Consider the following 57,671-nt stretch of genomic DNA (forward strand, 5'->3'; position numbering starts at 1 on the left):
CCGCGAGGTGTCAAGAGTGCGTCTCATCGAAATTATTCATCTTATGAGTGAAAAACAGACACAGCATTTTCGCGATGAAGTCAAAGATTGGCAGCAGTTAGCCGAGGATATTCAATAAGCGACGCACATATTTTGCTCAAGATAGTTTGGTATTAACACAATGCGCGTTAAGGTATAACATCTTGGAAACAAAAGAGTTTGCTTATGGAATGGATTCTACTCTTTGGTGCAGGAGTGTTAGGAGGCATATTAAACAGTATTGCCGGGGGAGGCAGCTTTATTACGTTTCCCGCGTTGATGTTTGTTGGCTTGCCCGCTATCGCTGCCAATGCAACCAATACGTTCGCTGTGTGTGCTGGCTACCTAAGTGGTGCTTATGGTTTTCGCCAAGATATCTCCCAATCAGCGACTAAGTTACCCACCATTATTGTCCTCAGCCTGGTTGGCGGCGCCCTTGGCGCTTATTTGCTGCTCAAGGTGTCTGAGCAGCAATTTTTGGTTGCGATCCCATGGTTACTGCTGTTTGCTACCTTATTGTTTTTGTTTGGTCATCGTCTTAGTTATTGGTTAACAAAAGCGGCTCGCGCCACTTCTTTGCATCCGGTTTGGACAACGATTGCGATTAGTTTATTGTTGCTGTTAGTGTCATCTTACGGCGGCTTTTTTAACGCGGGCCTCGGGGTCATTGTACTGAGCTATCTTGTGCTGGCGGGTTATAGTGACATTAACCAGATGAATGGCTTGAAGCTGTTGGTTTCGTCCTGTGTCTCGGTGATTGCCATTGCCGTATTCATGCTCGATGGTGTCATTGATTGGCAAAAAGGGGCTGCCGTTATGCTGGGTACTTTGGTCGGTGGCTATGTTGCAGCGAGAGTCTCTCGACAAGTTGAACAGAAATACGTCAAGGGCTTTGTTGCTCTCTCGAGTATCTTCATGACCTTATACTTCTTTATCGACGTTTATTGGCCAAAATCCTAACTCATGCGTCGCTTCACGTTTGTCATTAGATTGAGGATCTTTTAGCTTTATTTACCTTATTTCGCGGCATAATTACCGTACAGAATGGCAGGTTTGTTGGATTTGTACCGCTAAGGAGGCGTGATGAGTAGAAAGCTAGGCAGAGTCATGTCGAGCAGCCGCATGATAACTTTTGTCGCATTTTTGGCCGCAACATTGGCGTGGATACTGAAAATGCCAGCGCTGTTTACCGTGTCGTTTGTGGCATTGTTAGCCAGTGTCGCTCTGTTTATTAAGGATAGGTTTTTTGCATCGAAATAGAGCGCCTTTCGGCGCTCTTGGTCAATTAACTACGCTCGCCCACTTCTAGAAAAAGCCGAGTGGGTTAACATCGTAACTAATGAGTAGGTTCTTGGTGTTCTGATAATGGTCGAGCATCATCTTGTGGGTTTCACGGCCGATCCCTGATTTCTTGTAGCCCCCAAATGCGGCATGAGCAGGGTAGGCGTGGTAGCAGTTAATCCAGATCCGCCCAGCTTCAATATTGCGTCCCATTCGATAGGCGAGGTTGGCGTCACGTGTCCAAACACCAGCCCCGAGGCCATACTCAGTATCATTGGCAATCTCGAGCGCTTCTGCTTCGTCTTTGAACTTGGTTATCGCAATTACAGGACCAAAGATCTCCTCTTGGAAGATACGCATTTTATTATGACCTTCCAACATGGTCGGTTGAATGTAATAACCTTGATTGAACGATTCTGGCTGTTCAGAAATTCCACCGCCAAACACTACCTTAGCCCCTTCTTGGCGACCAATCTCAAGGTAGCTGAGAATCTTATCGAACTGCTCTTGCGAGGCTTGCGCGCCCACTTGAGTCTCGGTGTCTAGTGGATTGCCTTGGTTAATGGTTTTTGCACGCTCTGTCAGCTTGGCAACAAATTGGTCGTAAATCGATTCGTGGACCAGCACGCGCGAAGGACAGGTACAGACTTCACCCTGGTTAAAGAAGCCTAGCAAGGTGCCTTCGATGCATTTATCCAAATACTCATCCTCATGGTCAAAAATATCGGCAAAGTAGATATTGGGTGACTTGCCCCCAAGCTCAACCGTCGACGGAATGAGGTTATCGGCAGCACATTTTAAGATATGGTTACCAACCTGGGTCGAGCCCGTGAACGCTAATTTTGCAATGCGATTGCTGGTTGCTAATGCTTGACCCGCTTCATGGCCAAAGCCATTGACAACGTTGATGACGCCGGCAGGAATGAGGTCGCCAATTTTTTCCATCAAGAGCAAGATCGACGTCGGGGTTTGCTCCGCGGGTTTCAAGACGACACAGCACCCAGCTGCTAAAGCAGGTGCCAGTTTCCAAGCCGCCATTAACATCGGAAAATTCCACGGGATGATTTGACCAACCACGCCGATAGGTTCTGGGAAGTGGTAGCTTGCCGTCGTTGCATCAAGCTCTGCTGCGCTGCCTTCTTGAGCTCGAATACAACCGGCAAAATAGCGGAAGTGGTCCACCACCAAGGGTAAATCGGCCGCCAGGGTTTCACGAACCGGCTTGCCGTTTTCCCAAGTTTCAGCAACAGCGAGCTCCTCTAGGTTCTCTTCTATGCGATCGGCGATTTTAAGTAAGATGTTGGCACGTTCGGTAACGCTGGTGCTGGCCCAACTTGCGCGAACCTGATGCGCGGCGTCGAGCGCGAGGTTAATGTCAGCCTCGCCAGAGCGAGCGACTTTACAGTAGGGTTGACCGTTGACCGGAGAAGTGTTGTCGAAGTACTCCCCGCTGGTGGGTTTCACCCATTCTCCGCCAATGAAGTTATCGTAATGCGTTTTAAATGAAACAACAGACTCTGTGCTACCAGGTTGTGCGTAGATCATACTATTTCCTTATTTGTATCTCGTTGTTGTATTAACTGTTTAAGCAAGCTGAAACACCGAAGTGTTAAGTGAGATAAACGCAAATCACAGACCAAGTGTTAAAAACTTGTTGCATTTCATTGCTAGCGCTAGAGTAGATAAGGCTTGGTTTGCGAGGTGTTGAGGCTTTGTTAAGGATGCGGTGTGTTAACAAAATGTTCAATTGCTCCAAAATGGCACACTCTTTTTGCTCATAAATGGAACAACTATGCAATTACAAAACAGACAAGCAAATGATTGGCTGACGTCATCTTGGCACCGCAGTAGTGAAGCGGGGTTGAAAGAGATCAAACGCCCTAATGACGCAGTTCTGTCTAACTCGGTCATGAAAGAGCGGCGCTACAATAATCGGCAGGTCATTGAGGCCGTTGAACAGGCCGCTTTGCCACTCTTTAATCAAGTGTTAAGCCGCACTGATAGCCGTTTGATCGTAACCGATGGTGAAGGAGTAATTCTCGCGAGTTGGGGGCAAGAACGTTTTAGAGAAAAACTACTCGAAATCGCCTTGGAGTCAGGCAACTGTTGGCAAGAAAGCCTTAAAGGAACCAATGCTATTGGTACCGCTTTGTACGAGCAACGCGCAGTTTCGGTGATAGGGGAGCAGCATTTTATTAAACAGCATCGTTTTATCAGTTGTTCGGCGAGCCCCTTGTTCGATCACCGTGGTGAGCTAGTCGCCATATTAGATGTCACCAGTGAGCAAGCTCAACATGATGTAACAACACAACTGCTGGTTCAGAATATGGTGCAACTGGTCGAGAATCGTTTGCTGACCCACACTCCTGAAGCGGCAGTCCAAATTGATTTAGCGCTGAGTGAGTCGGTACTTAACACTGGATGGCAAGGGATCGTGATTGCCGATCACGATGGGCGAGTAGTGGCCCATAACCATGTCGCGAGTGAGCTGACGCGCCAAACGAATATGCTAGGCGTTGACGTAGACACCTTGCTAAAACGGTCAAAACACCAGACAGCATTGGTATATAAGCAGCATCAGCTTAAGCGTGCGTCGGTGGCGAAATCTTGCTTCAGTGCAGCGAGTGAGCTGCATTGCGGCGAAGATAAAGTAGAAAGCGCGTGGCAGCAAGCGAATAAGGTGCTGGGTAAGGACATTAGCCTACTTATATTGGGTGAGACTGGGGTCGGAAAGGGCGAGTTTGTCAAAGCGTTACATCAGCAGAGCGATCGCAGTTCGGAGCCGCTAGTCACGGTGAACTGTGGGGCTCTTGCTAAAGAGCTGATAGAGTCAGAACTGTTTGGTTATGCGCCAGGGGCGTTTACTGGCGCCAACAGTAAAGGTTATGTGGGGCGCATTCGCCAAGCCGATGGCGGGATTCTGTTTCTTGATGAAATCGGCGAGATGCCACTAGATGCCCAGTGTCGTCTGTTAACCGTGCTGCAAGATAAAATGGTGATGCCTGTAGGCTCATCACGCAGCTATCAAGTTGACCTGCAAATTATTGCCGCGACTCATCAAGATCTTGCTAAGCTGGTGGTCGAAGGCCGTTTTAGAGAAGATCTCTACTACCGCTTGAATGGTTTAATCATTGAACTGCCAGCGCTAAGAGAGCGTAATGATAAGCGCGCTTTGATCGAGCAGTTGTACGCGAAATATAAGCCCGCTGGTCAAACCCTGTCGCCAGCCCTGCTTGACACTCTGTGTCATTATCACTGGCCGGGAAATTTGCGCGAGCTCGATAATTTATTCAAAGTGACGTGCCTTATCGCTAGCGAGCAGTCCGAACTCACGCTAAGTGACATTCCTAGTCACCTAGCGAAACAGATTTTGAATCATCAGGCGCTCGACCAAGAGCCACCCGCGAAAGATTTACAATCGACAGTTAACTCGACACTCCTTGACACCTATCGTGCTCATGATGGCAATATCAGTAAGGTGTCACGCGTGCTTGGGGTTAGCCGCAATACTATCTATCGTAAACTAAAGGCGTTGGGCGTGTGTTAATTGGCGGCTTTTGCCAAAATCAGGGAGTGAGTCAAGAGTGACACAAACCGAGATTTCACTTCTCAAAAAGTTATAATCTAGCTCACACTGAGCGGCTGTCTTACATTTGCGAACGAGAGTAACCTCATGAGTATTAAAACAATACTCCAGTGGGTTACTATGTCGTACTTGTCTATATCGAAGAAACTGTTGTTATCGCTCGCCTTGATTCCAATTAGCATTGTGAGCAGCGCTATCATCTCGTACAACCAAAGTCAGCAGCAGGCGCACGCAACTAAGATGCTCAATCAAGTTGTTCAGCCAGTGAATGATAGTTTAGAAGACGCGTATCGCGATTTCTATCAAGCCATTGTTGCTGTAAATGGTGTGGTCAAAGCGGACCAACAGGATGAGCTGGACTATCACATCGGCGAGTTCAAAGACAACGCTTACAAGGCGGTCCCCAGGCTTGAGAAAGTCGGGGATTTGTTTGACCATCACTTGTTAGCGCCGAGTGAGCGCCATCAGCTCAATCTATTAGTCTCTCAGGCCAAAGCATTGGTCGCGCTCTACGAGCCGATCATTCAATCTCCAGAGACCTCGCAGCGCTATTTTGCTGCACATGAACAAGAGTTTCATCAAGCGTTTACGACCCTGCGCAAACAGTTAAAGCAGATCCACGGATTGATATTGGAACAGCAAGAGCAGTTGAGACTCCAAGTGGATAGTGCGATGGCAACGACCGCAAAAGTGGAGCTTATCTCTTGCCTGGTAATTTTGCTCACAGTGGTGCTCTCGCTGTGGACTACCCGCAAAGTCGTGGTGAACCCAATCCGCGATATCGATCGCGCTATGGCCGATATCGCCAGCGGTGATGGCGATCTCTCATGTCGATTGAACGTGTCGACTCGCGATGAAATCGCATCACTGGCCAGTTCATTCAACCAGTTTGTCTCTAAAATACAAGTCACCGTTGAGGGGACGGTTGGAGCGTCAAATAGTGTCAAGTCGGCAACGGAAGCGCTAACACGCGCCTCCCAACAAGCCACTGAGTTTAGCCAAGCACAGCAAAGTGAGTCAGAGCTGATTGCAACCGCCGTAGCCCAAATGCAAGTGACTAGCGAGAACGTCAGTGAGCATGCCGGTGAAGCCGCTCAGTCGAGCCAACAAGCCAATGATGAAACCAACACGGTGGCAATCAGTATCGCGACGGCACTGAGTGCAATGAACGATTTATCTCAAGAAATTGCGAATGCCAGTGAAGTGGTTAACTTGCTTGATAGTGATGTGGCCAATATTGCGTCGGTGCTAGATGTCATTCGCGATATCGCTGATCAAACGAACTTGTTGGCGTTAAATGCGGCTATCGAGGCAGCAAGAGCTGGCGAGCAAGGACGCGGTTTCGCTGTGGTGGCGGACGAAGTCCGTTCGTTGGCAGGTCGAACTCAACAGAGCACAGGTGAGATTCAAGCGATGATCGAACGATTACAATCGGGGGCAAGTCAAGCGGTGAAGTCGATGGCTCAAAGTGAAATGAGTAGTAGACAAACGATAGACAAGGCCAACTCCGTCTCCAGTTCAATTAAAGTGATTCGTGATTCTATTAACAAGATCAACTTAATGAATAGTGAAATCGCTGCTGCTGCGACTCAACAAACAGCGGTGAGTGAAGAGATTAATTGCAATATTCAGCAAATAGCAGATAACAGTCGCGAGTTAGTGGCTAGGTTGCGTCAGGGGGACCAAGTGTGCGATCAACTCCGGGTGGCTAGCCAAGAGTTAGACCGCCACGTCTGTGCATTTAAAATTGCCTAATAGTAAAAAGGAGCCCTTTATAGGGGCTCCTTTTTACTTTGAAACCTAGCCTACAGGCCGCCTTGTTGCTGCGCCTGTTTTACTAAAGCCTGACGTTGAGCTTCTTTCGCTAACAATTGCTGTGTTTCCTTTGTTAGCTCGCTTTGTTCTTTGCTTGGAACAAATACAAAGTACTTATTAATAGTCATGTTAAGAACCTCAATTATGAGCGATAACCGTCCGGGGTTAACTAAATCACCGTTGTCGACATCGTGTAGATGTTGACTCCTTGTAGCAGGTTTCAAAAAATAGAGGATGTTAACTCGGTTAACATCCTCCATGCAGCGATAATTATAGTATGAGTGTGAGGTATGAATAAATACCTAACTCATCCTTATTTTATACGTCGTACGTAGTCGATGCTGTATCGCCGCCTGTCCCTGTCCAGTTTGTGTGGAAGAACTCACCACGTGGACGGTCAGTTCGCTCATAAGTATGAGCACCGAAGTAGTCACGTTGAGCTTGCAATAAGTTCGCTGGTAGGCGAGCTGTTGTGTAGCCATCTAAGAACGATAGAGCAGAGATAGTACAAGGCATTGGGATACCTGCCTCTAGCGATTTCGCTGCCACTTTACGCCACGCCGGTAGGCTGTTTTGCAGGATGCCTTTGAAGTAGTCATCTGAACCTAGGAACGCGATATCAGGGTTCGCTTCGTACGCATCACGAATGTTACCTAGGAATGCCGAGCGGATGATACAACCACCACGCCACATAAGTGCCACGTTACCGTAGTTTAGATCCCAGCCGTTTTCGTTAGACGCTTCGCGCATCAGCATAAAGCCTTGAGCGTAAGAGATGATCTTAGAGGCAAGCAGCGCTTGACGAAGTGCGTCAACCCACTCTTGCTTGTCGCCTTCCACTGGTGTGATTGTCTTGCCGAATAGAGACTGCGCTTCAACACGTTGATCTTTAAGCGCAGATAGACAACGAGAGAATACTGACTCAGAGATAAGCGTTAGTGGAATACCTAGGTCTAGTGCGTTAATACCTGTCCATTTACCTGTGCCTTTTTGGCCAGCCGTATCTAAGATTTTCTCTACGAGAGGTGCACCATCTTCATCTTTGTAGCCAAGGATATCGGCAGTGATTTCTACTAGGTAGCTGTCTAGTTCAGTTTTGTTCCAGTCAGCGAACACCGCTTGCATTTCGTCTGCAGACATACCAAGACCATCTTTCATAAACTGGTAAGCTTCAGTGATTAGCTGCATGTCGCCGTACTCGATACCGTTGTGTACCATCTTGACGAAGTGACCTGCACCATCATTACCGACCCAATCACAACAAGGTTCTCCAGCGTCTGTTTTAGCAGAGATGCCTTGGAAGATAGGCTTAACCGCTTCCCAAGCTTCTGCAGATCCGCCAGGCATGATTGAAGGACCAAAACGCGCGCCTTCCTCACCACCAGATACGCCAGTACCGATAAAGTGAATACCTTTTTCACGCAGTGCAGCAACACGACGATTAGTGTCAGGGTAGTTAGTGTTGCCGCCATCAATAATGATGTCACCTTTGTCTAGTAGCGGAACCAGCGCTTCGATGAATTTGTCCACCACTTCTCCTGCGCGAACCATTAGCATCACTTTACGTGGAGCTTCTAGTTTCTCAACTAGTTCTTCGAGCGAGTAAGCACCGATGATGTTTGTACCCTTTGCTGGGCCCTCGAGGAACTCATCTACCTTCGCAGCAGTACGGTTGTGCGCCACTACTTTAAAGCCGTGGTCGTTCATGTTTAGGATAAGGTTTTGACCCATCACTGCGAGGCCAATTACACCGATATCACCTTTCATTGTTTCTCTCCAATTTAATTATTTGCGCACTCGCGTTACGCGATTTTTGCTGCTGCGTCTGAATCTAGGTACCACTCTGTCTCACCAGTTGTAGACTGGATTTTAGCTGCCGGGTAAGGCAACTCGCTTGCCGGAGTGGTATGAATTTCGTTTACGATCTCTACTTTGCCTGCGCCTAACACTAGGTAACTAATGCGTTTTGCCGCTTGCAGTACTTTGGCTGTTTTTGACACTCGGATCTGGCCTGACTCAGGATGGCGGGCGACCAAAGCCAAGTTTTCGTCTTGATAGTCAGTTTGACCTGGGAACAGCGAAGCTGTGTGTCCGTCGGCGCCAACACCGAGCAAAATCCAATCAAAAACAGGGGTGTCATTTTCACATGGAATCACTTCGCTCATCTCTTGTGCGAAACGCTCGGCTTCGCCTTGCGGGTCGTTCTCACCAAGAATGCGGTGGATGTTCTGTGCTGGAATGTTAACCTGGCTAAACAGTAAGGCATTCGCTTCACCGTAGTTGCTTTCTGCGTCGTCGGGTGCCACGCAGCGCTCATCACCCCACCAAAAATGTAAGTTTGCCCATTGGATGTTTTGTGCATAAGGCGCTTGAGCCAATAGCTTAAACAGCATTTTAGGTGTGCTACCGCCGGACAGCGAAATGTGCACAGGACGATTTTGCTCGCTAAGTGCTTGCATATCATCGGCTAAGCTCTCAACAACTTGTTGAGCTGTTTGAAAAATCTTATGGTTGATCATAATTCACAGTAATCCGTGTCAGTTAGGTTTTTACATGGGAAACGCCAAGCGCGATTGTCTCGCTGCAGCAAGTCGTCAGATTCCTTTGGACCCCATGTGCCACAAGCGTAGCCAAACAGTGCTTGCGGATCTTGTTTGAAATCGAGAATAGGTTGGACATATTGCCAACAAGCTTCGACGGCGTCACTACGAGCAAACAAGGTGGCATCACCATTGAGTGCGTCAAGCAGTAAGCGTTCATAAGCGGTCAACATCTGGGTTTCATGTAAAGAAGCGTAATGAAAGTTCATTTTAACCTCTTTCGCGTTGAAGCCAGCGCCAGGCTCTTTCAGGCCAAAACTCATTTGAATGCCTTCGTCGGGCTGGATGCGGATAATGAGCTTGTTCTCTGGTGCATTTTGCCCAAACACTGGGTGTGGTGTCTGTTTAAAGTGGATGACCACTTCGGTAACGCGTGTGGGCAGGCGTTTACCCGTGCGCACATAAAACGGCACGCCATTCCAGCGCCAGTTATTGATGTAGGCTTTCAGACCTACATAGGTTTCTGTGCGTGAATCTTCTGCCACACCAGGTTCGTTACGGTAGCTCGGTAAGAATTCACCGCGAACGTCTGACTCTGTGTATTGACCAAGAACTAGGTTGTTACGCAGGTCACCTTTATCAAGTGGCTTTAAGCACTGCAGAACTTTGACCACTTCATCACGCATCGAATCAGCGTTGATTTGCGCGGGCGGCTCCATACCGACCATCGCCAATACTTGCAGCAGGTGGTTTTGGAACATGTCGCGCACTGCGCCTGAGTTATCGTAGTAACCGCCACGCTCCTCAACACCGAGGAACTCGGCACCTGTTATTTCAACGTACTCAATGAAGTTGCGATTCCACAAGGGCTCAAACATCGCGTTAGAGAAGCGGAACACCAACAGGTTTTGCACGGTTTCTTTACCTAGGTAGTGGTCGATGCGGTAAATCTGGTGCTCTTGAAAGTGTTCGTGAATTTCTTGGTCAAGATTTTGTGCAGAGGCTAAATCGTACCCAAACGGCTTCTCAATAATGAGTCGCTTCCAACCATCGTCTTCACTATTTAAACCATGCTCAGCGAGACTGGCTGGGATGACACTGTAAAGGCTTGGCGGGGTGGCGAGATAAAACAGCGTATTGCGCTGGCTAAACTGATACTGTTCAGCAAGTTGGTTAAGTCGAGCGCTTAACTTACTGTAATCGACGCTGTCAGAGGTGTTGATGGCTTGATAGTGAAGATGATTGATAAAGGCATCAAGAGTCGCTGGCTCGGTTTTTTCCATCTCTTGCAGCGAGCGTTTTAGCTTTTCTCGGTAAGACTCATCGCTGTACTCAGTGCGGCTAACACCAAGAATGGCGAAATTCTCTGGTAGCTGTTTGTTTGAGTAAAGGTGATATAAAGCTGGGATTAACTTACGGTAGGTTAAGTCACCCGAAGCACCAAAAATAACGATGCTGCTGTTTTCTGGTATTACCATCATCTTTCCCTTAAAAACGAGGTAGTAAGCATGTGCCTCATTGGCTGGCACGAGTAGATGACCAACCCTATCAACGACACCTAAAAGTATAAAATCGGTCTTACCTATTGCACTAATAGGCAAAACAGAATAAACATGCCAATCTCTATGCATCACAAACATTGTGTGAAAAATTGAGAGCTGAATCCTCAGTTGGCAGCGTATTGTCTATGACTCTTTGACATACATCAACCTTTGAGTGGGCAATCGATTAAATAATGACACATCTGTTAGCTAAGGCATTGATATTTAGCTATTCATCGGATTATTCAACCCAAATGAGAATTTACGTTTTTTACTCTAAAATGGCGCACTTTTGAACGACGTCAAAATTGGTTTCTGAGAAACGTTTTAACGCGTTGGATGTGCTGGGTTCGGTCAATGGCAACGCATTGCTCTGGCGCTAAAAAGCGTTTGGCATAAGTTTGGTCGATTTCTTGTTCAAGGAACAGTAAGTAGAGTTTAGGGTCGATATGGCCACTTATTGCCATATCGGTCATGATCTCGATGGATTCAGCGAGGGTTTTGGCTTTTTTGTAGGGGCGATCACTGGATGTGAGCGCTTCAAACACATCGGCGATCGCCATAACTCGGGCGGGAATGGAAAGTTGCTCCTCGTTTAAACCTTTTGGATAGCCTTTGCCATCCATACGTTCATGATGACCACCAGCGTACTCGGGCACTTCTTTTAAGTGTTTTGGATAAGGGAGGCGTTTGAGCATCATAATAGTTTGAATGATATGGTCGTTGATGATAAATCGCTCTTCGTCGTTGAGCGTGCCTCGTGTAATCGATAGGTTGTACAGCTCGCCGCGATTATACTTGAGCTCACCCGGCGCTAAGACAAACTCTTCTTGCCAGGTTTCTTGGGGTTTAGCGCCTTGTTGCCAAGCAACAAAATGGACGGGTTTGTCACTTAATAATGGCTCCTGAACAGGCAGTGTGGCTTTATCACCAGCGCGCTGCTTCTCTATCCAAGACACACCGATTTGATCGTCTAATGTGCGTGTCCAAGTGTACTGACTGATGGTTTTTAAACGCTCTATTGCGTCTTCACTCATTGACTCACCGCCGATATTGCACTGCCCAATAAAGGTGAAATCGTCATCAAGCTGTTGATGTTTCTTTTTTAACGCCTTGTTAAGCTGTTCTTCATCCTCTCCACGAGCTACGCCTTGCCAATACTCTATTTCGGCTTGAGACTTTAATAGCTCAAAGCGCATTCTTACTTCGTGAATCCGGTCATAAATGGTTTCGAGTTTGGTCGCTTTATCGATCACGTATTCAGGAGTGGTCACTTTACCGCAGTCATGCAACCAAGAGGCAAGGTGCAGTGCTTCCCATTGGTCTTTGGACATCGAAAATATAGGGAAGTACAGCTTGTCCTTGTCTGCGGCAGTCACTAATAGTTTGGTCAGCTCAGGCACACGTTGGCAGTGGCTACCTGTATAGGGCGACTTGGTATCAATCGCAGAAGCGATGAGTTCAACAAACGCATTGAGCATCTCTTTTTGTTGCTCGATTCGGTCAATGTTCTCTTTCGCTATCTCACCAAAGCTTAATAGTTCCTTGAGAAACGCATGCTTGTCGGATTGCTCTGAGGTAATGGCGCGCTCGTAGCCGAGTAATAACACGCCAACCAAGGTATTGTCTCGGTTATGCAGAGGGAAGAGATACACATCGGAGTTATAGAGTTGCTCGCGGAACTTAGCCAGTCCAACGTCGTCGCGATTGAGGTGGACAATTTCGCCTTTTTTGAGTTCGGTTTTTATCCAAGCGATAGAGTGAACTAAGGTATTGATGTCGATTTTAAACGGAATAATCGCGTGGTTGGCCACGCTAGATAACCCTTGCTGTTGTTCATCGTCAACAAACAAAACGATGGTTTCTGCTCGAGTCACGAGAAAGCTTTGGTGAGCAATGGTTTTGGCGAGCACCGAGAAATCTTGATTGCTCGCGGTTTCACGTAACAAACGCAGCAGGTCGTAGAGCGTATGCTCCATTAGTTCAATCGACTTGGTGAGGTTCGCCACCTCGGTAATCACGCTGCGTGAGTAGCGTGTTTTTTTGAAATCGAAACGAGCGATGTTGTCAGTTTGTTCCATCAGTGCGCGCAAAGGGCGCGCCAGACGTTGGGACACGAGCCAAACTAAGATAAAACTGAGTGATAATAGGCTGATTGCGACGATCACTTGTTTGTCACGCAGAGAAATCAGTGGGGCAAGCAAATCTTCTTGTGGTGTCGCTTCAGCTAACAACAGGCGAGTAGAGCCATTGAGTTGAACGGGCGTAAGCGTGAGTGACCAAGATTGCTGCTGGTATTCTGGCGTCTCATAAAGCGTTTGACTTGAAAGGCGGTTGAGTACCGGAGCAAACACGGTTTTAGACAGATGTTCGCGGGTCAATTGGTCGTCGTTAAGTCCGGTGTTGTGATGACCAAGTACTTGGAACTTATCATCAAATAACATGAGTTGCGTGCCTAACGAATAGCCCATCAAACTCAGCTGTTCGGAGAGTGCGGAGAGGGTAAAATCAGCGCCAACGACACTCATGCCATTAGCGGAACGCCTAGAAAGAGTAACGCCTGTCGTTTTAAGGAAATAAAAAAAGTAGGGGTTAGTTAAGCGAATTTCGCCGTCATTACTGGCGTTTTGAAACCAGGGCCTCACGCGTGGATCAAATTGGTTGTCTTGCGTGTCGCGGTAACCGACATGGTGCAACTGACGGTTAAGGAAGTAAAAACGATTCATCCCTTGTACATTGGTGACATTGACCATCAGTGTGGCAGTATCTGGCGCTTCAAATCTTGATCTGTCTGCGCTGTTTCTGAGTGGCCTCGCGAGGGTAAAGTTTCCATCTTCATCGGCATAGTAAAGAGCGGCAACGCCTATGTGTCGTTCAAATATCAACTGCAGCGAAGACCAAAAATTGGTATGTTCAGTGGGCGTATCATAGTGCTCAATAGCCTGGCTCATCGCCATAAAGTCGAGTGTGGTTAAAACGGGTCCAGCCTTAACTTGGAAAGTCGACTCTAGCTTCAAACTATTCTCTCTGCTCAGTTCTTTCGCACTTCCAGCCAACAGCTCTTGGGCATGCTGATAACTGATCGCAATGAGAACTATGCCGATCAAGGAAGTTAGGGCTAGAAAAAGACTCGTGATATGAATACTGAGCGAGTAACGTTGCTTTCTCATAAAGGCACCACAATGTGAACACTTCTTAAGTATCGAACAAACTCACCAAGCTGCAAAAAAACTCATCCATATTTCTGTTATCTCTTTGTTTTAATGTTGCGATAGCACGAAAAGGCTAAAAAATGGTCTATATACAATATTAACCATGTAAAAAGGGAAGTTTATGTTGAGTTTGACTTATCAAATCGAAGTGGACGCCACACCTGAAGTGGTCTGGGAAACCTTAGTGAATCCAGAAGCCTATGGCCTGTGGGCCAGCGCATTTTCACCCAAGTCGCAGTTTTCCGGTCAGTGGGAAGAAGGAAAGCAAATTCTGTTTTTTGACCCTGACACAGGAGGCACACGGGCAGTGGTCGATGTGATTGAGCCGAACAAGCGTCTAGAGTATCACCATGTCGCCGTGTTTAGCCCTGATAGGGTCCAGCAACTTGATAGCGACTCAGCGACCAAATGGATCGGTAGTAAGGAGTGTTATCACATCAAACAGACGCACAACTCGGTGCTATTGACCGTGACGATAGAAACACATCCAGACTTTGTGGCCATGTTTAATCGCGGTTGGGAGCAGGCGCTGCCTATGATCAAGACAATATCCGAGCAAGAGAAGACATAGGCTGGTAACATAGGCGAAACCTAGATAGAAGAATGTGTCAGAAAATGAATTTAGTTGTTGATACTCATACGCATACTTATGCTAGTGGTCATGCGTATAGCACTTTGATTGAAAATGCCAGAGCAGCGAAACAAAATGGTCTATCGATGTTTTGTACCACCGACCACGCTGAGTCGATGCCCGGTGCGCCGCATTATTGGTTTTTTTCAAATCAACGTGTGCTGCCACGCTTTATCGACGGGGTTGCGGTGATTCGTGGCGTTGAGGCGAATATCCTTAATGAGAGTGGAGAGATCGATGTTCACCCGACGTCTTATAAGAGCTTGGATTGGGTGATTGGCAGTTTTCACGAGCCTGTATTTCGGCCAAGTGACAAAAAGACCCATACTCAAGCCTTGGTGAACACCATTAAAAGTGGCAAGGTTGATGCGCTCGGTCATCTTGGCAATCCCAATTTTGATTTTGACTTTGAGCAAGTACTGCAGTGTGCCAAACAGCACAATGTCGCGATTGAAATCAACAATACCACTTTGAGAGGGAATAGCCGCGTTGGCAGTGTTGAACGTTGTTATCAGATAGCGCAGCTTGGCAAGCAAATTGGTGTTTACTTTACCACTGGTAGCGATGCTCACTTTTGTCATGACGTTGGCAATCTAAGTTTAGTTTCGAAACTGTTCGAAGAAGTGGGGATTGAAGGTCATCAAGTGATCACTCGTTCAACCCAACAATTTTTGGCTTTTTTAGCTTTGCGCGGCCGTGAGGAAATCGTCGAATATCAAGATTTATAACTTGATACAAAAATCGGTTTATTCTCTCTATCGGCTTCCAGTAGACTGACAGCCTTAAATCACTGACAAAAGAATAACAACAATGAGAAAGCTACTCCCGATCGTCGCTCTCGTCTTGTCTGCGCATGTTTACGCAGAAGACGTTGACCTAAAAGCGACCATGAAGCAGATGAAAGTCGAATTCAAACAGGCCGCTCAAGCAGAGCAAATCGAGCCGATGCAAGCTGCGATAGCGAATTTAACCTCGCTGGTTGCGCAGTCTAAGCAAGGTGATTACCCACCAGAGAAAACAGAGCTCTATTTGGAGGGATTCAATAAGCTCTCAATGGCATTAGCGGAAGTCGATGCTAAGCTCAGCGCTGGAGATTTGGCGGCGGCGAAACAAGCGCTTAGAGAAGTTGATGCGTTACGTGAAGAGTACCATGACAAACGTAATCCAAGTATCTGGAGCAAGATTTTTGGTTGACCGAAAAACCATGATCAAAGCAGGATTTTTAACCCTAACTTACTGAGCTTGTTAACAAGAAATTATATATTGGCGCTCTAACTGTTGAGAGTGGTCATGATCAGAGCGTCTAACTTCAAGCGTAACATGTTGTTTGCAAGTGCCCTTAGCTGGGTGCTTGTGACTTTGATGCCTGTAATAAATGCTCACGGCGCTAGTGCTGGCGTTTGGGCGACGCTTTGTACCATTAACGGTTTCGAACTGGTTCAGATTGAAGAGGGCAAGGCACAAACTCAACACAGTAAGCCGTGTCCTTTCAGCCACTTTTCCAGCTTTCATCAGGATTCTCTTCCAACACCCCAACACGCACGCAGAACCACCTTAGCGAAGTTTGATGCGTACACTTTTTTGGCTCTAAGTGAACGTTTTCAGCTCGCTATCCCCCGTGCTCCACCGATACAAAAGACCTTCACTTAATCAAACGACTGATCCGCTCTGTTCTCTCCCATCATTTTCTCTCCAATATAATCAATAAAAGCTCTCAATCGCGCAGGCATGTACTTGGTCTGTGCATATTGCATGGCAATTGCGCCGTGATAGTTACTCTTTATCGTCCAATCAGAAAGTACCGGAACCACGTGTTTAGCGGCGATAGCGTCGGCAATAACGAAGTCGTGAAAAATCCCGATACCCAGCGCATTTTTGACCCCGGTTAACCGCATCTGCGAATGGTTGACCGCGTAGCGACCACTGACGGGCACTGAGTGGTATTCGTCTTCTTTAAAAAAGTCCCAAATATGGTCGCGGTCTGTCTCCGCAAGATACAAACAGTCATGCAGCTCAAGCTGTGTTGGATGGGTGGGCATACCGCGTTGCTCAATATACTCGGGGCTTGCGCACAGCACCAGATTGGTTTTGCTTACCTCTCTTAGTACTAAGTTTTCATCGGGTTTATCGGTCAGTTTAAACGCGACATCAATCCCGTCCCGGATCAGGTCGATGTTGCCATCTGCTGCGCGCAGTTTGAGTTGAATCTCTGGGTATTTTTTGAGGAAAGGAACCACATAAGGCTGAAGCACAGAGTTCAAGAAGGCTTCTGGCGCTGCCACGGTGAGCGCGCCAGACATTTCGTAATGATCAGAGCTAGAAAGCTCGACAGCATGTTTGGCCGCATTGAGCATCACCATCGCTTGATCATAAACCTGTTGCCCTGCTCGGGTGATGATCAGTTTGCGTGTGGTTCGCTCAAATAGCTTAACCGATAGGGATGTTTCGAGACGGGTCACTAACTTACTCAATGCCGAAGGCGTGACGTCGAGCAGCTTTGCCGCTGCAGTAAAGCTTCCTTCATCAACGATAAGGATAAAGCTGGCTAAATCGGGTAACAGAGCGATCAGTTTAGTGTTTTTCATAGTGTGAAAGCTGAATGGCTGTGGCTTGAGTCTAGCGATATTTCCCATGTCCGTCATCACTAAACTGAGTTATTTGTGCTTCAAATTCAATAATGTTTTTCCGCCCGACGGGATAATGAAAACTACGCGCATGAATTACACTTAAATCAACCGATTTTTGTCTTTAGCTCTAAGCTCTAGATAAGCGAAAGGCTTACTACCATAATAATTAGCAAGGAATTTGAAATGTCTTCTGCATTCTACCAACAGATTCAGCAACAACTTGAAGAAGTAAAGGCGGAAGGCCTTTACAAATCAGAGCGTGTCATTACTTCTCAACAGCAAGCGCAAGTTAAAATTTCGACAGGCGAAGAGGTACTTAACTTCTGTGCCAACAACTACCTTGGGCTTGCTAACCACCCAGCGCTTATTGAAGCGGGTAAAGAGGGCATGGATGTACACGGTTTCGGTATGGCATCGGTTCGTTTTATCTGTGGTACTCAAGACATCCATAAAGAACTAGAACAAAAACTGTCTAAGTTCTTGGGTAAAGAAGACACTATCCTTTACACATCTTGTTTCGATGCGAACGCGGGTCTGTTTGAAACTATTCTTGGTAAAGAAGATGCGATCATTTCTGATGCACTAAACCACGCTTCAATCATTGACGGTGTTCGTCTGTGTAAAGCGATGCGTTTCCGTTACTCTAACAACAATATGCAAGAGCTAGAGCAGCAACTTATTGCGGCGAAAGAAGCGGGTGCGCGCAACATCCTGATTGTTACTGACGGCGTATTCTCAATGGACGGCGTAGTCGCGAACCTTCCAGCCATTTGTGACCTTGCTGACAAGTACGGCGCACTTACTATGGTTGACGATTCACACGCGGTCGGCTTTATGGGCAAAACAGGTGCCGGTACTCATGAGTACCACGATGTTGTAGACCGTATCGACCTAATCACAGGTACGCTGGGTAAAGCAATGGGCGGCGCTTCTGGCGGTTACACTTCAGGTAAAGCAGAAGTGATAGACTGGCTACGTCAGCGTTCGCGTCCATACCTATTCTCTAACTCAGTTGCTCCGGCAATTGTGAATGCTTCAATCCGCGTTCTTGACCTGCTTGAAGAGAGCGCTGACCTGCGTGACCGTTTATGGGAAAACGCGGCACATTTCCGTACACGTATGGAAGCGGCGGGATTCACTATGGGCGGCGCTGACCACGCGATCATCCCAATCATGCTAGGAGATGCAAAAGTGGCGGCTGAGTTTGCTGAGCGCGCGCTCGAGAAAGGCATCTACGTGATTGGTTTCTCTTTCCCTGTCGTACCAAAAGATCAGGCTCGTATTCGTACCCAAATGTCAGCGGCACATTCTCGTGAGCAACTCGATCGCGCTATCGATGCCTTTATTGAAGTTGGTCGTGACATGGAGATCATCAAATAATGAAAATCAAAGCACTCTCAAAACTTAAGCCTGAAGAAGGCATTTGGATGACTGAAGTCGACAAGCCTGATCTTGGTCACAACGACATCCTAATCAAAATTAAGAAAACCGCGATTTGTGGTACCGATGTACACATCTACAACTGGGATGAATGGTCACAAAACACAATCCCGGTTCCTATGGTGGTTGGCCACGAGTATGTGGGTGAAGTGGTTGGTATTGGCCAAGAAGTGCGTGGCTTTGAAATCGGTGACCGTGTATCGGGCGAAGGCCATATCACCTGTGGTCACTGCCGTAACTGTCGAGGCGGCCGTACTCACCTGTGCCGTAATACAACCGGTGTGGGCGTTAACCGCACTGGTGCCTTTTCTGAATACCTAGTGATTCCTGCATTTAATGCGTTTAAGATTCCAGAAGGTATTTCTGATGATCTCGCGTCTATCTTTGACCCGTTTGGTAACGCGGTACACACTGCGCTGTCATTCGACCTAGTCGGTGAAGACGTGCTGATCACAGGTGCAGGCCCTATCGGTATCATGGCGGCAGCGGTGGCCAAGCACGTTGGTGCTCGTCACGTAGTGATTACCGATGTGAACGAATACCGCCTGGACCTAGCACGCAAAATGGGCGTGACTCGCGCGGTTAACGTTGCGGAGCAGAAGCTTGAAGACGTGATGGCTGAACTCGGCATGACAGAGGGCTTTGATGTGGGCCTTGAGATGTCTGGTGTCCCTTCAGCATTTAACTCAATGCTCCAGACAATGAACCACGGTGGTCGTATTGCTCTACTAGGTATTCCACCATCAGACATGGGCATCGACTGGAACCAGGTTATCTTCAAAGGCTTGGTAATCAAGGGTATCTACGGACGTGAAATGTTCGAAACGTGGTACAAGATGGCGTCATTGATTCAATCTGGGCTAGATCTTACACCAATCATCACTCATCACTTTAAGGTCGATGACTTCCAAGCCGGCTTTGATGCCATGCGTAGCGGACTTTCTGGCAAAGTGATCCTTGATTGGGAGTAACCGCAACCGGTAGTACTTTGTCACAGCCGAGCTATATGCTCGGCTTTTTCATCTTTACCTTACGGGATCACGGCGCAAACTATTGAGCAGCAACATGATTGCAGATCACTCGTACCTGCTTCCAAAATTTCAATGTAATCATAGATTACCGACTACTTTATTTCCTTTGTCACTGGCTATGATGGAATCGCTACATGAGCAAATAAAAGGAATAATGATGAAAAAAAGTTTAGTGATGCTAGGTGTATTAGCTGGGTTAATGGGGAGCGCAAACGCAGCTGAGTGGGGCTATCATGGTGCTCACGGCCCAGAGCATTGGGGTGATGTATCGGCTTTATGCCAACAAGGTAAAAACCAAAGCCCGATTAACATCGAGCATGTACTCGAGGCTGACCTTGCCAAACTCGACATTAATTACCAAGGACGAGTGACGGAGTTGGTCAATAATGGGCATACTTTGCAAGCTGTTGTCGGTGGTGACAATCGAGTTGTGGTTGATGGTCAGACGTTTGACTTACAACAGTTTCACTTCCATACCCCGTCTGAGAATTTGATAAAAGGCCAGCAATTTGCAGTGGAAGCGCATTTTGTGAATGCCGATCAACAAGGTAACTTGGCAGTGATCGCTGTGATGTTTGATTTGGGTTCGGAGCTGAACAAGCCGTTGGCAAGTTTAATACAACAGGTACCCAAAACGGGAGAAAGCGTAAAACTTGATAGTGGGTTAGACGTGCGTAAACTGCTGCCTGATTTTGACGGTTATTATCGCTTTAATGGCTCGCTAACCACTCCGCCCTGTAGTGAAGGGGTGCGCTGGTTAGTGCTAAATGAGCCATTATCAGTGAATCAGCATCAACGTGATGTACTTAACCAAGCAATGGGTGACAATAACCGCCCGACTCAACCGATCAATGCACGTCAGGTACTAGGAAACGATTAAGAGCTCACAATAGCAACGCCAGCATTGGCTGGCGTTTTCGTTTACGAGTGCTTCTTTTGTGCAACTTGTGCATATTGACGGAGTAAATCAGTCAAGGTCGTGACCCATTCAAGCGCGCTTTGTGGTGGCTGTTTCAATAACACATCAACGTGATTACAGTGTGTTTCGAGCGGAATGGCTTGTTCTAAGTGAAAAGAGACTGCATAGAAATGCCACAGCAACAAGCGTTGCATTCGCAGGATGTTTTGCTGTCTATTCTCTGATTCTTCAAATAGCGCGGGTAGTTCGCTCAACGCAATCGCGCTCATTCGCAGCATAGCGTCAAACTGGGCTTCTTGCTGCTTGTCTGGCGAGTCCACCTCATCACTATCAAACGTGAATAACTCAGACATTGACTCCTGTGGAACCAAGCGATGAATCATGCGTAAGCTTAGCTCTTCGAGTTCTTCTCGAGGCATAGAAGATAGGGCATCGTAAGTATAATCAAGGGACATAAAGGCTCTCAGGCAAGAAATTGAGCTGGATATTCTAGCGTGGCCGCGACAAATTACCAGTTGGCGAAAGGTTAGAAGGCTAGAAAGTACAAACCCCGCACGATGGCGGGGTTGCTAGCGAGTTAAGCCTAGACGTTATTAGTGTGCCAGTCTGTTCCTATGAGCACGTTAAGTATTACTTATCTAAAACTAGAAGCTATTGATAAATACGCCAGTAAATCAGCGAAAAAAAACCTCGAATATGATGTCATTGTGATCTTTATCCAAAATTTGTTTGCGCTAACTTCATATAAGTAAACACTAATTTATCAAGATTGACCTTAGTGCTGCGACAAATTGAGCGTTTATTGTGCGCTTGATCGTTTGCGTAAAAATATGTGATGAAACTCTCATTCTTGGCGTTATACTCTCCGCCCGGTTGAGAATCACAGCTCTACCAATACAAGCCGTCACATGGAATGGTGAATGACCCCACGGACCGGACCAGCTACCCACTCAATGCTTGTAGAGGTAATCTTTAATGAATGTTTTATTTGGCTTAATCGGGATCGCAGTTCTGCTTTGTTGTGCCGTACTGTTATCAGAAAGTCGTCGGGCGATTAATTGGAAAACTGTGTCGCGCGCGTTACTGCTTCAAGTTGCGTTTGCCGCATTAGTGCTCTATTTCCCATGGGGGCAAGCGGCGTTGACCAGTTTAAGTAGTGGCGTCTCCAGTTTGCTCGGGTTTGCCGATCAAGGAATCGCCTTTCTATTTGGCGATCTTGCCAACAGCGGTTTCATTTTCGCGGTTCGCGTCCTTCCTATCATCATCTTTTTTAGCGCTCTTATCTCCTCCCTTTACTACTTGGGCATAATGCAAAAAGTGATTGCGTGTATCGGCGGTGCCATTCAGAAATTTTTGGGGACCAGTAAAGCCGAGTCTTTGGTGGCAACCGGTAACATTTTCCTCTCTCAAGGTGAATCTCCACTGCTAGTTCGTCCTTTCCTTTCGCGCATGACTCGATCTGAACTATTTGCTGTTATGGCGGGTGGTATGGCATCAGTCGCGGGGAGTGTACTTGGCGGCTATGCGGGCTTAGGTGTTGAGCTGAAATACCTGATTGCTGCAAGTTTCATGGCGGCTCCGGGCAGTTTAATGATGGCAAAAATCATTGTTCCTGAACGTGACACGCCAATGGATCAATCAAACATCGAGATGGATCAAGCGCAAGAGAGTAATGTCATTGATGCGCTGGCAAGTGGCGCAATGAACGGAATGAAAGTGGCGGTCGCGGTAGGGACTATGCTGATTGCTTTCGTCAGTGTGATTGCGATGGTCAACACTGGGCTTGAGAGCTTGGGCGAAGTCGCCGGTTTTAGTGGTGTGACACTACAAGCTCTGTTTGGCTACTTGTTCTCACCGCTCGCTTGGGTCATCGGTGTACCTTCTCACGAAGTGTTGATGGCGGGTTCTTATATTGGTCAGAAAATCGTCATGAATGAGTTTGTTGCTTTCATTGATTTTGTTGAGCATAAAGCGCTTTTATCAGAGCATACGCAAGTGATTGTGACTTTTGCGTTGTGTGGTTTTGCCAATATAGGATCGATCGCGATTCAACTCGGGTCCATCGGTGTTATTGCGCCAGAACGTCGCTCCGAAGTCGCTAACCTTGGCCTTAAAGCAGTACTTGCGGGTACTTTAGCTAACCTGATGAGCGCCTGTTTGGCGGGTATCTTTATCCTGCTGTAAAGTGTCACCAAACATGTTTTTGGCCCGAACAGGAAACTATTCGGGCTTTTTTGTTACCGTCGGTTATTGCTAAAAAAAATGATTTATAGCAAAGCCCTACGAGTAATTAGGCGTAGGATGAGAACTCGTCATGAGGACAAAATTATAAGAGACTGCTTTATGAATGAATTAGTTCAACGTTTTCTGCGCTATGTGACATTTAATACTCAATCTAATCCTGCTAACTCGTCGTGCCCGAGTAGTGAAGGGCAAATGACATTTGCTCAGTTTCTAAAACAGGAGTTGATCGAGCTAGGGCTGAGTGATGTATCACTCGATTCCAATGGTTATTTAATGGCACGACTACCAAGTAATGTTGACTATGCGGTCCCGGCGATTGGCTTTATCGCCCATATTGACACAGCACCTGATGCCTCGGGTGAGAACGTTAAACCGCAAATTGTCGAAGATTATCAAGGTGGCGACATCGCTTTAGGTAAAGGTGACCAAGTATTGTCGCCGATTCAGTACCCGGACTTACATCAACTCCATGGACACAACCTTATTACCACAGATGGTACAACGCTGCTTGGTGCCGACAATAAAGCAGGGATTGCAGAAATTATTTCGGCCGTCGCCGAGCTTATCGCCCATCCTGAAATCCTACACGGTGATATCTGTATCGGCTTTACGCCTGATGAGGAAATCGGACGCGGCGCTGACAAATTTGATGTCGAGAAGTTTGGCGCCAAGTGGGCTTATACTATCGATGGCGGTCCGGCTGGAGAACTGGAATTCGAAAACTTTAACGCAACCAGTGCCGATGTCATTTGTCACGGCGTTAACGTTCATCCGGGGACAGCGAAAGGAAAAATGGTCAACTCGATGAACATCGCAGCGCAATTTCAATTGATGATGCCAAGCGAAGAGACGCCTGAGTGCACCGAGGGTTATCAGGGATTCTTTCACTTAAAATCGGCTGACATGTCTGTTGCCCGCAGTGAACTTGGCTACATCATTCGTGACTTTGAAAGGCAAGGGCTAGAGCAGCGCAAGCAATTTATGCGTGATAGAGTGGCTGAACTGAATGAGCGCCTAGAAAAAGGCCGAGTTGAGCTGGTGATGAATGATAGCTACTTCAATATGAAAGAGCAGGTTGAACCTTACCCCCACATTATTGAACTGGCGAAACAAGCGATGATAGCGTGTGATGTGGAGCCGCTGATTAAGCCAATTCGCGGTGGTACAGATGGCGCACGTTTATCATTTATGGGCCTACCGTGTCCTAATATTTTTACGGGCGGTTATAATTTTCATGGCATCCACGAATTTGCCTCTATTGAGTCGATGGAGCAGGCCGTGAAAGTAATTGTGACCTTGGCAGAGAAAACCGCGTTAAATTACCGATAACTTCGCCGAGCAAAGCTGATATTTCATTGCAAATCATATACATTTATCTGTATCGATTATGCAGTGAGTATCACTATGAAAAGGCTCTTCTTACTCTTCACTCATGTGGTGAGTTTAGCGATAGGCTTCGCGTTAGGGATTTACGCGTTGCCTATTGTTATTCAACCGCCATCACCCGATGTCAATGACGTCCAGCGTATTACCGACCACGCCCTATACACAGGTACTTTCCAGCGCGATCGCAAAGACAGCGACTTGCTGCATTGGGGTGAAGGCTCGTTGTCGATAAGCGAAGATCATGTTGCTTTTATCGGAGAGCTTGCTCCTGGGCCCGATTACCGCCTCTATTTTTCTCCCAATTTTATCGAAACTGAGCAAGGCTTTACTGCTATTAAACATCAAATGGTTGAAGTAGGAGAGGTGAAAAACTTTGATCGGTTTATGCTTGTATTGCCATCAGAGTTCCCTCTCGAACAATACAATACTGTAGTGGTTTGGTGTGAAACATTTGGCCAGTTTATTACTTCGGCGCGCTATCGATAGGTCAACAACGGCTCAACACTGATTCGCTAATGATTTTACTGGACTTGTTACAATTGGATACATTTTGCAGTCTTCGGATACAGTCTGACAAAGCAATGACATTTTTAGGGTGTTGAAACTAATAATGCGTAGCTTCCTCCACCTTTCGCCAGATTACGTATCGTGTGCAGATGATTATTGCTCATAGGATTACAACGTTTTGTTAAAGCAACTTTTCTCTTACTTTTCAACTTGGATAACTGTTTTGACAGTTTTCTCGGTATTTACTGTGTCTGCCGCGGATATCGAAGTAACGGTGACTCCTGTTAGTGCAAAATATCAAAACTCACAGAGCATCGACTATCAAGTTTTGATCAAAAATACCTCAGCCAAAACATTGCGAGGTATTATAGTTAACGATCCTGTTTGGCAAACTAAGGTGGAAAGCGAATCGGGCAACGTAAACGCATTTAGCGCACTGACCATTAGTGGATCTAGCAGTTGGGGCTCAAAACCTGGTGTTTTCAGCAGTGTCGATGCTGATCTAAATGTTGAGAATGCCGTTTTGTTCCCATATGGCCATATTGCCTATCAAATTCAAGCAAACGTCAGTAGTGAAGCTATTGGGGAGATTGTTCTCGATAAGACTACCGTGCGAGCGGACGTTGATGGTGATGGCAGTTCGGAAGTCTTCGTACCAACAACGCCAAGCATTTTTGCCCCAGTTCCGTATCAATATGATTTAGACCTTTTGGTTGATAAAAGTGAGTATCAAGTCGGTAGTTCGCTCACTTATACCTTGACGGTAACCAATACCGGTAGTTACCAAGTTCAGGGGCTTGATATCAGTCAGGCGTTTCAGTCATTAGCGGTGGAAAACATAACTGGCTCAGCTTCCTCGCCATTTAGCAAAATCACGATTAGTGGAAAAAAAACGGGTAGTGATAGTGATCTTGGTAGCTTTACTACCAGCGGTGATCTTGAAGTTAGTGACGCCAAAGTCGCGGTAGGCGGTAAACTTACCTATACCATATCAACGATTGTGGCTGACAATCTAGTCGGTGATATCGTAACTTCAGCAAGTGCTCATACTAAAGATGGTGATATTGAAACTCCTCAGCGAACGACGCCTCCTGCACAGCCTGTTGTTAGCATTGAGCACTCAATCAACAAGACCGCGCCGTATTTAGTCGGTTCTGAACGTGTCTTTACTGTTGAAGTTAGTAACACTGGTCAGGGCATCGCTTATGGTTACCATGTTAAGCACAACATCAATGAACTGATTTCAGACTTGGGCTTAGGTAATAACCTTAAGCCAGAACATAACAGTAGCGACCTTGCGGGTAATCCATTTGCTCACTGGAGTGTTGAGGTGACTGATATCGGCGCTAACTCTCAATCGAGCTACAAAGACTTGGGCTCGCAAACAGATGTGGATTTTGATGATCAGGTTTCAATTTTCCCCAATGAAACTATTTCCTACCAGATCAAAGCCAATATTTCGCCTGTCGCGATTGGTGAAGTTAAAGGCGCTAATGCCGCGATTTTTAACTCAGGCGGCGTACTAGAACAAGATGCTCAAATCAGCAACATTTTTGGTGCAGAGCGTACGCTTAACGTAACCGACTCGGAAATCAAAATTGTAAAAACCACCAAAGAGTCTGAGTATATTCCGGGAAATACGGTTGAGTACGAGATTAAAGTGTCTAACTCCTCATCCAAATATTTTGCCAACGACTTACAAGTTGTCGATGACTTAACCTGTGTCCAAACTGAGTTGGCGGCGGGCGCGGGGCAGGGACCAGCATTTAAACGTTGGAAGTTGGAACCAATCAGTGCAGAAGACGATTTGGGTACCGATCACGGTCAGTACAGCTATGGTTCTTGGACCACCTCTCCAGTGACAGTGTCACCAGACATTGCGCCAGGTAAGTTTGTTAGCTACAAACTTACCGCGGAGGTGAACGAGTCTAGCGTCGGTTTGATTGTTGATGATAATCCAGCGTGTAGCGATAACGTTGGCGAAGACGGCTCTGGTGTTCAGATGCCTGAAGATAATCTACGTGCCAGTAAAGATGTTGATTCTCGTTACTACTCTTCTGGCGATGTGCTCACTTACACTATTCGTGTCGATAACGATGGTGATGGCTTTGCCGATCAAGTCCATGTTGAAGACGCTATCGATGCGCTTGAGACAGTTGATATCTATGGTAAAACAATCAAAGCCTTTGATAGTTGGACGATTACAGCGCAAGCCTTCAAACAGAATGGCTCGCCATCAACCGCATCAGACACCGGTATCAGTGGTAGTATCATCAGCCCTGATAATCTTGATGTAGACGCGACTATCGAACCACATGGTTACATCATCTATACCATAGAAGCGAAGACTAATCCGCTGGCGAATGGTCATATCCAAAATAGCGTAACGGTTGATGATTCTGTCTATGCTGACCGAGGCTCAGATCCGCGTGATTTCAATATCAATTTGATTAAAGAGGTCAAGACTAACAATGACGCCGATTTTCATTCTGAGCGCACCAGCTATTCGAAAATGGATAACGAGATCACGTACCGTCTGCGTCTGATTAACAAAGAAGGCAATGGCTACGCGACTAACGTAAAAGTCAAAGACGCTATCTCATCCATTGAGGCTGGGATTCTTGAACCCGATAATGTAACCAAGAAAGTGTTCTCTTCTTGGACGATTAGTGCGGAAATTATCTCGGACAACCCTCTGCTTAACGGTAATAGCACGTATACCGACGTTGGGGTGTTTGAAGACAACAAAGACCTTGATACCGTTGCTCAGATCCCACCCAACGTTGAAGTGGTTTACACCATTACTGCGCAGATTGATCGCAGCAATGGTGACGAAATCATCTATAAACGAATCGATAATAGCGCCGTGATTGAAACTCCAGATTCTGATTCGCAGTCTGGCATGCAGGACGCGGCGGTTGTCTACCCGAAAGCACCTAATGTGGTGGTGGTGAAGACAACCAAAGAGAATGAGTTTGTACCCGGCCAATGGGTCGAGTTCGATGTGACGGTTTACAACCGTGGCGCAGGTTATGCGAATGAAGTCAAAGTAAGCGATGACATTGTGGGAATGAATGCCTTCTCTGAATGGACCATTCAAGCGTTCACCGACAATAATAACTCCCCGTTCAAAACGGGTAGCTATCCAGATGTTAAAGCCAACTTCCCTAATAATGGCAACATAGACACACGTATTGACATTGATCCTCAGACCGTTCAGGGGATGGGGTTTGTCACCTATAGAATTCGTGGTCTGGTTAAAAATGACTATCAAAGGGAAGAAATTTCTAACACAGTTGAGATTCACGATCCTGTTAATAATCTTGACCAATCAGCAACGGCTGAAATCGGCGATAGCGGTGACGCCAAGCTAAACGTTTCTATCCTTAAAACTGCAGATGTTACCCGCTTCACCCCTGGCGAAGATGTCACCTATTTTATCTATCTGCAGAACAACAGTGAACACAATGCGGACAACTTAAAGTTGATTGACCCGCTAAAAGAGATCAAGTCGGTACTTGCTAACCAGAAGAACAATCAGTTTGAGGATTACGAGGACCAGTCCCCGTTTGAATACTGGCAGTTCGACTATGGTGATGGTGCAGGGTGGCAGGCACAGACCAATGAAGATTTGGTCTACCCACCTGGCGGTGTTAACGAATCATTTACTCTTGGTGCTGGAGAAACGCGAACCGTTAAGATCAAAGCTCGTGTAAAGGATAATGTTATTGGCTCACGCAATGGTGCAGGGATATTAGAGCCTATCATTGCCAACGATGCCTATATTTTCCGCGACTACAAACAGGTAACGGAAGAGTCACATGTTTCTCACCATGAAATGGAGCGTGTAGACAGTGGCGGTACGACGACGCGTGAACTACTGGTAAACGGTAAGAAAAGTGCCTTCTATGCTCCGGGTGATACGTTAACTTACACAGTCAAAGTTAGTTCAAATAACGGTTACTTTAACAACCATAGAGTGGCTGAAAACATTAAAGGTGTCAGCGTACTTCTACTCGATGGAACTAATGCTAACCCGTTTAATGACACCTTCTCTGTTGCTGTAGAAAAAGAAGATAGCGACGGTGGTGATGGCACAACTGACGGTACTTTAGATGGTGTCGTCAAGGACAACGAGAATATCACCACAACGATTGACGTCGCGGGTGGGGACTATGTGCTTTACACCGTAGAGGGGGTGGTACGTGATGATGCGGTCGGTGACATCACAATTGGTGGTATCACGGTTGAGCCGTACGACTATCACCTGGCCTTTACCAAAACCGTAGAGCAGAAAAACTATCAACCAGGCTCAGAGCTTACTTACCACTTAACAATCAAGAATGATGGCAAGGGGGGGGCTTATGCTATTCCTGTAGTTGATACTCTTTCGACGATCAAAGTTGCTTTGATTGATGGTAGTGAAGGTTTAGCTTTCCCAAGTGGCTGGACTATTGAACCTAAAGTACTGGGCGGTAATCCGAACGCTGAAGTCGATCTCGACAAGACTATTGCTGATAACAAAGACATAAGTACTCATGCGTCAATCCCACCGGGCGAGACCATTGAATATGTCGTGCGTGCACAAGTTAACCCGAATGCGGTTGGCAATATTGTTAACTTACTTAAGGTCGACGGCGATACGGTGAGTGCAGAGTCTAAAGCGGATACTGAGAAATACGATTTCGAGAAGCATGTCAGCAAGATATACGATGTTGATGGCACTACGGAACTGACCGGAGGTTACACTCCAGGTGGCTACATTGAGTATCAAATCCTGCTTAAGAACAAGAACAATGTCCACCTAAAGGATGTGCCTGTCTTCGATGATATTGCGGGCATTACGACAGAGTACTTTGATGGAACGACAGGTCGTGCCTTTACTCAGTGGACAATCAGAACCGATGTCGACAAATCGACACTTTCGAATGCAGGAAGTGTGACTGATAACGCCAACATCGATACTGAATTTGATTTGGCAGGCAGTACATTTGATCCGGATGGGACGTTTGTTAAATACACCATCAAAGCTAAGGTCTCTGAAAAAGCGGTGGGCTTGATCCAGAACACCGCAAAGGTAAACAACAAGCATAACCTTCCTTCTGAAAGGGTAGATATGCAGGCTTCAGATATTCGAAAGCTACATAAGGCATATACAGATGCGAGTTATGCTACGGACAAAACAACCTATAACCACACACCAGATGGTCAGAAGGTTGTCTACCATTTGCGTCTCGACAACAAAGGTAAAGGTACAGAGTATGATGCTAGTCTGACTGAAACCTTCAGTAAGCTTAAATCGAAGTTGGCGCAGATCGCGGCAGGCCAACCAGACAATCAACAAGGTGTGGTTTATCAACCTGCGAGCTGGTTCGTTACGGTTGAAACATCAACTGAAGAGGTGACCGATATCGGGTCGTTTAGCGGTGGTAGCGATATGGATATCGATATTGCTAAACTGTCGATTGCTCCAGGTGGTTGGATTGACATCAAAGTTGAGTCACAAATCCGTGATGATGCGATGACCGCAGTCACCATTCAGCCTAAATATAACGGGTCCGGATTTGGTAAATCACAAATTAAACCGGAACCCTCAAGTCTGGATGTGAGCAAAGAGATCATCTCAATTGGTGGGAGACCATACTCAAACGGTGACACTTACAAGCCTGGCGAGGAAGTCATCTATCACTTCACGGTAACCAATACTCAACCTGTCTGGCGCGATAACGCTGTGTTACGCGATCTGCTGTCGAACATTACGGTAGAAGTGTTAGGTGGCAGCGTTACTCAGGCGCTGAACGATACAGAAATCACTCACACCATCACTAATGGTATAGACGGCGATGTCGACACCTATTTACCGTCTTATGACGGCAACGGTGATCTGGATATTGTTGCCGATATTGCACCGGGTGAAGAGATCCAGTTCGTTATCAAAGGCACTATTCGACTTGACGCACTCGGTGTTATCGGTGCTAACAAGGCAACGGGTGGGAATAACGAGGTCACCACTCTTGAGATCCCTCCTGTTGCGCCAGATCTCGTATTCGAGAAACTGGTCACCAATACCACAGCGGATGGTGGCAGTTGTAGCTTCCCATCGGACAGTGGTACTGGCTGTGAATATAACCCAGGTGGTCAGGTGAGCTACACGATTACGGTCGAGAACCGTGGTGAAGGTATCGCTAATGACGTTGCTATTATCGACAAGCTGAATGCTATCAACACCTCAACAGGTGCGAAGGCGTTCAGCGGCTTATCGACCACGATTGTTGAACAGCCAAGTAGTGACCGATTCTCAATCTCCGGAAATTACGAGGGAAACAAGCCGCTTGATGCAACGTTCGACTTAATGCCAGGTGACAAAGTGGTATTTGGCTTGTTAGGGTCAGTAGATGCTGATGCAACCGGTACCATTACCAATATTGCTAAAGTTGATGGTCAGGATTCAAACTCGATTGTCCTAGGGCAGGGTGAAGCGGATATTGTCGCCGCTAAGTCAACCGACACCCCGAGTTACACACCGGGCAGCGAAGTACGTTATACCATGTATATCGCCAACCGTGCTGACTCGAATGCTGACGTACGTGTTGAAGATGAAATTTCTAAGTTCATGGTCGAGACGGCCGATGGCTCGATGCAAACAGCATTGCAATCCTGGTCGACGACAGCAACCTTCGTATCGAACGTAACTGCGGCGCACAATGATGCCAGTGCGATTCAAACCACCGGTGACATTGATGCGATAGTGAAGTTAGGGGCGGCAGGAACAGAGCCGACTGTGCTCAAAATTGAAGTGGTTGGCAACGTCAGAGATGACGCTGTCGGCAAGTTCGGTAACACCTTGTATGTCAACAACAAACAATACGACCTGCAACAACATTTCATCTACCCAGAGCTAGGTGCGCTGAAAGTAACCAAGCAAGCGTCATTGTCTCCGGCCCTTTATGCGCCGGGTGACTCAATCGGCTTTGATATTGTGATTGAAAACACTGGGGCGGGTTACCTGCAAAATGTCAAAGTTGAAGATATCGCGTCGAATATCCGCGCTGATGTTGTAGATAGCCTACTCACAGGATCTGTCTTCGATTCGTGGGATAAAGCATCAAGTTCGATGACGATTGTTGATCCTTCAGCAAGCAAGACTGTGGTGATCTCGCAGACCGAATTTGACGCGCCTGATGGCTTTAGTGGTGAGTTTAACTTAGCGCCAGGATCACAGATTCAACTTCACCTAGAGGGGACGGTGAACAGTAACGTGATAGGAGCGATTACTAACCGTGTAAACGTCACAACAGACAATGTTGAACCTGCAAGTGATGAGGCAACATACTTACCTCTTGATGCGGAAGTGACGGTTTCTAAGAGTGTCGACAAAAGCGTTTATCAGGCTCAAGACACGCTGACTTACACGATTGTCTTGACCAATACGCAACGGGTTTGGGCAACCGACGTGAAGGTTGAAGATTTCGTTGACCGCATGAGTGCTGATACCATCTATGGCAGCACTATTTCCGTATTTGACCCTGCAACGATTGAAATCAATGGGGTATCGGCAAACGGAACGACGAGTTTACCGGCGCTATCGGGTAATTACATTGACAACAGTATCGATATTGCGCCGCAAGACATCGTTACTATTACCATTAAAGGTAAGCTTAAGCCTGAAATTATTGGGGAAGTCCGCAACCTGGTGAGCGTCGATTACGATGGTAAAACACTGGAAGACGATGCCGTAAGCACGCCGCTAACTCCGTCTATAGAAGTGACCAAAGAACCTCTCGAGCCACTCTACACTCCCGGAACGGTTAATGGTTTTGAAATCAAAATCGTCAACAAGGATGCGGCATTTGCTAATGATATTGTGTTAGAAGATCTTATCTCAGCAGTGATGGTTTCGACTGCAGATGGCGTTGACCGACAGGCATTCAGTCGTTGGACGTTTGACTATTCGGCGAGCGACCCAATGACTTCAGTCGGTATCTCGACCTATAGCTGGAATAGCGATATTAATACCAATATCGACTTGGCTCCGAACGATACCATTGTCTTCACCATTCAGGGTGAGGTTGATGCTAAAGCAATTGGCGAGATCGTTAACACAGCGAAAGTGACTTACGATGGCAAAGAGTTCGAGTCAAGCGCAACCATTAAGCCTAAACCTGCGGATATTACGTTAACTAAAACGGCCGACCGTGAGTTTTATCAGGCAGGGCAGAGCGCGCAGTTCGTGGTCACGGTTAGCAATGGTGGTGAAGGCTTTGCCAATGATGTTGAAATCAAAGACATCATCAGTGATGTACTTGTTACCTTGGTTGATGGTACTAACGGGACCGCATTTGAAAGTTGGACAATTAAGACACAGCTGAGTGATATCAGTTCTTCCTTGTCATCTACGCCAAGTGGTCGCAACCCTGATATTGATACTTTGGCTGATATTGCGCCAAATAGCACGGTGACTTTTACCATTGACGGTAAGGTTAATCGTTATGCGACGACGGATATCGTTAACCAGGCAAGTGTGGACTTTGTTGGTCAACCAACCTTAGATGCTCAGGCGATCATCAAGCATCGTCCGGTTTCACTGACCCTCGAAAAGTACGTTGGCGAAACTGGCACGGATACAGAGATGACTTATGAGCCGGGTAAAGAGTCAGTGTTCCGCGTTATTGTTGCCAACGAGAACGAAGCGTTTGTTGCTGGTATCCAACTTAAGGATTTATTGGCTTCCATGACGGTAGATACGGTCAACGGTTCGAAAGAAGCCGCTTTCTCTAGCTGGAACATCGAAGTCAATAAGGGAAACGAGTTGACTCAGGTCTCACCGGATCCAAGCGGTAGCAACAAAGAAATTGATGCTATTGTCGATCTGGCACCTAACGACACCTTAGAGTTTGTGATCACAGGCAAAGTCAATGAGTTTGCTAACGGTCAAATCGACAACAAAGCGACCATGGTGATAAACAACAGTGGTCGTCCTCAGCGCTTTAGCGCGCTGGCAAGTCTGCTTCCAGAGCCTGACAACGTCGTTATTACCGAATCAGCTGACAACCCGATCTACATTGCAGGCCAGCAAGCGACCTTCCGTATTAAGCTGTTTAACGACAGTAAAGGCTTCGCCAACGATATTATTCTGCGAAATTCAATTTCGGGTATGAAGGTTCCAACCAGACCTGACATTGCAAGTGGTAACCGTGAAGTTGTCGGCGCTTTTACCGATTGGACGATTAGCGCAACCAGTAATGACCCGCGCACCAATATTGACGTAGGCACCTTGTCGGCGAATGACGACATAAACATTGCCGGTGACATTGCCCCGGGTGACACGGTTGAGATTGCGATTACCGGTACGACAGACTCGCGCGCAATGGGCGAGATTGTCAACACCACTCATAAAATTGATGAAGCCCAGCCATCAACCTCGACTGCGCGTAGTGCATCCGTTGAAACCGTCAGTGCGATGATCACGCCACAGGCCGTTAGCTTTGCGATCGATAAAACTACCGATAAAGGTGATAACGCAGAGTACACCAATGATGACTCTGAGCTGACTTACATTCTGCGCGTAAGCAATGAAGGTTCAGCTACCATCACTGGCGCACAAATGGTTGATGAAATCACTAAGCTGGTGGGTTCAAACGGCAATGCCTTGTTCACAACTTGGAAAGGCACTATCGAAGAGTGGCCAAGTGGCCAGAAAAAAGGTGAGTTTACTGATAAAGACCTGATGCTACCGGATGGTGCTCTTTCACTCGACCTGTTGCCTTACATGGGTAACGGTTACGAAATTAAGATCACTGGTGAGCTGAACAAAGGGCTTGATGACGATATTACCAACACCTTCACAGTAACTGATCCTGCGACGGGAATTAGTGGTTCTGACGATGTGACTATTCACGTCAAGAAATTTGCCGATAACGAAGGCGAGCTGGTTGTTGCGAAAGAAGCAATGAAAACAGACGCTCAAGTGGGTGATGTGGTTGAATATGAAGTGACTATCGTCAACAACAACGAGTCGGAATTTAAGGACGTTAAGCTGGTTGACCGTTACCCTTCTGGTTTTGCCTATGTTCCGGGCTCGACCGAGATTACCAATAGTGGTCCGGACGGTCAGTTTGATACCAACGATGACGTAATCAACACTGACGATCCTGCAGTCACCAACTCTCTAACCTTTAACGTAGGCGACATGCTTGCTTACGGTGGGGCAGATAAGACGATTACCGAGCAAGTACGTATCCGTTACTTATTGCGTGTTACTGTCGGCGCGACTTTTGGTAAGTATGTCAACTCAGCGGTAGCGATGGCACCACCGGAAGGGCAGGCATCAGGGGCGCTTGAAGAGAAGTCTAACACAGCCACTGCAACAGTTGAGGTCATGCCAGACAAGGTATTCGATACCGCCTCCATTATAGGCAAAGTGTTTGAAGATCATAACAAAGATGGTTTCCAGGCGGATGCTACAGCGTTTAACGTTGATATAACTGTGGACATTGATGATGGTGACTACATAGTGGGTACGACCAATATTCAATATCAAGGCACTGAAAAGCATTTGAAAGATACTGAGCATGACAAAGGTCAGCATACGGCTAAAGTTTATGGCATTGAGGTAATGAACCCTGGTCAATACCAGTACAACTACACCACAGGCTCCTATACGCCTAAATCAACGATTGTTAAAGACTCGGCATTGGTGGCAGGTTACCGAATAGATAAGCTGTTCGGCCTATCGAATAACCGTACCTTGCCACATAGCAATAAAGTGGTATTTCAGTTTGAAACGCGCACTGATCAGGGCTTTGATTTCAGTGTCGTAACTAAGTCAGGTACTCGAATTGTGTTTGACAAGCAAGAGCTGCGCTCGACGCAATACGTTGGCGACCGAGAGCAAGGTTTGTCTGCGGAGAACCTCAATGTAACTCGACATCTATATAAAGATGGAGATCACTATCTTTGGGAGATCGTTATCGAGAACAATGGTATATACGAAGACGGTATACCTGGTGTTCGCTTGCTTACGGTTGAGGGGATTGTAATTGAAACCGATGAGTATGGCCGCTATCACGTGCCGGATCAGTGGGTACTGGATAAGAAGGGACAAAACTTCTTGATTAAGGTAGATACCGACTCTTTGCCGACAGGGATGAAGGTTATTAGTGAGAACCCACGTGTTCAAAGAGTTTCACCGAACAAACTGACTAAGTTTAATTTCAGTGTTGCGGTAGAGGATGAAGATTAATCGTGAACAACTATAACGACAAACAAACGCGATTGGTGGATGAGTTATGAAAAAATTCAAGATGACACGTATAGCAGTGAGTATTTTAGCTGCGATTCCAATAATGACAGTGGCAAAAGATACCAGTCAGTTGCAAAAGCTTGATACCGATACCACCGGTATCGAGGTGGAGGTTCATCAGCAAGAAGATAGCTCACGCATCTACCTTGACGAAGGTGCGATTTGGGCCAGCCGTGATATCACCCGTTTTGAACCGGTTCTGGATGTCAGTGTTGGTGATGAACTGGAAGTGGCGCAGGGTAAGCTATCGGATTCGGTGAATTTTACGGTCAGCTCAAACTACAGCTACTACATGACGCGCTACCAAATCGAGATCTTCCGAGGTGAAGATCGTAGTTTATCTCAACCACTTAAGGTGATTGAAGGTACTGAGGTGGCGAACGATATTGATATCAGCTGGGATGGCAGTACCGATATCGACTACGCATTTGAAGTCGGTAATCAGTTGCAGTTCAGATTCAAGGCGTGGGATAACGACGACAACATGGACATCACCACCATCGGTGTGATTGATTTAGTTCGTCCGGATTCCGAAGTCGATATCGATCGTAACCAAAGTGAAGAGCAGTTGGCGCGAAGCTTCGGTCGTGCTCAGTTAATGCGTCACAACATTCCCACCAATTCAGGTTTGGCTAAATTTATCGGAACTGGGCTTAAGGGTGTCGATAAAGTTGTGATTGGTGACGACGAGTTTGAAGTTGAAGATGGTGAACTCTACGCCGAGCAATTTTTACCCGCGGATGCTTACCTTTTCCCTACTAAGGTCATATTTGATAACGGTGATGAGCGCCGTTATCAGTTATATGTGCGTATTCCTGATGTTTATTACGCACAAGCTGGCTTGGCCGATTTGTATATCGGTAGAAATGAAGTCACGGGTAATACTGGTGCGCTTGGGGTTAATGAACAGTATCAAGATGATGTTTACAATCAGGGGCGAATCGCCTATTTCAGTCAAGGTAAGTTTGGTGACAAACTTAGGTTAACCACTCATTTTGATAGCAAAAATGGTCGCATACAGGACATCTTTAAGCACCCTTTTGCCGCAGAGGACTCAACGGTTTTCGACATTTTAGAGGATGACGATGAACTGTATTATGGTGATTACGGTGATGGCGCCAATATCAAAAAGGTGGTCAATACTAAAGGCAAAGTCTATCTCGACCTAGAGTACGACAAATCTCGCGCGTTATGGGGCAACTATAATACTGGCCTGACGGGTACAGACAACAACGACTACAACCGCAGCTTGTATGGTTTCAAGGGGGATTATCGCACCCGTTCCACCACTAAATATGGTGAAGATAGACTGAACCTTGTGGGCTTTGCCGCTTCTGCTGATTCATCGTTTGCTCATGATGAGTTTCTAGGAACAGGCGGTTCTCTATATTTCCTACGTCATGGTGAACTCGTACCGGGTAGCGACAAAGTCTACGTTAAGGTAGTGAATAAAGACTCGGGGATTTCAGAGCGTGAGGTACCACTTCAGTCCGGGCGTGACTACGAAATTAACCCGTATCAAGGGCGTATTATCCTATTGCGTCCACTGAGCAATATTATCTCTGATAGCTTTGGTAGCGTCATCGATGATACGCCAACCGATGGCTTTGAAAACTATCTGGCGGTTGACTACGAGTACGTGCCAAAAGGCTCAGAGGTCAAAGATTCACTGACCTATGGCGGCCGCGCCAAAGGCTGGTTAAACGACTATATTGGTGTTGGGGTTAACTACGCAACCGAAGAGCGTGATGGTCAAGACTACCAATCATCCAGCGCTGATTTAACCTTACGCGCCACCGAAGGGACCTACATCAAAGCCGAATTGGCCCATAGTGAAGGCCGTCAAACCGACTCTAACTTTGTCTCTTTTGATGGCGGTTTGACGTTTACTCCTATCGGTGAAGATTTCGATGAGCGTAAAGGTGACTCAATTCAGGTCAAGGGTGTGGCTAGTTTGTATGACGTCGCACCTAGCATTTTTGGCGCGGTAGGTAACGATGTTAAGGCCTGGTATAAATCAAAAGATGCGGGTTACAGTTATGCCAGCCAGAGTGATGATTTAGAGCAATTGTCGTATGGTACCGAGCTAAGACTCCAAGCGTCTGACCGATTGAGCTTTGCTACTCGTTACACGTCGATTGAAGAGACAGAGCTTGATGGCATAAAAGAGACTGATACCCAACAGGCTGAACTGGAAGCTCAGTTTAAGTTAACCGAGCACGTAAAATTGTCTGCTGCAGCCAAGCAGGTTGATGAGCTGAATCGCGAAAACGAAAAAGGTAAGGGTACTTTAGCGGGGTTAAGAGCGGACTATATTTGGGACAGCGACAACAGCGTTTACGTTAAAGGTCAGTCGACCGTTGACAAAACCAATCAGTACGATGACAACGACAGTGTTTCGCTAGGTGCTGCATTTCGCGTGTTTGAAGACCTCTCACTGGGTGCGCAATATACCACAGGCGATCGAGGGGACGCGACTGAGGCGACAGCCAGCTACGACATTACCGAAAACTACACCACATACGTGACCTATGTTGATGATAACTACGAAGGGAGCAACAACGTTGTGGTCGGTCAGCGCGCTGATCTAACTTCCAATGTTGACTTCTATCAAGAAAATCAGTTTGTTGATGAAAACAACGGCAAAGGCCAGATCGACTCATTTGGTTTCGGCTATGACATGAGTGATGATGTCGACTTCGGTATCGGTTATCAGCAGGGTGAAATCGAGAAGAAGAACGAAATTGACCCGACCAAGCTAGAGGTCACTGAGCGCAAAGCGGTGACCTTCACGGCAAATGTCGATATTGATGATGTTAACCTCAAACATAAGATTGAGTATCGTGTCGATAAAGGCAATGAGAATGTCGATGTGAATAAGCGTCGTGTTGATCAATTCGTGACCACCAATCGCTATACACAAAACTTAACCGAAGAGTATACCTTGTTTGGTAAGTTCAACTATTCCAAGTCAATCAGTAAAGAGACTGACGAGACCTTAGAGCGCTTCGTGGAGGCAACTGCTGGTTTGGCTTACCGTCCAATTTACAATGACAGATTGAACCTGCTAAGTCGTTATACCTACATTGCAGATACGGATAACCTTGACCGTGATGTCGATTACAGCAATGAAGAATCCCATATCATTGAAGTCGAGGGGATTTACTCGGTGAACGCCAAAGTGGACGTGGGCGCAAAATACGCGCACAAAAATAAGAAAGAGGACTTCGAGCGGGCCTCTGGCAAGTTTGAAACGGTCGAAAGTAACATTAATCTATATGGTTTGAGCGCTTCATACCACGTGATTAAAGAGTGGGATGTCACAGGCGAGTATCACTGGAAGACAGACACACTCAACGATGAACTCGAGCATGGTGCGTTGATTTCCGTCAACAAGCACCTATCCGACAACTTTAAGGTCGGAATTGGTTACAACTTTTCAGGTTTTGACGGCAACTTAGCGAACGACGATGACTACGATGCCAGAGGCGTGTTTATCAACTTAATTGGTAAGATCTGAGGATGGAGAAATGACAGGCTTAAAACAGTATGGTGTAGCGTTGATCTCGCTGATTCTTAGCGCGTGTGCAACCGAGACCTATGTAAGCAAAGAGAACCTGGATAAGTTTGGCGATCCACTCGTCGAGAAGTTTTTAATTCGAGAGTGTATCGTCCCAGAGCGAGATATTCGTATTGCGGTGGCGTCTCATTTTGATTTTGACAAGGCCGAGCTACAACTTGCTGATCAACAACAGATAGACCAGTTGATCAGTAGTATCGGCAAATATCATGGTCAGATATCGATAGTCGGTCATACCGATTATCAGGGTGACGATGACTATAACCAAAGGCTATCTTTACGAAGAGCGGAATCAATAAAAGCGTACATGCAAAGTAAGTTGGCGGCTTCTCGCTATGATTGGGAGGTGAAGTACTACGGCGAGTCTCGTCCTATCGTTGAAGGCACCTCTGTTCAGGCCAACGCGCAAAACAGGCGGGCGTATGTTGTGTTCGAGCAAACTCAAACTCAGCAGGAAAATGCGTTTTGTGAGCCACCAGAGCCAGAACGCAAAGTGTATGTGGCAATGACATCCCATTTTGCTTTTGACGATGCCCAACTAAGCGATCTAGACCGGCAATCGCTGGATGAGTTCGCCGACAACTTACGCGGCCTAAATGGACGAGTACTGATTGCCGGGCATACCGACTACCAGGGGGCGATCAGTTACAACCAAAAGCTCGCGACACAAAGAGCGCAATCTGTGCAACACTATTTGCAGACCAAGCTAGACCCAACGCAATTTGTATGGGAAGTTAAAGCGTTTGGTGAACTCGCCCCGATAACACAACAACAAGACCTTGAATCCAATGCGTTAAACCGTCGGGCATTTGTTGTTTTTAAACAGGGTGAGCTCCCCGATCTAATTCAAGAATAAGTGAAGTCACTCAAGGGGCATAGTGCCCCTTTTTATTGATCTATTAGGAGTATCGAGTGGAGAAAGCGCAGGTCGTTATTGATTTTCTTCTAACTCATAAGTTGGTGTTTAGTGCACTGATCATCATCACCATTTCGCTGATAAGAAAGTTAGTGCTATCGAAGATACGTGGTGAAGTGGCGTTTGTGTCTGAAAAGCAGCGCAACTGGATGTCACGGACTAAAAACGGCACCTTTATCATTACTGTATTGACGCTGTTTGTGTTGTGGCAATCGGAAATCAGTGAATTTGCGTTTTCGGTAGCCGCAATCGCAGTCGCGATCGTCGTCGCCTCGAAAGAGATTATTCTCTGTTTTACTGGTTCAATCCAGCGCGCCAGCTCTCGTTCGTTTCGCATTGGTGACTGGATTGAGGTCGGAAAAACCTGTGGCGAGGTGATTGAGCACAATATCATGGCGACAGTGATTCAAGAGATTGACCTTCACCATGGTCAATATCACTACACAGGCAAAACGATTACTCTACCCAACAGTATGTTTTTTACCTATCCAGTAAAGAACCTCAATTTTATGAAACGTTATGTGTTTCATAACTTTTCGATTGTTGTTCGCGACTTCGTCAATCTTTACCCTTTGCTTCCTCTGTTGAACGAAAAAATCGAGGCGCATACGAGTTACTTTCTCGATGTCGCAAAACGTTATAACTCAATGATAGAAAAACATGCCGGAGTTGATTTACCCGGCTCTGAAGCGCACATCCACATCACGAGTGGGGCAACGGGGGAGCAATTTGTTCATATTATGCTGTTTTGTCCCACTGACAAGGCGGTACATTTAGAGCAAGAGATACGGGCCGACTTCATGGCACTGTATGAAGAACGATTCCCGCTAGCTTTAGATAAGGCCTAGGTTTCGTTGTATCAAATTGGCTCAAACAAGGAGTGTTTATGATCAAACAAATAGGCGAAACCCAGATTAACAAAAAACATATCGCAACTTGCCATTGTGGTACGGTGAAACTTGAACTCTCGTTGCCTAATGGGATTGAAAAACCACGACGTTGTGATTGCTCGATTTGTCGGCGAAAAGGGGCCATTGTCGCGTCGGTGAAGCTCGATGGAATACGAATTCTTGAAGGCGAACACGCGCTCACTTTGTACCAATTCAATACTCAAACGGCAAAGCATTACTTTTGCTCCGTATGTGGTATTTACACTCACCATCAGCGTCGCTCGTTTCCGGATGAGTATGGCTACAATGTTGGCTGCTTAACTGGCGTCAATCCGTTTGAACTGGGTGATATTGTGACTCACGATGGTGTCAATCATCCTGCCGACCAAGACTGACCGCCATCAGTGGAATACATCGGAAAATAACTGCTTAAATTGTGTGAGTGCAGCTTGGTTGATTCGATAACACACCTTAGGTGGCATCTGATGCGCATTAATAAAGCCTGCACTTTTCAATACGCGCAGATGCTCAGAAACAGTAGACTGAGCCAACCCTAACTGGCCGACGATATCATGGTTTAAACAGCCGCCTTGTTGGTCTAAATCGATAAGTATCTTCACGATACGAACCCGCACCGGATGGGAGAGTGCTTTCGCTTGCATTGCGAAGGCGTGCTGTTGTTCAAGCTGAGTATCAGTCAAAGTGAGGGTGGTCAGGTTTTGGTTGTCGCAGCCGCTCATCGGGGGCCTCTAGATGATTCGTTAGTCTCCTAGAAGATCTTATGCCGTGGGTATCAGATCTGCAACATTCAACCAGATTTTTCCCTGTCTAGAACGAAATCAATAACCACAAAGATAGTCTTGTTGTATATTTGGGCGCAGACCAATAACAAAGTAGTATGGCCATGCGTAAAGTATTCATTTTATTCTTATTTATATTAGTAGGCTGTAGCCAGCCCAAGATTGAAACACCCATTGAACAAGACCCAGATTGGGTATCTGGTCAACTCGACAATGGCATGCGTTTTCATATCTATCCCATTGAGGAAAGTGAGCCTGTTTCTGTGCGCTTGTTGTTCCATATTGGCTCTGCCCAAGAGACACAGCAACAACGTGGTTACGCCCATTTCTTAGAGCATATGGCGTTTAATGGTTCGAAAAATCTATCAAGCCAAAGCGTGGTCAATATGTTTGAACAAGCTGGATTGACCTTCGGCTCTGATATCAATGCCTATACCTCTTATTATGAGACCGTGTATGAGCTTGACCTGCCCGATAAGGGGCAATTGTCGACCGCAATGGTGTGGATGCGAGACATTGCAGACGGTCTTAACTTAGACCCTGTGGAAATCGCGAAAGAGATAGGCGTTATTCAAGGTGAAATTCGTCGCAATCGACCAGAAAATCGTTCGTTTGCCGATAAGTACTATGACGACTTGATCGCGGGTACGCTACTCGCCGATATGGACCCTGTCGGTACGATGAATTCGGTGAGCAATGCGACCGCTGAAAGCATCCGCGAGTTTTACCAAACTTGGTATCATCCCCAATACAGTGAGATTATCATTAGTGGCGACATCAGCGTCAATGAGGCTAAGGCGATAATTGAAAAGCAGTTTGCGAGTTGGCAACCTGCGAATGATGTCCCTACCAACCAAAAAGCCCCAATCACGTTAACGCCAAGTGATTATGTCGGTAAAGTGGGAGAGTATGATTCACCAAGTATTGCGCTGATGGTCGATAGAGGCAGCTCTGTCATTAAGCATCGCCAACAGCTGTTAGATACTTGGTTGGATCAGTTGGCGCAAACTTTGATTTTCAATCGTTTGGATTCAGCATTTAATAGTGCGGCAATTCCATTGCAAGGATTGTCAGTCACGAGTGATTATATTAACTATCGTCGATACAGCAGTATGTATGTCGCGTTTGCCGAATCTGAACGTGCCGAAGCGCAGCAAATGTTGGCCTCAACTTTAGCGGCATTACGTGACTTTGGTGTCAGTGAACAAGAGCGAGACACCGCGTTAAGTACTTATCGTCAGCGGTTAGAAAACTTAGACTACAACTGGCAGAATCAAACTAGCATCGATCTGGTCGAGAGCATGGTGGCGAGTCAAACCATGAGCGTCGCCAATCAGTCAAAGCGTGATTATCAGCGTAGCTTGGAGCAGTTATTGCAACTGGCAACCCAAGAAAGATTGAATCAACAAATCCAACAAATATTATCCAGCGACGCGGCATTTATCTTAGCAGGTGAGGACAGCCAAGCGGTAACACGCCTAGAGAATAACCTTCCAGCGTTGAAAGCGCAGTTTGCAAAGCCTGGCGTTAAGCCTATTGCCTTGGGCAGTCCTGTCGCACAGTTAGAAGCGCCCACAGTCGCCGGTGATATTGTCAGTAAAAGTCAGCAGCAGGGGTTTACTGTCTGGACACTATCAAATGGGGTAGAGGTTTGGCTTGAAGCCGATGATAGCGCGGGTGAGTATGTGCAAATGGTGTACATTAGCCGTGGTGGTTCGAGTGCGCTAGAAAGCGACCTTCACGCAGCGCAAAGTTTGGCGGGATCAGTGATTGGCCGCAGCGGTGTGGGTGACTTTAACGGCAGTGAGTTTGATGCGTATTTGACGCGAGAAGCGATTGAAGTTTATCCCTTTGTTGGCTATACCCATCATGGGCTAGAAGTCGCAACGACTAAGCCAAAGTTGATGGACTCGCTCAATGTGGTTTATAACGCAGTGCGTTATGCGAACATTGACCCTCGCCAATTGGAAGTGGTCAAACGCGAGCAGATTGAAGATCTGCAAAATTACCTGATGACCCCGGTCGGAAAATGGGGCTCGGCGATAAATAAAAACATCTATTTGCCAGATAGTTACCATCGTTTAACCACGGCGCCAGAATTGTCTATGGTGACCGAGCAACAGATAGCTGAAGTCTATCAACAGCTATTTGCGGTTAACCGTAACAACAAGTTGGTGATTGTGGGTGATCTTACTTCTGCCGAAGTAGAGCCGCTACTTACGCAATTTATTGCGGCGATTCCATTGTCTAAAACAGACATTGTGCCAATTGATGCTGGGTTGAACCGCAAGCCAAAAGCGCGTATCGATCTGCCCATTCACAACGAGCAAAGTAGCCTCTATCTTCTACGCGCGACGAACCCTAGTGCTTCAGCGACCAGCGTACGAACTGCGTTTATCGATGATATGGTGCAGCGTTTGATCGCGAAGCGTCTCACTGATTATGTACGCGAAGAGTTGGGTTTGGATTACGCTCCCGACGCCTTTAGCGCGACACAAGACAGTGAAGCGATGACGGATTGGTTAATTGAGGCACAAGTGAACCCAAGCGATATAGATGGCATTGACCAAGCGACAGAAAAAGTCGTTCAAGGCTTGCTGAATAAGGTAACACAAGACGATCTCGATCTCGTGGCTAAGCAGCTTAACGTCGCATTGGCACCACTGGCAGATGATACCGTCGAGCGAACATGGTTTTATGCGCGCTATCTAGTACATGATTATGGAGTTGAGGCATTGAAGGATATTGATGCGATGACGAAGTCGGTCACACTTGCGGAGTTTAGACAGCGTATCGATGAGTCTTTTGGTGAAAATGCGCTGATCACTAAATACACCTTAACACCAGAGAAATAATCAAGCGCTATCAGACATCGTTGTTGATGTAAAAACAAACCCCACTTTTTCAAGTGGGGTTATTTTTAAAACCCCTTTTCATCACAGGGGCTTGACTGTGCGAGCTGAATCAACAGTTAAGCGATAAGCTCTTTCGCTGTTTTCACAACGTTTTCAGTGGTGAAGCCGAACATCTTGAATAGTTCACCTGCAGGTGCAGATTCACCGAATGTTGTCATACCGATGATCTTGCCACCGAAGCCAACGTACTTGTACCAGAAGTCAGCAATACCCGCTTCGATAGCGATACGAGCCGTTACGTCTGATGGCAGTACTGCTTCGCGGTAATCCGCATCTTGCTTGTCGAATGCATCTGTTGATGGCATTGAAACAACGCGTACTTGCTTACCTTCTGCTGTTAGCTGTGCTGCTGCTTCTACCGCAAGTTCAACTTCTGAACCTGTTGCGATAAGGATTAGCTCTGGCTTGCCAGCGCAATCTTTTAGGATGTAACCACCCTTAGCAATGTTCGCTAGTTGCTCTGCATCACGCTCTTGCTGTGCAAGGTTTTGACGAGAGAAGATTAGCGACGTTGGGCCGTCTTTACGCTCGATTGCCAGTTTCCAAGCCACTGCCGATTCTACCTGGTCACATGGACGCCATGTGCTCATGTTAGGCGTTAGACGTAGCGAAGCGATTTGCTCAACTGGTTGGTGAGTTGGGCCATCTTCGCCTAGACCGATAGAGTCGTGTGTGTACACTTGAATGTTCTGAACTTTCATCAGAGCAGCCATACGCATTGCGTTGCGAGCGTATTCCATAAACATCAGGAAGGTTGCACCGTATGGTACGAAACCACCGTGTAGCGCAATACCGTTCATGATTGCTGTCATACCGAACTCACGTACACCGTAGTGAATGTAGTTACCAGACGCATCTTCAGCAGAAACAGACTTCGAACCCGACCACATAGTTAGGTTAGAAGGTGCTAGGTCAGCAGAGCCGCCTAGGAATTCTGGTAGCATAGCACCGAACGCTTCTAGAGCATTTTGCGACGCTTTACGTGATGCAATGTTGGCTGGGTTAGCTTGAAGATCAGCAATGATTGCGTTTGCTTTCTCTTCCCATTCGGCAGGTAGCTCACCGTTTACGCGGCGTTTGAATTCTGCTGCAAGCTCTGGATATGCTGCTTCATAAGCTGCAAGTTTCTCGTTCCACGCTGCTTCCTTAGCTGCGCCTGCTTCTTTCGCGTCCCATTGCGCGTAGACATCTTGCGGAATTTCAAAAGGACCGTGCTCCCAACCAAGTTCTTTACGTGTCGCTGCAATTTCTTCAGCGCCTAGTGGTGCACCGTGACAGTCGTGTGAACCCGACTTGTTTGGTGAACCGAAACCGATGATTGTTTTAGTACAAATCAGGGTAGGGCGAGGGTCAGCTTTCGCCGCGATGATAGCCGCGTTGATCGCTTCTGGATCGTGACCATCTACCGCTGGGATAACATGCCAGCCGTACGCTTCGAAACGCTTAGGTGTATCGTCAGAGAACCAGCCTTCAACGTGACCATCGATAGAAATACCGTTGTCATCCCAGAACGCGATCAGCTTACCAAGACCTAGCGTACCCGCTAGAGAACATGCTTCGTGAGAGATACCTTCCATCAGACAGCCATCACCCATAAATGCATAAGTGAAGTGGTCTACGATGTCGTGGCCAGGTTTGTTGAACTGCGCTGCTAACGTTTTCTCTGCCAGCGCCATACCAACAGCGTTAGTGATGCCTTGACCTAGAGGACCCGTTGTCGTTTCGATACCCGGCGCGTAACCGTACTCTGGGTGACCTGGAGTTTTAGAATGTAGTTGACGGAAGTTTTTCAGATCGTCGATTGATAGCTCATAGCCAGCAAGGTGCAATAGAGAGTAAATCAGCATAGAACCGTGGCCGTTTGAAAGCACAAAACGGTCGCGGTCAGCCCACTCTGGGTTAGCTGGGTTGTGGTTTAAGTGAGAGCGCCAAAGAACTTCAGCGATGTCAGCCATACCCATAGGGGCGCCTGGGTGACCAGAGTTTGCTTGTTGTACACCGTCCATACTTAGTGCACGAATAGCATTAGCTAGATGTTTGCGATCCATAATAAATACCGATTAATAGATTGTTGCTTAAAAGATGTGAAGAGGGGAACGCAAACGTTCCCCTCTGTAAATTCTGTTGATTAAAGCTTGGCTTCAATCATTGCTTCAAGTTTGCCTTGGTCTACAGCGAAGTTGCGGATACCTTCTGCAAGCTTCTCTACCGCCATTGGGTCTTGGTTGTGTTCCCATAGGAACTCAGAGTGAGTCATTGGAGCCGGACGCTCTGCTGCGCCTTTCGAGTCAACCAGTTTTTCTACGACTTCACCTTCTGCTGCTTCTAGCTCGGCAAGAAGAGCAGGAGCGATAGTTAGACGGTCACAACCCGCAAGCTCTAGAATCTCGCCGATGTTACGGAAGCTTGCGCCCATAACGACTGTGTTGTAGCCGTACTCTTTGTAGTAGTTGTAGATCTTAGTTACTGATAGTACACCTGGGTCTTCAGCGGCTTCGAAATCACGACCTTCTTTCGCTTTGTACCAGTCCATGATACGACCCACGAATGGCGAGATTAGGAACACACCAGCTTCAGCACAAGCACGAGCCTGAGCGAAAGAGAATAGTAGAGTCAGGTTACAGTTGATGCCTTCTTTCTCTAGGATTTCTGCTGCGCGGATACCTTCCCAGGTAGAAGCCAGTTTGATCAGGATACGGTCGTTAGTGATGCCCGCATCGTTGTACATTTTTACTAGTTGACGTGCTTTCGCTACGCTGCCTTCCATATCGTAAGACAGACGAGCGTCTACTTCAGTAGAGATACGGCCAGGGATAGTTTTTAGGATTTCTTTACCGATGTTTACCGCTAGCATGTCACAAGTGTCTTGGACTTGTTGCGCTTTGTCAGAGCTCTGTGCTTTAGCGTATTCAATTGAAGCATCGATAAGAGGCGCATACTCTTCGATCTGAGCTGCCTTAAGGATTAGAGATGGGTTAGTTGTTGCGTCTTCCGGTTGGTATTTTTTGATTGCATCAATTTCACCAGTATCTGCTACTACCGTCGTTAGTTTACGAAGTTGCTCTAATTTGTTGCTCATTTCGATCATCCTATTTAATGGGCTGCACGTGAAAACTGTAGACGTGCATAGTGCATTTGCAAGCGAGGTTACTGAGGCGTTGAATGGCTCAAAGAATCAGTAAACCGGAATTTTTCAGCGTCTGAGCATTTGTTGTGAACATTTGCTCTAACGTTGAGTAAATGATGGGTTCATAATTATCTGAACCGGCGAGAAAGTCAATCGTAGAAATGAGTTTCTGATGACTTGTATCAAGTATTTTTCAACGTCCAAAACAGAGAGAGTATAACTAAACGTTTGCTAGCTGGGACAAGGGGCGAGAGCAGACGCCTGTTCGTGAAAATTTACGCTGAGAATTTGTCATGCTCGTGAGCAAATGTTGGCAAGGTGGGCGTGATGACATATGCTATCACGGTGAGCAGATGTAACCTGCTAGACAGACAAAGAGTTGATGAAACATGAACAAAAACCAAAACGACATCTCCGACGATAGTACAGACTTATTGACTGAGATTGCGGTTGCCTATTATCAAGACGGTGCCACTCAAGAAGAGATATCGAAGAAGTTTGCTGTCTCACGAGCCAAAGTGGGTCGAATGCTCAAGCAAGCGCGAGATGAAGGTATTGTCGAGATCACGGTTAAGTACCATCCGGTGTTCAGCGCCAAAATCGAGCAACGCTTGGTTGAGCGTTTCGGGGTGAAACGTGCACTAGTGGCTTTAGATCAACCTGATGAAGAGCAGCAACGTCAGCAAGTGGCCGGTTTAGTCTCCAAGTATATGGCGAGCACGTTGCAAAACGGCACCGTGGTCACAGTCGGGCAAGGGCGTAATGTTTCGGCGGTTGCCCATCACACTGGTGTAATTCCGCAAAAAGACGTCAAATTTGTCTGCGGTATTGGAGGCATTCACCCACGCGGGGGGATGTATAACGCCGACCATATTTGTCGCCAGTTTGCTAAGAGCTATGGCGGGTCCTCGGAAACGCTTTATGCCCCTGCTTATGCGGAGAATCGTGAACAAAAGCTTGCCTTTATGCAGAATGAAACTGTCAAACAAACGCTCGATCTGGCGAGAAAAGCGGATGTCGCGCTGGTTGGTATCGGTGATATGAGTGAGAACAGTTATATGGTTGATCTTGGTTGGTTTACCGCTGACGAAGTGGTCCAATCACGTATGCAACAAGGCGTGGTGGGGGATTTTGCTGGCTACGATTTCTTTGATATCCACGGTCAATCCGCTATTACCGTAATGAGTGACCGAGTGATTGGGCTCGGTCTTGAAGAGTTTAGACCTATCTCCCAGGTCATTGCGATCGCTGCGGAGAACAGTAAACCCCTTGCCTTACTTGGTGCATTGAGAACGGGTGTTATTGATGTCATTGCCACCAGTGTGAGCAATGCGTTGACCGTACTTAACCTTGATGAGCAACTGGAGACTAAAGCCAATTAAACCAGGTCACAAGCTTTGGCTATAAGTGACTGTTATGTGAAGATTAGGTTTTGTTATAAGCTATTGATAATATAACGTTTATTTATTTGATTAGAACAAAACTTGATTGGTTGATATACAAGCAAGTTGATAGAGTCGTTCCTCTTTAATTGGCAGGAGATGATGATGCATTGTTTCTCTCCTGCGTATCACGACGGAAATGACAATGAGGATCAGAACACTCTATTTGGGCATCATTGCCACCTTGGCATCGGTTTCAGCCCATTCCACCACACCTCCAGCCCCTAGCTGGCTTTCGATGACACTTTCAGACGGTAGCTTTAAAGAGTTACGCTTGATGGGATCTGAAGATCTTTTTTGGTATCAGGATCAACAAGGTACACTTTATATCCAGGGCAAAGACCAGCAGTGGTATTACGCCGAATATGACGCTAGTAAAGATGGCGGTGCTATCAAGTCCACAGGGGTTCTGGCTACCAGTAACACAACGCCTCCGACCCAGTCAAACAGTGAACGAGTGAAAATTACGCCTGTTCATTCATCCATTGACGATGCAGAACCGCGAGCGAACACAAACCCTAATCACTCGTCGATGCTAGAAGGGCGACGATTCTCGCGATCGCTAAATGCCAGCAGTAGTGTGGTCGAGCAGCCGCTGCTAGTGGTACAAGTCAGTTTTACTGACGTGAGTATTGAGAACGACTTCGCGGACACGATATTTGGTCAAAATCAGCAAAGCGTTCAAGACTACTTTTTAAAAAATAGCTACGGTAAGTACAAAGTTATCCCCGCGCAAGAGACCCAAGGAACCAAAAACGATGGCATTATCGATGTCAGTTTAAGTGTGGCGCATCCAAACTGTCATTCGAAAACGGACAGTCGCTGCCAAACAAAACTTAACGATGTATTTAAAAAAGCTTACACCGCGCTCGATGGCGACTTAGATCTCGCCAAGTACGACAACGACAACAATGGCAGTATTGAACCTTCTGAGCTGTCGGTTATGTTCGTGTTTGCAGGTAATGATAAGTCGAGTGGCACCAACAAAACCCCCACTATTTGGCCCCATAAGTACGCCCACTCAACGGTGACCATTGATGGCAAGCGTATCAGTGCCTACTGTTTGTTTGCCGACTATCAACACGATCACCAGTCAACCATGGGAGTGATCGCCCACGAACTGGGTCACTTAATGCTTGGCTTGCCTGATCTCTACTCCTACAAACATGATGGCTCTATCGGACACTGGGGATTAATGGGCGGTGGTAGTTGGGGCCGAAAAGCCGGCGACCTTTATTCAGGGCAAACTCCTGTGAATATGTTGGCATGGAGTAAAGAGGCGGCGGGTTTTATCGAGCCGCGAGTCTTAACTCAAACAGGTGTTGTAGATTTAAAAACCACCAAAGGTGAAAGTGTTATCTACCTAGACCCTTATCTCAAGCAATTCGGTCCAAGACTCTACGTTGAAAATCGTCGAAAAACGGGTTACGACCGCGCGCTGCGCGGCGAAGGCTTACTCGCAACAGCCGTGAACATTGATAATCACTTTAATAGCGATGGTCCCATGCAGGTGCAAGTGCTCGAAGCGGATGCCGACGGCTGGTTAGAAAGCGGTCGTTCATCTGGTGACACAGGCGATGTCTTTCCGGGCCGTGAAAATGTCACCTTGCTCAATGATGGTACATCACCTTCATTAACCAGTATCACCGCAGGCAGGGAGACGAGCATTGAACTCTCTAACATTGAGAGTGTAAGTGACAGCGCCTCTTTTACCTTGACGATACCAGACAGTCACAACCAATCAGCATGGGTGACTTCGTTAAGCCGAACGTATCCAAGTTATCAGTTGAACACCAATGTGTTGGGCTTCTCGGTGAATGTGGTACAGGAATCCCAGCAACTGGTTGGTTTTCAGTTCTACGCAAAACCCACCACGGTCGCGATGCCGATGTTCTACAGGCTGCTTAAATACCCTTATCGGGTACGCTTTGGCCGAGCTTTGGTCGATCAAGATGCGGTTGAGGTATTGGGTCGCGGTGTGGCGCCAGAGAATGGTGGACAAGTCTTGTTGGACCGTCCAGTTTCGCTAGACAGGGGGAATCATTTTCTGGTTTTAGAGATAGAGAATGGAACGGCAGAATACTCAACCCAGTTCCTAGACGCCTATCTAGGCGATGGCGTGCGCAAACCCCAATACTTTGGTTCGCTAAGCGATTACACGACCCATGGCTTACAAGATGGTTTTAGTCGAAACTTTCCGTTTGCTGCGCTGTTTGAGACCCAAGTTGCCGCAACCGAAGTGACAGTAGACGATTATTATCGTACCAATGAAGATGTTCCACTAAAACTGACGCTCACCGAAAACGATTTAGGTTTAGTCGAAGGTAAGCGATATCGCGTTGAAATAGGTCAAAAGCCTAAGCTAGGGCGAGTAGTGGGCGACGTGTATTACCCGCAAAGAGACAAGAGCGGTCATGATGAGTTTACCTATCGTTTGGTTTCCACTGGTGGCACCGTTACCGATTACGCTCATGTTGTGGTTGATATCAAATCAATTAATGATGCGCCTACTTATAGCCTTGTTTCGAGTGCAAATCTTATTGCCCCTAGTGACAACGTCACACTTTCATTGACGCAACTTAATGACGTGGATTCACCCCACCTATCGATCCATTGGCGACAAGTTTCTGGAGCGCAGCTAAATCTAACGGGGGTGAACACGCCGTCTTTAACGTTTATTGTGCCATCGGCGGCACGCGTTGGAAGCCGTATTGTTTTAGAGGCATCGGTAGATGATAACCAAGGGCAAGTCACTCGACGAGAATACGCGTTTACCATTGTTAAGTCTTCAGGCGTACCCAAGCAAACCATCATTACGGCGACATATGGAGCTAAATTAACATTGTCACCCGATCTAACGGCAAATATTGTCTCGCTTGAGCTTATTGATTTACCGCAATACGGGCAGGCCAGAGTTGAAGGAAACACCATTGTTTACATCGCCCCAAATGGTAGTGATAAGCACCGCCGCGACACCTTGTCTTATAAAGTCTTGGATGAAAATGGTAATGAACAGCAAGGGCGCTACCAAATTGAACTTAATACCAACACGGATGCAACCCAGGTTGTGGTTACGCCTAGTCAAGACGAGGGGTCTGGAGGGAGCAACTCGTTGCTTGCTCTCTGTTTACTCGTTTGGATAGCGGTAAGGCGTAAATAATAATTTACATGTAGAGTGGGGTGAGTGTTCTATCACTCACTCCGTTCAAAAATGTAACTCAAAACAAGCCCTCGACTTTATATGCACTCTCTTTAACATCGGCAGCGTGATGTAAATAACAAAACATAATAAAAAACACTTTACATTTGGTTAAAAATTGTGCGGTTAAATTTAGGTGTATGGAAAGAAAACTTTACCATTTGGTATGGTTGAAATGATATATATTACCAAATTGTTACAAGCTGGTTGGTAATTGCGCGAAATATCAATAGTTCTAATGCTAAAGTTTATCTGCGATAGAGCAGATATTCTAATCTCTCTCTTCCAGTCTGATCATCGCCGGCAGCAAAAAAATGTAACTTAATTGTAGCTACGCTTGTTTGCGTTACTCATGCAAGTTGCATAACAACTCTTTATAGCTCCATAAATAATGTTTTTTTGAATCTATGTGAGACAATTGCTACTTTGACGCTGTTTTTTTTAGATAACGAAAAAAATAATTAAAAAACCGCAACATCGAGGTAATTTCGACAATGAAAACCGTCAATAGATGTATCGACGTAAAATATTTAAGAACGTTTTCGCAGGTGGCTAAACACAAGAGTTTTACTGCAGCGGCTGAGTCTCTATTTATGACCCAGCCGGCGGTATCTCAGCACATTAAAAAGATTGAAAATACGATAGGGGCAAGTATTTTCGATAGAAAAGAAGGGTTTGTACTGACAAAACATGGTCAGGTGCTACTGGAGTATGCTGATCAAACCATGTCTATGTATGAACAGTTGTTTGAGGATTTAGAGAATGTAGAGCTACGCGGTCAATTTAAGATAGCCATTGCTGAATCTTTTTGTCCAGAAACTGTCGACAAAATAATTAACGAGTTTCGAGCACTGCATAACACAGATTTATCCATTACCAGTTTCGCCAGTTGTAAGAGTTTAAATGTTAATGATTATGATCTTATTTTCTCAATCGACAGGGTTGCCTCTGATATAAATGGGCGGTCGTACCAGCTCAATACAGTTAACTACGCGATTGCGCATGCCCATATGATGGATCCCAATGAGTGTTATCCGCAGCGCGTGGTCTATTGCCACACGCTTAGCCGTGCTTATGTTCAAGATATGCTAAAGCAATATGGTATAGATACCTCAATGGTGACCAGTTGGGTATCGACCAATTCGTCGCGTCTGATTAAGCACGAACTGGAAACCAACGGCACGTTGCTGATATTTCCAGAATGGTCGCTGAGAAACTTAGATTGTCGCAAGCGTTTTGTTGATCAAAAGGCCAATATGTATGTGTGGTGTAGCGATGAGGTGTCTCAGGAACTAGAAGAGTTGGGGGTCAAAAGTAAGATTCAAGATATGTTCGAGCTGTGCCAAAACTCACGCGCTTCTTGTTCAAACTCTTCAATGCTAGTCTCTATTAACGCTTAGTTAAGCGGCTAAAAAAGAAAGCATTACAAACACAATGCCACTTATCGAAATGGGTATGCCGTAAGGGATGCCCATTTTGAAACGATTCTTGCCGCTTAGCAAACTGACTAAGCCCATTATCAAGACCTGAGCTCCTCCCAGTAGGCCAATTGAAACCAGGTAAAAAGTGATCAAGCTTGGTTCAATCCCAACAGAAAACGCGCACAGCAGCTTTATATCTCCTGCACCAATCACATTTAAAAGCCACAACCCAATTAATACAATAAAGCAAATTCCTGTGCTAAACAGCGCGTCGAGAAAATAACTGAAGTACAGTGCGCCAAGCAGATTCACAATAAATAGTAGTTTACATATCTGGTTAGATATCGTTCGTGATTGATAATCACTGATGCTGGCTTTAGTGGCTAAGTAAGCGTTAACCGATAGCAATGATATAGCTATTAATAAATTTATGTTCATTTCTTAAATGATATTTAATGATGAGAAGCTTAGCAATAATAAAAAGTTAATGGCTATATAAGAATCCGTTATCTAGATAAATAAAAAAACATTATGCGCTTATAAAAACTCTTAATTGGAGTTGTAGATTACTGACTGGTTAAATAGCACGTGAAACATTCATTCGGCTTCGGCCAAAAACTCTATAGGAACATTATGTACTACAAAACTCTAGCTAAGCTCGCTGGGCTTAAAAGAAAATTTAAAGATGACATTCGCGGTGTGACAGCGGTGGAATATGCAATTATTGCTGTGGTTATGGCCACTGCAGTATTGGGAGCGTTCAATAGCGCAGGATTTGAAAAAACATTTACAGACGCTTTAGGGGTAGTTACTGAAAAAATGGCACCACCTAGCGGTGAAGCAACGGGCGAAGAAGGCTAATAATATCTAGTCTAAGAGAAATGATATCGATAGTCTCACCTTATAATTAAGGGGCGTTAGCCCCTTTGTTTTACTTTAAGCTAGCTCCAGTTATGAATAGAATTTTTGTTATTCTTCTTATTGCTTTATCTATATTTTCTACCATGTATTTTTTTGGTGGTGAATATTTTAATGAACAAGATGAACCGAAGGCGATTAAGGTTGACGAAGAGCCGTCAGTATATGTGTCTGTTCTTGGATTAGATGTTGCTAAGGGCACGTTTTTGTCTGAAGAACTATACCAAAATAAGTTAGTTAAGGCCTCAGAACTCGCCGGATATAATTATACAGAGAGTGGTGCTCTTCATATTGAACCAGGGGCGCTACTAAGAAAAGATTTAGTAACAGGTAGCTACCTCAATCAAGATGACATATCCAATCCAGGAGATAGGGATTATATGTTTTTGTCGATGAATGATGGCGAATTACCATATTTCTATCACGTGTCAGGCGTAGGCATTGTCCAAACTCAATCGCTGTTTGCCGGTGATAAAGTGAGCTTTGTTTCTACCACATCATCAGAATCAAACTTGCTCGAAAATGGCTACGAGGATATTGGCGGTTTAACTAGTCGCGTGATCATTAGCGGGGCGCGGGTACTGCAAGTTATTGATGGCAGTGAAGACCAAGATGCGCAAGACGCAGACGATAAGCAATACAGCGTGGTGGTGGCATTGAGAATGCGCGATGTACTTAGACTGGAGATGGCGCAAAAAATTGGCGATGTCAACATTGTTCCGGCAGACCTAGAAAAGAGTTACCTATCGATACGCAGTAGTGACTTACTGGAAACCCAATTCGGCGTGCGAGAGCTGAGAGGCATCGATTAATATGAGTTTCAAATTGGCTAGAACAAGCGCAGTTTTATGCGCGATACTTGCTTTACCCGCTTTCTCATCCCAGTTGATGAGTTTAGATCAAGGGGCTGCGAAAACCATCAATCTAAAACGGCAAGTGGCCACGGTATTTGTCGCCAATCAACTGATAGCCGACTATAAAGTGATTGATGAAAACAAAGTGGTTGTGTACGGCGTCGGGCAAGGTAGCACCTCGGTGATTGTGTATGACCGAGGTGGCAACGAGATATATAATGCAGAATTGGTGGTAAATAAAAGCCTACGCCTATTGAAGCAAACGCTCATCGCTCGTTTTCCTGACGAAAATATCGTGGTATCCAATGTCGGAGAGCAAGTAGTACTCGATGGTATTGTCAGTAGTGAGGAGGTCAAAACCAAAGTGTATCGTCTCGTTGGCGAAATGTTAAAAAAAGAACGAAAGCGGGAAGTCTATTCGCTCAGAGATACAGATGGAAAAGAATCGGATGATCTCGAATATACGGCTAAATACAGTTATGATCAGGTAATTAACAACCTAAAAGTTCTTACTACAGAGCAGATCAATGTAAAACTGACGGTGGCCGAGGTGTCGAGCTCATTCCTGACCGATATCGGCGTTTCCTACAACGATAACGGTAGCTCAGGTCAATTTGTCAATAAATTGCTCGATTTTACTGCTCAAGATATTGTTGCGGTGATTTCAGCCAGCGGTGATGACAAAATTGGCCAGGTGTTGGCAGAGCCTAACTTATCCGTTATCTCTGGGGAGCAAGCGAACTTTCTCGCTGGTGGCGAGATTCCTATCGCGGTTCGGGACGAGGACGGCATTTCCATAAGTTATAAAGAGTATGGTGTTAAGCTGTCAATGGTGGCTAAGGTTACTGACACCGAAAACATTCGTTTGACTTTGATTCCCGAAGTCAGCTCGATAGACGAAACCAACAAAACATCTACAGGTTTGATTTCGGTTCCCACCCTTAAAACTCGCCGTGCGCAAACGACCGTGCATTTAAAAGATGGTCAGAGTTTTGTACTGGCTGGATTGCTCACCTCGGAAGAGCGTGAGTCGATGAGCAAAATCCCTATCTTAGGCGATATACCCATCTTAGGGGCGCTGTTTAGTCACAGTACCACCAATCGCTCCAAAACCGAGCTTATCATCGTTGCGACCGTTAACCTGGTTGATCCGGTTGATTCGGAGCAAGTCAAATTACCGAGCTTTAAACGTAGCAGTGATATTGAACGATTGTTGCGCCTCGACCTGTCGGATTTAAATCAACCAGAGTTAGAAGAGACCATTGAACAAGGAGGATTTAACTGATGCGTTGGGTCGTGATTAGTTTACTAGCATTGTTGTGCAGTGCTTGCGCACAAGTCAGCAAGCCAAACTCAAGTGTCATTGAGCAACTTGAAGAGCGTTTGGCGTTCGATATAACTGAAACAGACGACGCAATGAGCCGCGCAGTCGCATTCATTCGCGATGTGAAACGCCGTGAACCTAAGGTGCGATTTTCCATCGCATATAAAACTACCTCTAGCGAGTTTGTGGCCAATTTACACGACAA

Annotated in this window: 40 protein-coding genes (2 of these 40 only partly in view); 28 read left to right on the forward strand and 12 right to left on the reverse strand. The window is 46.3% G+C overall.

What is annotated here, in order from left to right; genetic code table 11:
* From FCU94_RS12900 to FCU94_RS12910, 3 genes are all read left to right on the forward strand, one after another.
* On the forward strand, positions 1 to 118 hold the 3' portion of the coding sequence (locus tag FCU94_RS12900) for a DUF6279 family lipoprotein (RefSeq protein WP_176288923.1). 710 nt of this gene lie to the left of the window's left edge; the window shows 118 of its 828 coding nt (coding positions 711–828); the start codon falls outside the window, past its left edge; the stop codon is at positions 116 to 118.
* 80 nt (positions 119 to 198) lie between these two features.
* Positions 199 to 978, forward strand: coding sequence for a sulfite exporter TauE/SafE family protein (locus tag FCU94_RS12905; RefSeq protein WP_176288924.1), 780 nt, complete (start codon positions 199 to 201; stop codon positions 976 to 978).
* Positions 979 to 1,101: 123 nt separating this feature from the next.
* Positions 1,102 to 1,278 carry a hypothetical protein gene (locus FCU94_RS12910; RefSeq protein ID WP_176288925.1) on the forward strand — a complete coding sequence of 59 codons (177 nt, stop codon included), beginning with the start codon at positions 1,102 to 1,104 and terminating at the stop codon, positions 1,276 to 1,278.
* Between the two features lie 45 nt (positions 1,279 to 1,323).
* On the opposite strand, the gene exaC is transcribed toward FCU94_RS12910, so the two are convergent.
* Positions 1,324 to 2,844: an acetaldehyde dehydrogenase ExaC gene (exaC, locus tag FCU94_RS12915; protein ID WP_176288926.1), complete on the reverse strand. Its 1,521-nt coding sequence runs from the start codon at positions 2,842 to 2,844 to the stop codon at positions 1,324 to 1,326.
* A gap of 247 nt (positions 2,845 to 3,091) precedes the next feature.
* Here exaC and FCU94_RS12920 point away from each other — a divergent pair, with 247 nt between their 5' ends.
* Both FCU94_RS12920 and FCU94_RS12925 read left to right on the forward strand, forming a co-directional pair.
* A complete protein-coding gene (locus FCU94_RS12920) occupies positions 3,092 to 4,846 on the forward strand; it encodes a sigma-54-dependent Fis family transcriptional regulator (protein WP_176288927.1) in 1,755 nt (584 codons plus the stop codon).
* A 126-nt stretch (positions 4,847 to 4,972) separates the two neighbouring features.
* On the forward strand, positions 4,973 to 6,640 hold the full coding sequence (locus FCU94_RS12925) for a methyl-accepting chemotaxis protein (RefSeq protein ID WP_176288928.1): 1,668 nt from the start codon (positions 4,973 to 4,975) through the stop codon (positions 6,638 to 6,640).
* A gap of 50 nt (positions 6,641 to 6,690) precedes the next feature.
* Here the strand turns inward: FCU94_RS12925 and FCU94_RS12930 are convergent, their stop codons facing one another.
* The 5 genes from FCU94_RS12930 to FCU94_RS12950 form a co-directional block, all read right to left on the reverse strand.
* Positions 6,691 to 6,828: a hypothetical protein gene (locus FCU94_RS12930; protein WP_176288929.1), complete on the reverse strand. Its 138-nt coding sequence runs from the start codon at positions 6,826 to 6,828 to the stop codon at positions 6,691 to 6,693.
* A gap of 190 nt (positions 6,829 to 7,018) precedes the next feature.
* Positions 7,019 to 8,467, reverse strand: coding sequence for a decarboxylating NADP(+)-dependent phosphogluconate dehydrogenase (gene gnd / locus FCU94_RS12935; RefSeq protein ID WP_176288930.1), 1,449 nt, complete (start codon positions 8,465 to 8,467; stop codon positions 7,019 to 7,021).
* Positions 8,468 to 8,502: 35 nt separating this feature from the next.
* Positions 8,503 to 9,219, reverse strand: a complete 717-nt coding sequence (pgl, locus tag FCU94_RS12940) for a 6-phosphogluconolactonase (RefSeq protein ID WP_176288931.1) — start codon at positions 9,217 to 9,219, stop codon at positions 8,503 to 8,505.
* Positions 9,216 to 10,718 carry a glucose-6-phosphate dehydrogenase gene (gene zwf, locus FCU94_RS12945; RefSeq protein ID WP_176288932.1) on the reverse strand — a complete coding sequence of 501 codons (1,503 nt, stop codon included), beginning with the start codon at positions 10,716 to 10,718 and terminating at the stop codon, positions 9,216 to 9,218. The genes pgl and zwf overlap by 4 nt, the downstream gene beginning before the upstream one ends.
* Positions 10,719 to 11,083: 365 nt before the next feature.
* Complete coding sequence (locus FCU94_RS12950) at positions 11,084 to 13,951, reverse strand: HD domain-containing phosphohydrolase (protein WP_176288933.1); 2,868 nt, start codon at positions 13,949 to 13,951, stop codon at positions 11,084 to 11,086.
* 163 nt (positions 13,952 to 14,114) lie between these two features.
* On the opposite strand from FCU94_RS12950, the gene FCU94_RS12955 reads away from it, so the two are divergent.
* From FCU94_RS12955 to FCU94_RS12970, 4 genes are all read left to right on the forward strand, one after another.
* A complete protein-coding gene (locus tag FCU94_RS12955; RefSeq protein ID WP_176288934.1) occupies positions 14,115 to 14,564 on the forward strand; it encodes an SRPBCC family protein in 450 nt (149 codons plus the stop codon).
* A 44-nt stretch (positions 14,565 to 14,608) separates the two neighbouring features.
* Positions 14,609 to 15,352 (forward strand): phosphatase, encoded by a 744-nt coding sequence (locus tag FCU94_RS12960; RefSeq protein ID WP_176288935.1) that lies wholly within the window; start codon positions 14,609 to 14,611, stop codon positions 15,350 to 15,352.
* 82 nt (positions 15,353 to 15,434) lie between these two features.
* On the forward strand, positions 15,435 to 15,818 hold the full coding sequence (locus FCU94_RS12965) for a cytochrome b562 (RefSeq protein ID WP_176288936.1): 384 nt from the start codon (positions 15,435 to 15,437) through the stop codon (positions 15,816 to 15,818).
* Between the two features lie 96 nt (positions 15,819 to 15,914).
* Entirely contained in the window at positions 15,915 to 16,274 is a 360-nt protein-coding gene (locus tag FCU94_RS12970; protein ID WP_176288937.1) for a hypothetical protein, read from the forward strand.
* Here FCU94_RS12970 and FCU94_RS12975 read toward each other — a convergent pair.
* A complete protein-coding gene (locus tag FCU94_RS12975) occupies positions 16,271 to 17,209 on the reverse strand; it encodes a LysR family transcriptional regulator (RefSeq protein ID WP_176288938.1) in 939 nt (312 codons plus the stop codon). The genes FCU94_RS12970 and FCU94_RS12975 overlap by 4 nt on opposite strands.
* Before the next feature lie 225 nt (positions 17,210 to 17,434).
* On the opposite strand from FCU94_RS12975, the gene FCU94_RS12980 reads away from it, so the two are divergent.
* The 3 genes from FCU94_RS12980 to FCU94_RS12990 all read left to right on the forward strand — a co-directional run bounded on the left by FCU94_RS12980 (position 17,435) and on the right by FCU94_RS12990 (position 20,602).
* A complete protein-coding gene (locus FCU94_RS12980; protein WP_176288939.1) occupies positions 17,435 to 18,631 on the forward strand; it encodes a glycine C-acetyltransferase in 1,197 nt (398 codons plus the stop codon).
* Positions 18,631 to 19,662 carry an L-threonine 3-dehydrogenase gene (gene tdh, locus FCU94_RS12985; protein ID WP_176288940.1) on the forward strand — a complete coding sequence of 344 codons (1,032 nt, stop codon included), beginning with the start codon at positions 18,631 to 18,633 and terminating at the stop codon, positions 19,660 to 19,662. Before FCU94_RS12980 ends, tdh begins: the two co-directional genes overlap by 1 nt.
* A gap of 217 nt (positions 19,663 to 19,879) precedes the next feature.
* The gene (locus tag FCU94_RS12990) at positions 19,880 to 20,602 is read left to right on the forward strand and encodes a carbonic anhydrase (RefSeq protein WP_176288941.1); all 723 of its coding nucleotides are present in this window, start codon (positions 19,880 to 19,882) and stop codon (positions 20,600 to 20,602) included.
* Between the two features lie 41 nt (positions 20,603 to 20,643).
* On the opposite strand, the gene FCU94_RS12995 is transcribed toward FCU94_RS12990, so the two are convergent.
* Positions 20,644 to 21,096 carry an exoribonuclease R gene (locus FCU94_RS12995; RefSeq protein ID WP_176288942.1) on the reverse strand — a complete coding sequence of 151 codons (453 nt, stop codon included), beginning with the start codon at positions 21,094 to 21,096 and terminating at the stop codon, positions 20,644 to 20,646.
* Positions 21,097 to 21,616: 520 nt separating this feature from the next.
* Here FCU94_RS12995 and FCU94_RS13000 point away from each other — a divergent pair.
* The 8 genes from FCU94_RS13000 to FCU94_RS13035 all read left to right on the forward strand — a co-directional run bounded on the left by FCU94_RS13000 (position 21,617) and on the right by FCU94_RS13035 (position 41,861).
* Positions 21,617 to 22,825 (forward strand): NupC/NupG family nucleoside CNT transporter, encoded by a 1,209-nt coding sequence (locus tag FCU94_RS13000; RefSeq protein WP_176288943.1) that lies wholly within the window; start codon positions 21,617 to 21,619, stop codon positions 22,823 to 22,825.
* Positions 22,826 to 22,984: 159 nt separating this feature from the next.
* Positions 22,985 to 24,214, forward strand: coding sequence for a peptidase T (pepT, locus tag FCU94_RS13005; protein ID WP_176288944.1), 1,230 nt, complete (start codon positions 22,985 to 22,987; stop codon positions 24,212 to 24,214).
* A 75-nt stretch (positions 24,215 to 24,289) separates the two neighbouring features.
* A complete protein-coding gene (locus FCU94_RS13010) occupies positions 24,290 to 24,757 on the forward strand; it encodes a DM13 domain-containing protein (protein ID WP_176288945.1) in 468 nt (155 codons plus the stop codon).
* A gap of 244 nt (positions 24,758 to 25,001) precedes the next feature.
* Positions 25,002 to 36,020, forward strand: a complete 11,019-nt coding sequence (locus FCU94_RS13015; RefSeq protein WP_217906437.1) for a DUF11 domain-containing protein — start codon at positions 25,002 to 25,004, stop codon at positions 36,018 to 36,020.
* Positions 36,021 to 36,066: 46 nt separating this feature from the next.
* Positions 36,067 to 39,600: a hypothetical protein gene (locus tag FCU94_RS13020; protein WP_176288946.1), complete on the forward strand. Its 3,534-nt coding sequence runs from the start codon at positions 36,067 to 36,069 to the stop codon at positions 39,598 to 39,600.
* A gap of 10 nt (positions 39,601 to 39,610) precedes the next feature.
* A complete protein-coding gene (locus FCU94_RS13025) occupies positions 39,611 to 40,516 on the forward strand; it encodes an OmpA family protein (protein WP_176288947.1) in 906 nt (301 codons plus the stop codon).
* 56 nt (positions 40,517 to 40,572) lie between these two features.
* Entirely contained in the window at positions 40,573 to 41,424 is an 852-nt protein-coding gene (locus tag FCU94_RS13030) for a mechanosensitive ion channel domain-containing protein (protein WP_176288948.1), read from the forward strand.
* Between the two features lie 38 nt (positions 41,425 to 41,462).
* Positions 41,463 to 41,861 carry a GFA family protein gene (locus FCU94_RS13035; RefSeq protein ID WP_176288949.1) on the forward strand — a complete coding sequence of 133 codons (399 nt, stop codon included), beginning with the start codon at positions 41,463 to 41,465 and terminating at the stop codon, positions 41,859 to 41,861.
* 6 nt (positions 41,862 to 41,867) lie between these two features.
* Here the strand turns inward: FCU94_RS13035 and FCU94_RS13040 are convergent, their stop codons facing one another.
* Positions 41,868 to 42,206, reverse strand: coding sequence for an ArsR/SmtB family transcription factor (locus FCU94_RS13040; protein WP_176288950.1), 339 nt, complete (start codon positions 42,204 to 42,206; stop codon positions 41,868 to 41,870).
* A 164-nt stretch (positions 42,207 to 42,370) separates the two neighbouring features.
* Here FCU94_RS13040 and FCU94_RS13045 point away from each other — a divergent pair, with 164 nt between their 5' ends.
* On the forward strand, positions 42,371 to 45,121 hold the full coding sequence (locus tag FCU94_RS13045) for a M16 family metallopeptidase (protein ID WP_176288951.1): 2,751 nt from the start codon (positions 42,371 to 42,373) through the stop codon (positions 45,119 to 45,121).
* Between the two features lie 116 nt (positions 45,122 to 45,237).
* Here the strand turns inward: FCU94_RS13045 and tkt are convergent, their stop codons facing one another.
* Entirely contained in the window at positions 45,238 to 47,229 is a 1,992-nt protein-coding gene (gene tkt, locus FCU94_RS13050; RefSeq protein ID WP_176288952.1) for a transketolase, read from the reverse strand.
* Between the two features lie 80 nt (positions 47,230 to 47,309).
* Entirely contained in the window at positions 47,310 to 48,260 is a 951-nt protein-coding gene (gene tal, locus FCU94_RS13055; RefSeq protein WP_176288953.1) for a transaldolase, read from the reverse strand.
* A 437-nt stretch (positions 48,261 to 48,697) separates the two neighbouring features.
* Here tal and FCU94_RS13060 point away from each other — a divergent pair, with 437 nt between their 5' ends.
* The 3 genes from FCU94_RS13060 (at position 48,698) to FCU94_RS13070 (ending at position 54,349) form a co-directional block, all read left to right on the forward strand.
* On the forward strand, positions 48,698 to 49,690 hold the full coding sequence (locus FCU94_RS13060; RefSeq protein ID WP_176288954.1) for a sugar-binding transcriptional regulator: 993 nt from the start codon (positions 48,698 to 48,700) through the stop codon (positions 49,688 to 49,690).
* 205 nt (positions 49,691 to 49,895) lie between these two features.
* On the forward strand, positions 49,896 to 52,910 hold the full coding sequence (locus FCU94_RS13065; protein ID WP_176288955.1) for a M6 family metalloprotease domain-containing protein: 3,015 nt from the start codon (positions 49,896 to 49,898) through the stop codon (positions 52,908 to 52,910).
* A 533-nt stretch (positions 52,911 to 53,443) separates the two neighbouring features.
* Positions 53,444 to 54,349 (forward strand): LysR family transcriptional regulator, encoded by a 906-nt coding sequence (locus FCU94_RS13070; RefSeq protein WP_176288956.1) that lies wholly within the window; start codon positions 53,444 to 53,446, stop codon positions 54,347 to 54,349.
* Here the strand turns inward: FCU94_RS13070 and FCU94_RS13075 are convergent, their stop codons facing one another.
* Positions 54,350 to 54,808 carry a prepilin peptidase gene (locus tag FCU94_RS13075; protein WP_176288957.1) on the reverse strand — a complete coding sequence of 153 codons (459 nt, stop codon included), beginning with the start codon at positions 54,806 to 54,808 and terminating at the stop codon, positions 54,350 to 54,352.
* Positions 54,809 to 55,003: 195 nt separating this feature from the next.
* Here FCU94_RS13075 and FCU94_RS13080 point away from each other — a divergent pair, with 195 nt between their 5' ends.
* From FCU94_RS13080 to FCU94_RS13095, 4 genes are all read left to right on the forward strand, one after another.
* Positions 55,004 to 55,231: a Flp family type IVb pilin gene (locus FCU94_RS13080; RefSeq protein ID WP_176288958.1), complete on the forward strand. Its 228-nt coding sequence runs from the start codon at positions 55,004 to 55,006 to the stop codon at positions 55,229 to 55,231.
* Positions 55,232 to 55,323: 92 nt separating this feature from the next.
* Entirely contained in the window at positions 55,324 to 56,100 is a 777-nt protein-coding gene (locus FCU94_RS13085; protein ID WP_176288959.1) for a pilus assembly protein CpaB, read from the forward strand.
* 1 nt (position 56,101) lies between these two features.
* Positions 56,102 to 57,427 carry a pilus assembly protein N-terminal domain-containing protein gene (locus FCU94_RS13090; protein ID WP_176288960.1) on the forward strand — a complete coding sequence of 442 codons (1,326 nt, stop codon included), beginning with the start codon at positions 56,102 to 56,104 and terminating at the stop codon, positions 57,425 to 57,427.
* A protein-coding gene (locus tag FCU94_RS13095; RefSeq protein ID WP_176288961.1) for an ATPase crosses the window boundary here: on the forward strand, positions 57,427 to 57,671 show its 5' portion. The gene runs 217 nt beyond the window's last position; only the first 245 of its 462 coding nucleotides appear in the window; it begins with the start codon at positions 57,427 to 57,429; the stop codon falls past the right edge of the window. The genes FCU94_RS13090 and FCU94_RS13095 overlap by 1 nt, the downstream gene beginning before the upstream one ends.

Source organism: Vibrio sp. JPW-9-11-11, assembly GCF_013369335.1.
Classification (GTDB): domain Bacteria; phylum Pseudomonadota; class Gammaproteobacteria; order Enterobacterales; family Vibrionaceae; genus Vibrio.

What these genes read in the sequence shown, in the direction of transcription:
- FCU94_RS12910 (WP_176288925.1), top strand. Translation starts at nt 1,102, where the DNA reads ATGAGTAGAAAGCTAGGCAGAGTCATGTCGAGCAGCCGCATGATAACT.
- exaC (WP_176288926.1), bottom strand. Translation starts at nt 2,844, where the DNA reads ATGATCTACGCACAACCTGGTAGCACAGAGTCTGTTGTTTCATTTAAA.
- FCU94_RS12920 (WP_176288927.1), top strand. Translation starts at nt 3,092, where the DNA reads ATGCAATTACAAAACAGACAAGCAAATGATTGGCTGACGTCATCTTGG.
- FCU94_RS12925 (WP_176288928.1), top strand. Translation starts at nt 4,973, where the DNA reads ATGAGTATTAAAACAATACTCCAGTGGGTTACTATGTCGTACTTGTCT.
- FCU94_RS12930 (WP_176288929.1), bottom strand. Translation starts at nt 6,828, where the DNA reads ATGACTATTAATAAGTACTTTGTATTTGTTCCAAGCAAAGAACAAAGC.
- gnd (WP_176288930.1), bottom strand. Translation starts at nt 8,467, where the DNA reads ATGAAAGGTGATATCGGTGTAATTGGCCTCGCAGTGATGGGTCAAAAC.
- pgl (WP_176288931.1), bottom strand. Translation starts at nt 9,219, where the DNA reads ATGATCAACCATAAGATTTTTCAAACAGCTCAACAAGTTGTTGAGAGC.
- zwf (WP_176288932.1), bottom strand. Translation starts at nt 10,718, where the DNA reads ATGGTAATACCAGAAAACAGCAGCATCGTTATTTTTGGTGCTTCGGGT.
- FCU94_RS12950 (WP_176288933.1), bottom strand. Translation starts at nt 13,951, where the DNA reads ATGAGAAAGCAACGTTACTCGCTCAGTATTCATATCACGAGTCTTTTT.
- FCU94_RS12955 (WP_176288934.1), top strand. Translation starts at nt 14,115, where the DNA reads ATGTTGAGTTTGACTTATCAAATCGAAGTGGACGCCACACCTGAAGTG.
- FCU94_RS12960 (WP_176288935.1), top strand. Translation starts at nt 14,609, where the DNA reads ATGAATTTAGTTGTTGATACTCATACGCATACTTATGCTAGTGGTCAT.
- FCU94_RS12965 (WP_176288936.1), top strand. Translation starts at nt 15,435, where the DNA reads ATGAGAAAGCTACTCCCGATCGTCGCTCTCGTCTTGTCTGCGCATGTT.
- FCU94_RS12970 (WP_176288937.1), top strand. Translation starts at nt 15,915, where the DNA reads ATGATCAGAGCGTCTAACTTCAAGCGTAACATGTTGTTTGCAAGTGCC.
- FCU94_RS12975 (WP_176288938.1), bottom strand. Translation starts at nt 17,209, where the DNA reads ATGAAAAACACTAAACTGATCGCTCTGTTACCCGATTTAGCCAGCTTT.
- FCU94_RS12980 (WP_176288939.1), top strand. Translation starts at nt 17,435, where the DNA reads ATGTCTTCTGCATTCTACCAACAGATTCAGCAACAACTTGAAGAAGTA.
- tdh (WP_176288940.1), top strand. Translation starts at nt 18,631, where the DNA reads ATGAAAATCAAAGCACTCTCAAAACTTAAGCCTGAAGAAGGCATTTGG.
- FCU94_RS12990 (WP_176288941.1), top strand. Translation starts at nt 19,880, where the DNA reads ATGAAAAAAAGTTTAGTGATGCTAGGTGTATTAGCTGGGTTAATGGGG.
- FCU94_RS12995 (WP_176288942.1), bottom strand. Translation starts at nt 21,096, where the DNA reads ATGTCCCTTGATTATACTTACGATGCCCTATCTTCTATGCCTCGAGAA.
- FCU94_RS13000 (WP_176288943.1), top strand. Translation starts at nt 21,617, where the DNA reads ATGAATGTTTTATTTGGCTTAATCGGGATCGCAGTTCTGCTTTGTTGT.
- pepT (WP_176288944.1), top strand. Translation starts at nt 22,985, where the DNA reads ATGAATGAATTAGTTCAACGTTTTCTGCGCTATGTGACATTTAATACT.
- FCU94_RS13010 (WP_176288945.1), top strand. Translation starts at nt 24,290, where the DNA reads ATGAAAAGGCTCTTCTTACTCTTCACTCATGTGGTGAGTTTAGCGATA.
- FCU94_RS13020 (WP_176288946.1), top strand. Translation starts at nt 36,067, where the DNA reads ATGAAAAAATTCAAGATGACACGTATAGCAGTGAGTATTTTAGCTGCG.
- FCU94_RS13025 (WP_176288947.1), top strand. Translation starts at nt 39,611, where the DNA reads ATGACAGGCTTAAAACAGTATGGTGTAGCGTTGATCTCGCTGATTCTT.
- FCU94_RS13035 (WP_176288949.1), top strand. Translation starts at nt 41,463, where the DNA reads ATGATCAAACAAATAGGCGAAACCCAGATTAACAAAAAACATATCGCA.
- FCU94_RS13040 (WP_176288950.1), bottom strand. Translation starts at nt 42,206, where the DNA reads ATGAGCGGCTGCGACAACCAAAACCTGACCACCCTCACTTTGACTGAT.
- FCU94_RS13045 (WP_176288951.1), top strand. Translation starts at nt 42,371, where the DNA reads ATGCGTAAAGTATTCATTTTATTCTTATTTATATTAGTAGGCTGTAGC.
- tkt (WP_176288952.1), bottom strand. Translation starts at nt 47,229, where the DNA reads ATGGATCGCAAACATCTAGCTAATGCTATTCGTGCACTAAGTATGGAC.
- tal (WP_176288953.1), bottom strand. Translation starts at nt 48,260, where the DNA reads ATGAGCAACAAATTAGAGCAACTTCGTAAACTAACGACGGTAGTAGCA.
- FCU94_RS13060 (WP_176288954.1), top strand. Translation starts at nt 48,698, where the DNA reads ATGAACAAAAACCAAAACGACATCTCCGACGATAGTACAGACTTATTG.
- FCU94_RS13065 (WP_176288955.1), top strand. Translation starts at nt 49,896, where the DNA reads ATGAGGATCAGAACACTCTATTTGGGCATCATTGCCACCTTGGCATCG.
- FCU94_RS13070 (WP_176288956.1), top strand. Translation starts at nt 53,444, where the DNA reads ATGAAAACCGTCAATAGATGTATCGACGTAAAATATTTAAGAACGTTT.
- FCU94_RS13075 (WP_176288957.1), bottom strand. Translation starts at nt 54,808, where the DNA reads ATGAACATAAATTTATTAATAGCTATATCATTGCTATCGGTTAACGCT.
- FCU94_RS13080 (WP_176288958.1), top strand. Translation starts at nt 55,004, where the DNA reads ATGTACTACAAAACTCTAGCTAAGCTCGCTGGGCTTAAAAGAAAATTT.
- FCU94_RS13085 (WP_176288959.1), top strand. Translation starts at nt 55,324, where the DNA reads ATGAATAGAATTTTTGTTATTCTTCTTATTGCTTTATCTATATTTTCT.
- FCU94_RS13090 (WP_176288960.1), top strand. Translation starts at nt 56,102, where the DNA reads ATGAGTTTCAAATTGGCTAGAACAAGCGCAGTTTTATGCGCGATACTT.